Source organism: Nocardiopsis terrae, from assembly GCF_014651695.1.
GTDB classification, from domain to species: Bacteria; Actinomycetota; Actinomycetes; order Streptosporangiales; family Streptosporangiaceae; genus Nocardiopsis; species Nocardiopsis terrae.
In genome coordinates this window covers 401353-459023 of sequence record NZ_BMXJ01000001.1, presented here as the reverse complement: position 1 = coordinate 459023, position 57671 = coordinate 401353, and the positions used below count along the sequence as shown (strand labels likewise).

Sequence of the window (57671 nt, the reverse complement as noted above, 5' to 3'; positions counted from 1 at the left end):
CATACCGCTCACCGGGGCAGTGGTGGGCGCGGCGGTGTTCGGTGCGCGGTTGGCCCGGCACCGCCACCTTTCCCGCGATGCGCGGGTGGTGGAGATCCTGCCTCCGCCCGAGGCCAGTCTGGAGAACGCGCGCGCGTTCTGGCAGCACGTGATGGGGCTGCTGCGGCCGCGCTGGTCGCGGTGGCTGCTCCAACCCCACCTGGCTTTGGAGATCGTGGCCTCAGCGGACGGGGTGCGCTTCCAGGTGTGGGTGCCCGGCCCCGTCCCTCCGGGAACGGTGGAGCGGGCGGTCTGTGCGGCCTGGCCCGGGGCCACCACCTCCACCCGCCATGTGAAGGCGGAGGAGTCGCCGCTTCCGGAAGGTGAATACACCACCGGAGGACACCTCGGCTTGGGGCGCGAGGAGGTCTTTCCGCTGCGCACCAAGTTCGACGACGACCCCGCCCGGCCTCTGCTCGGGGCATTCGAGGACCTGGCCGAGGGCGAACACGCCCTGGTGCGGATCACCGCCCGACCAGTGACGGGATGGCGGGCCGCCAGGGCACGGCAGACGGCGGCCCGGCTGGCCGGGCACGCCGGGACGGCCTCGATGGTGGTCGAAACGCTGGCCCCTCCGGGAACCGGTGTCGGGGCGCGGCGTCCGCTGACACCTCCGGGGACCGGGGATGACATCCGCGCCATCCTGACCAAGGCGGGCAGCCCGAGGCTGGCCTGTTCGCTCTCCTAACGCTGGCCCCTCCGGGGACCGGTGCGGGCACGCGGCGTCCGCTGACACTTCCGGGGACCGGGGATGACATCCGCGCCATCCTGACCAAGGCGGGCAGCCCGAGGCTGGCCTGTTCGCTCTCCTACATCCTGACCACGACCCGCCCCGGGGACCGGGCCCGTGAGCGTTTGCGGGGCCGCGCTCACGGCGTCGCCTCGGCGTTCGCCGCGTTCACCTCGGGCACCAACCACCTGCACCGCCGCCACATGTTCACACCCGCCTGGTGGGCGGTGAACCGGTTCCTGGCCCGAGGTGCGCTGTTGTCCACCGCCGAGCTGGCCGGGATCGCGCACCTGCCCACCGACACCAGCGTGCCCGGTCTGGCCCGCGCCGGAGCGCGCCCGGCCGCACCCGCGCCGGCCGTTCCGCGCGGGGGTGAGAACACCCGGGTGGTCGGGGACTCCGACGCCCGATCCCACCGTCCTGTCGCGTTGGGGGTGGTGGAGGCCCGCCAGCACACCCACATCCTCGGCAAAACGGGGTCGGGCAAGTCCACGCTGCTGGCCAACCTGGTGCTCCAGGACGCCGAAGCGGTGCGGGCGGGGCTGGTGATCGACCCGCGCGGGGACCTGGTCACCGACATCCTGGCCCGCCTGCCCGAGCACGCGGTGGACAAGGTGGTGCTCTTCGACCCCGACGACAACGCCCTGCCGCCCCGGCTGAACCTGCTCCAGGGCGGTGATGCTGACTTCACCTCCGACACCGTGGTGGGCATCTTCCGCCGTATCTACGCCGAGTACTGGGGGCCCAGGACCGACGACATCCTGCGGGCCGCCACCTTGACCCTGACCCGGGCCAAGGACCCGTCCCTGACGTTGGGGGACGTGCCGCGTCTGCTCTCCGATGACGCTCTGCGCGCGGACACGATGGCCCAGGTCATCGCTCGCAGCGGCGACGACGCGGCCCTGTCCGACTTCTGGAGGTGGTACTCCGGGCTCACCGTCTCAGCTAGGTCGTCGGTGACCGGGCCAGTGCTGAACAAGCTCAGGACGGCGCTGCTGCGCACGTGGGTGCGCCAGGTGGTGGCCTCGGGGCCCTCCACCATCGACCTGCCGAAGCTGTTCGACACCGGGCACCTGGTGCTGCTGCGCCTGCCCAAGGGCCGCCTGGGAGAGGACACCAGCTCGCTGATCGGTTCGTTCGCGTTGGCTGCCACCTGGCAGGCGGTCACCGCCCGCATCCACACACCCGAACACCAGCGCAAGGACCTGTGCGCCTACATCGACGAGGCCCAGAACTTCCTCAACCTGCCCGGATCGTTGGAGGACATGCTCGCCGAAGCCCGCGGCTACCGTCTCGGGTTGACCCTGGCCCACCAGGAGCTCGGGCAGCTCCCGGGGGACCTGAGGAAGGCGGTCTCGGCCAACGCCCGCACCAAGGTGTACTTCAGTGCTTCGCCAGATGACGCCACGAGCCTGCAACAGCACACCCGGCCGGTGCTGGGCACCTACGACCTCACCCATCTGGGGGCCTTCCAGGCCGTGGTGCGCCCCTTGGTGGGTGCCAAGGAGTTCGGTGCGGTCACCGTGCGGACCCGCCCGCTCCCCGAAGGCCTCCCGGGGCGCGCCACCGAGGTACGCGAGGCCGCCAGGCGCTTCGGTGCCACAGAACCCGCCCAGCCCAGGAGCTCGACACCGTCCCCGTCCATGGGCGGCAGGAAGGGGAACGCGGGGTGAGCAAGCCGAACGGGACAGGCCGACAGGGCACGCGCTCGCTGCTGGAGTCCCTGGCGTCCCGGGTGACCTCCCGGGACCTGGAGATCCTGGCCGGGGTGTATGACCACAACGTGATGACCACCCTGCATCTACACCGGCTCTACTTCGCCCAGGCCCAGGACCGGCGGGCCCGCCGTCGCCTCCTGGCCCTGCTGAGGTACGGGCTGCTGCACCGGTTCCGCCCCTTCTCCGGGGCCTACGTCCCTGACCACTGGGTGCTCTCCCGGGCCGGGGCGGAGGTACTCGCCGCCCACCGGGACATCGGGGTGGCCGAGCTGGGGTTTCGCCAGGAGCAGGTGTACCGGTGGGCGTTCTCCGGCCGGTTGGGGCACATGCTCGGTCTGACCGAGTGCTTCACCCTGACCACCGAGGCCGCCCGCACCGTTGCCGACGCGGAGTTGGAGCGCTGGGACTCCGAACGGGAGTGCGCACGCCAGTGGGGGCAGTTCGTGCGCCCCGACGCCTTCATGCGCTGGGTCCAGGGCAGCTCCGCGCTCGAAGCGTTCTGGGAGTACGACACCGGCACCGAGCCGGTGACGAGGGTCGTGGGCAAGATGTCCAGCTACAAGCGGCTGGCCGTGGCCTCCGGACTGCCCTCGGTCGTGCTCGTGGCCGTGCACTCCGAACGCAGGCAGGCGAGCATCACCACCAGGATGGCCCGGTCCGTGTCCGGCCAGGTGGGAGCCTACGTGGCTACACACGGCGCGCTCGCGGCCTCGGGGCCCGCCGCCCGCATCTGGCGAACACCCCAGGGCAGCGATCCCCTGGACCTGGTGGATATCGCCCGACGGCACCTCAACCCGGGGTGAGGCGGCACCGGTAGCGGCGGGATCGGGGCCGCCGTGACCGGTAGGGCTGTGCGGACACCGCCGTCCGCACAGCCCCATTTCGCTGTTTGTGCTGGTCCATGACTTCTACGAAATGCGGGGTTGAAACTTCTCGCGAGTATAGGGAAACATCGCACCCGCACCGTTCAACCCGGGTGAACGGTGGCATTCCTATTTTTCCGTTGTGCTTCTTATGCCCGAAAAAAGGGGTTTATTCGTGATGCCTGAACTCGCTGCTCTCAACCAGCAGAACGAGCAGGTCCCAGGCGCGTTGAGGGACAGGTAGGAGCACCGGGCGCTGTATCGGGCGGAGTGAGGAAGCGCAGCCCGGCAGGGGCGTACGACCCGGCCGGGCCATTGACACCCGCCCCGCCCTCGAACAGCAAAACCGGTGGCTGCACAAGAGAAGAAAACAAGGCGCCTCGGGGGTGCGGTAACACCACCCGAGGCGTGATCCACCCACCTGCATACCCAGGAGGAAGATCATGGCCAATGGTACGGGCCGCCACCGAAGGCGTCGAAGCGGCTGGGCAAGCCGCCTTCGCTGGGCGGTGGGCGCAATGCTGTGCGCGATCGTCGGTGCGACGAGTGCTCCGCGCCGACCGCAACGCCAAGACGAGAAGAGGCCTAGGCCGGTGCCCCGAGTCGCACCTTCAGCCCCTGAGGCCGAGTATCGGGAACCGGCCTGGGTGCGACGCTATGACCAGGCGCGGCGGGAGCACGCTGACCGGGCCCGGGAGCTCTACACCGAACACGCGGCCGTAGCCACGGTGGAGCGGTTGCCGAAGACAGGCTGGTGTGAGGACGACACCGGTGGACGCGCGGTGCGCCCCTACCTGGTTGCACACGAACGCCGCCAACGAGCCTCGCGGGGTGACCTGCTGGCCCCGCCCACCTCCCGAGACGCCACCGCTCCCCGCATCCCCGTGGACGTGAAGAGGGCCGGGCAACCCGGAGAGTGGGACGAGCTGACCGTGCTGGTACGTCAGTGGCAAATGCTCCAGCAGCCTGTGGCCTGACCTCGGAGGTCCGTCAGCCGGGGCCGTCTCCAGCAAGGAGACGGCCCCGGCTAGCGCGCGGGTTCGGCTCCTTGTCGTCGAGCCCATCCACACCTCGCAATGTCCCGGTCCATCACGTGAAGCGAGCCATTCACGGCACCGGCAGTTCTTGCGCATACGAAATAATTCAGCCACCGCCGAAGTACCCCTGTGCTGCAAAAAGGGATGGCACTTTTCTGCCTGGAATCCGGCACTAGGACTCAGCCGGGCCACGCCGTGCAACCTCGCGCACTCGGAAGTGCGCGCTCCCGCTGCAGGCGCCGCCATCCAGCACTCGAGAGGTGTCTCACCTGCCCAGAGAGACAGGTGAACGCCCTCTGAACCCGGATTTTCGGGTGGGCCACTGCAAGGGCCTCCTGCTGGCCCACCCCGAACGCGCGTTCACACAGCTCAACCGGGGTCCACCTGGGCCTGTGGCGTCCAGACTTATACCAGTAGGTAGTCACCCTCACGTAGGGGCGGCGGCCCCAGCCCGGCGGGCGGTCGGCCTAACGGCCGACCGCCCGCTCTACCTGCTGCCGTCTCCGGCCACTCTCCCCACCCCGCCCCTCCCAACCCGTCTCCGGAGAACAAAAAGCTCTCCACTCGGTTGCATCAGCCCCTTTTCTGAATGTCCTGGTGATCGGCCGGAACCACACCAGACACAAGAAATTGATCGTCCACACCGTGGACCCCCATGCGATTGATTGCATCCGAGCAGAGATTCTCGGAGCTTCTCAAGGTCCGAGCCGACCGACCTGGCGCGGAGCCCGGCAGCGTCCGCGCGAGCAGCTCGGCCGTCGATCGAGATGCCTGGGCCGAGGCGGCGCTCGCCTGAACGGCTTGCCCTCGCACCCGGTTGAGACGAGGTCCCGCACCGTCGGCCTCCAGAAGCCTGCCGGTGAGGACCCACCGAGGCGCTGGCATGGGGTGTTTGTGCCTGGAGCCGCTGGATGAGGTTTGTAGGTCCGCTGTCGAATCCAGTGGGCAGGAGCGCGTTCTTCACAGGATGAGAGATCGAAGCGGAACGACCCACGGGTGCTTCGCCGCTTCAAAGCCACTGAGTCGAACAGCGCCATGGATGAGGAGAACGCTCTGGATGACACGCACCAACACCGACCTGTGGATCCGCGACGAGGAACCCTCCCAGGACAGCGGCCCCTGGGGATGGCACGCCCGGGGCGGAAACACCATCGTCGGCTGGCCGAACACGTGGACGACAACAGGGCCGGAACCAGGGCGGGACGGTTCGGGCGCGGTACGGGCCGTGTGGGGCATCGTGCGGCACTGAACAGGCCCCATGCGCCCATGGGGCCGCCCGGGGTGTTCGGGGCCTATGTGGGCCGCTGACGGCCACCGGCAACGATTCCGGCCTATTGGTCGATATCGGTCGGTGGTTGTCGGGGGAGGGTGAATCCACTGGGGGAATCGTCGAATCCGCTTGCAATGCTCGGTGAGGTCGAGCGTGGATGCGTGGTGCCCCGCAAAACGCGAGGCCGCGCACCGCATCCGTGCAGTTCACAGGTGGTGGAAAGGTGGGCAGGTGGCAGCGAGTAAGACGGTCACGATGGACGAGGTCGGCGCTTTGCCGGTCTGGGTGGACCCGGCCACGGCCGGAGACCTGCTCGGCATGAGCCGAACGTTCGTCTACACACTGCTCGACGCCGATGCCTTCCCCGCACCGGCCTACAAGGTGGGTCGCCAGTGGCGCATCCCCACCGCGGGGATACTCGCCCACCTGGGCCTGCAGCCTCTCACCTGGGTCTGCTGCGGATGCGGTGCGCGCCGTGACCAGCACCAGGAGGTCGATCTTGGCCGCACATGAAGGCTCCACGTTCAAACGCTGCGGATGCCGCGACGACAACGGAAAACTCCTCGGGGTGCGGTGCGTGATGCTGCGCCGCCGCAGCGGCACCTGGAGCTCCACCCACGGCCGCTGGGGCTACCAGGTCGAACTGCCCCGCACCGCCCAGGGCGGCAGGCGCCAGGCCCGCCAGATCGGCCTGGCCTCACAAGAAGCCGCGCTGGAAGCACTCCAGCGGGTACGGGCTCTGCTCGACCTCGCGGGCCAGGAACAGGACGACCTGATCCAGGTCGCTGATCTCATCCAAGCCGAGATCAGGGCCCGCCGGCCCCTACCGGAGACAGGCGAGGTCAAACGCCGCCTCCACCTGGGTGTGGACCTACGAGCCGAAGTGCCTACCGTCCAGGAGTGGTTGGCCGAGTGGTTGAAGGACAAACCCGACCTGACCCGCAACACCCGCCGCTCCTACAGCAGCCACATCACCAACCACCTCGTCCCGCACCTGGGCAGGATCCGTCTGGACAAACTCCAGGCTCGCCACGTGGAGGCGATGTTCACCGCGATTGAGGAGGTCAACGAACGCATCATCGAGTGCCGCGAGGCCGGGGACTCCCAGGCGTGGGCGAAGCTGGAGCGCCGACGGGTGGTCTCACTGGCCACCAAACACCGCGTCCGCGCCACACTCCGCAGCGCCCTGTCAGACGCGGTACGCCGCCCCGACCTGCCGGTAACCTTCAACGCCGCCTCCCACGCCCGCCTGCCATCCTGTCCCAGGAAGAAACCCCTGGTCTGGACAGCCGACCGCATCAAACAGTGGGAGAAGAACGGCACCATCCCGGGGGAGGTGATGATCTGGACACCCGACCAGACCATCCGCTTCCTGGACCACGCCCGCAAATACACCTGGCTCTTCCCGCTCTTCCACCTCATCGCGGTCAAGGGCCTGAGGCGTGGCGAAGCCGTAGGGTTGCCGTGGGCGAACACGCGGCTGGTGGACGGAGAGATCGACATCCACACCCAGGTCGTCCAACTCGGCTGGGAAACCCACACCTGCACACCCAAGAGCACCGCCGGGGAACGCACCATCACCCTGGACGCGACCACCGTCCGGGTGCTGCGGACCTGGAAGCGCCACCAGCTCGAAGCCAAGATGGCCCTCGGAACCGAGTGGCCAGAAACCGGGCTGGTATTCACCCGTGAAGACGGCCGGGGTTGGCACCCGGCCCAGGTCACCGACTGGTTCCACCGCATCACCCGAGCCGCCGGACTGCCGCCCATCGCCCTACACGGGCTACGCCACGGGGCGGCGTCGATGAGTCTGGCCGCCGGGGTGGACGTCAAGGTCGTCTCTGCTGAGCTCGGGCACGCCACGACCCACTTCACCCAGGACACCTACCAAACGGTGTTCCCCGACGTGGCCAAAGCAGCAGCTGAGGCTACGGCGGCGATGTTGAAGCCCGCAGCCCATCGCGCCTGACCGAGGGCCCGTCGAGCCCCGCTGGGAACAAGACTGTCTACGGTCCCCAGCGGGGCCGCTTCGTGGTCAGTGCCCAGGTCCGAGGACCGGTCGCGGTGCGGGTAGACACCAACGGCTCCTGCAACGTCGCGCATGAGCCGGGTGGGGTGTGCTCGGTGATGGCTCGGGTGTTCGTCAGGAGCGTGTGTGCCTCCTGCTCGCCCGTCACCGCGTCGAGGTGCGACCTTGGCAGTTGGCCATGACCGGACGCCCCAAGCGCCCACGGCTGCGGTAGAGTTGTCGCGGCGACGGCCAGGGGTCAGGCTCCAGGTCGCACGCGCGGGCCTCTAGCTCAATTGGCAGAGCAACGGACTTTTAATCCGTGGGTTCAGGGTTCGAGCCCCTGGGGGCCTACCGTTTTTGCTAGGCTATTGATCTTTGAGGTGGGTGTTGACGGACGGGGATTCCTGTCGTGTCATAAGATATGGAGGCCCCTCAGAAGCCTCAAATCCCTGAAGAACGCCACGACCGTCGGATGTTCGCTGCTGCCCTGTTCGAGGTCGGCAAGCACTCCCAAGCCGAGATCGCTCGCGTGCTTGGTGTCTCGTGGCAAGCCGTCCACCACTGGCACAGCGCCTGGCCCCAGGGCGGTGCCAACGCGCTGGCCCCGGGCCAGCAGGGAGCTGACGCCCTGCTGGACCCCGAGCAGGAACGTGAGCTGGTCAGCCTGCTCCTCCAAGGCCCGGGCGCCCATGGCTGGGAGGACTAGCAGTGGACCCTGGCCCGGATCAATCGCCTGACCAAGGAGCGGCTCGGGCGTTGTTACGCGGATCTTTCCGGGGTGTGGCGGATGATAGACCGGCTTGGTTTGTCCTGGCAGGCGCCTGCGGTGCGGGCCGCTGAGAGGGATGAGGAGGACATCGCGGCTTGGCGCACCCAGGTGTGGCCGCGGGTCAAAAGAGGAAGCGCTCCGATTCGGGGTGTGGATCGTTTTCGCTGATGGGACTGGTGCGAGCACCGATCCTCCGGTGCGTCGGACGTGGGGCAGGCGTGGGCAGACCCCGCTGATCGCTGTGTCGCGCAAGCGGCGCCAGCGGATGAATGCCAGCGGCTGGCTGTGTGTCAACCACGCCGATGGGCGGGTGCGGCTGGTGTACGGGGCCCAACGCGATTCCATTACCCAACACGACCTGTCCGATCTGATCTGCAGGCTCCACTCTCAACTCAGGGCTCCAGTGGTGCTGGTGCGGGACAACCACTCCTCGCCTACCGCCCGCTGGGTGAGTCGGGAGCTGGCCGAGCAGGCCTGGTTGAGCGTGGTGCACCTGCCCAAGTAGCGCCTGAGCTGAATCCGGTCGAGACGCTGTGGTCACACCTGAAGGACCATCTGGCGTACCGGGCGTTTCGGAGCTTGGAGGAGCTGGAGCGGGTGATGGGGACCCATCTTCGCTCGGCCCAGAGAGAACTCAGGATCCTGCACGGATTCATCCGATAAGTCGAGATTGGATCCCGCCTCTACTCCGTTAAGAGCTTGTTCAAGGTTCAGTAGCAGTCTCCGTTGTTTGTTGAAGTGCGATTCGATCTGATCACTTTTAATTTCTCGCGCTCCTAAGTTTGAAGCATCCCTGGCTCCCACCAGAAGCGCGCCGCGCGACGACTCCCCTTCCATCCCAATCTTGGTCAACATTTTCCCTGGTTCCCCCAATAAGATCGAGCAAAAAACATTTTACAAGATTATCTGTGATATGACATGTCAAGATGGCATGGGCTCCTGTGGGTTGACACTTGTGATAGCATAGTTTTTGCATTTTTGATAAAACCCCCGTAAATAAGGAAAAAATGATCCCCCAGAGACGAAAGTTTTTTGCTGCTTCACTTGCAGGAATCGGCCTCGCTGGTTTTATGCAAGCAAACGTCCAAGCTTCCGAACTTGAAGGAGATCCTCTTGAGAATCTCCAAGTAGCCAGTATTAGCATGGAAGAGATTCAGCAGAGCACCTCTTCTGGGGTGGCGAGTCTCAGAAGTCAAAGCACAGAAGACTCCCCCGTGAATCAGTATCTCGAGAGCCAGGCACGCTCAGGGAACCTTGTTGATATCGAACAGGTAAATTCTGCGAAACTGATGGATCCACTGGAATCAGGGTCTATTGATCTTGTTTGGGTCGATGGGCTTTCTCCAGCTGAAGTCAATAGATCAGAGATTTCTCTGGGGGAAGATCAGAGTCAGAGTGGTCTTGGTGTAGCAATGGCACAGGACCAGGACCAGGACCAGGGAAGGGATATTAACCCAGGAAGAACTGGCATGGGTTATGAATCTGCAACCTCCAATGGAATGCGTCTACATGCTGACGACTGTTGGGGCGGATATTTTAATTCTTACTATGCCAGTGTGGCAGACAATGACCACAACATGGTGAGCTGCTATGAAAAGTGGGCCGAAAGCGGAACCCGTCAATGGGCTTATAATCGGTGGGGTATTTGGTCAAAGGCTAGCCCCCTGCTCGGTTCGGCCGCAACGATCGATCTCACGCTGAGGAGTCGGCCTTGGGAGGGAATGGAATCCCGTATCAGCAAGCTTAACAAGTGGGTTCCTACTTCTCCTTCAAGTCAGTGCAACCCTGGCGGAAGTTTTGACCTCACTTATTATGGTGCTGGCCTTAATGTTGATATCGATAACTGCGAAGATATGTCTGTTTTGCCGGAGATCGGTGAAAAATCCATGGGTATCGACTGGGATGGATCTTCTACCAGACAGCAGATGGCTTTGGACTTTGCCATGCACATAACGGCAACGAACGACACCATCATCCCCATGTTTGCCGACTACATGTGGGCAGAGGTTCGAAACTGTGGCGTAATTCCGTGCAATCCTACACAGATTCCGACGTATAAATATGTCCACACCGATAGCGGATGGTAAATAAAGTTGCCACTCGGTAAAAATACAGGGGTGCCTCGCAAAAATGGGGGCACCCCGCCCATTTTTCTTCTTATTTCTTCAATTGTATCAATTATCCTTTTGGTTTCTGTAGTGGCGTACATAAATATGCCAGAAGAAATTGATGAAAGTTTTCAGGATTCTTCTCAAGAAGTATTGGATCCGTGTAAAGACCCAACCCCAAAAGAAGATTGCTCATTTGTATCTACTAGTATAGGAGAATTCAGATATAGAATAATCCGTGGAACAGGCGATGTGGCAGCCGTAGTCGATGTAGGTGGACCTGGGTCATCAATCCTTTCTGGAGATGTCAACTTGAATGATTTGACTTCTTCCTTGTCGCTTCCAGAGGATTATAGTGTCATCTTTATTGAAGAGCCTTGGGTTCGCAAACCAACTTCTGATGAATGCAAAAGTGGCCTGAGCAATTTTTACATGAATTCACGAGATCCAGGCGGTCCGAATAAAGAGGAAGCCGATAACCTCGTCGAAGCATGCGAAATTCGAGCAGGTGGAGGAAACTGGGGATTCTCTTCCAATACATATTCGGAAGTTGTCGCAGCGATTGAAGAGTCTGAGTCGGTAAGCGTAAATGGGTTTCTTGGTTACTCTTTCGGCTCGGCTCGGCTTTCATATCTCGAAAATTGGGAATTTGATTGGGTTTCTCTAATCAGGCCTTTTCCGGTAGGGGCGAGTGGAACGAAACTTATGGAAAGTCGATCGAATCAAGTCGGAAATATCTATGAAAAAATTAAACACAATTCAGAAGAGGAGATCATCTCGAAGGATGCTCCCAGCAGGTCAATCGAAGTGGATGAGTTTGACTATCTATCAGCCGAGATTGCCGTAGGTTATCTAGATTCTGAGGATATATCTTCCTACTCTGGTCAATTGAACTCAAGATCAAATGATTATTTGGCTGGTCAATTGTCAGACTCTTTTTGGATGCGATACGGAGAGATGTCTATATCCCCAGGGTATCTTGCGTACCTCTCTGAGGTCTGCGCTGTATCTGATGGCTGGGAGCCGACTTCATACTCTGAGCACAGTCATATGTCGATTCTGGAAGGGATGCATTTGCCATGTTCGTCCATTGATAGCGAAGAAGGCGGGAAAAGCATCCTATCAATCAGTGCAGAAAATTTTTGTATCGTTGTAGCCGATGCTGATCCGCTAACGGAGCCTTGGCTTGTAAGAGATAGCTTTGGTTCAATTGAAAATGGAACATGGATTAATTCAGAAGAAGTGTCACACAGTTCTTCAGATGGAACTACGGAATGCTTGGATGCAGTAGTATCATAAAGGTGGGATTACTCATGAAATTCGTCTCGGGTATTTTTTGGGCCCTCTCTTCAATTAGTTTGCTTCTGGCAACTGGATGTTCATTTTTCAATCAAGAAGATTACCAGAGTTCGAGTGTTTCGACGAGTACTCTGGGTCCGTTTCCTGGAGATCACCGAAGAGGGCATTCATTGGTTGCAAGTGAATCATCCGTAATTGTTTGGGGAGGAAATACTGGAAGTCAGGATAATGCACTAAATGATGGTTTTATGTATGATCTCCAGAAATCAGAGTGGAGTCAAATTCCTGAAAGCGACATCAGGCCTCGATCTGGACACGTTGCCGTTATTTCTGAAAAAGAAATGATTGTATGGGGAGGATTTCTTGATGGGTTCGATGATGTTACCGGCGACCGGCTAGCTAGAGATGGGCATGCTTTTAATATCGAGGATCAAAGATGGAGAAAAATAGCAGATGCCCCTGAAGGGCGTAGCAATTCTGTTGCTAGGTACTCTCAGGGAAAACTAGTAGTTGGGGGTGGTTCTGGTCCGAATGGAAAAAACAAGGATCTTCTTATTTATTCAATCCTTGACGACGCATGGCAGGCTGTCCCCGTTGATTTTTTTGTTTATGAGATGGAAGAACTTGCTTCGGGGGACTTTTACCTACTAGGAATGAGCGATCATGGTGAAATGAGAGGAGCAGTATTTTCTTTGGAGGACCTCTCTGTGCAGGGAATTGAATTTGTAGATGCGGAAGATCAAAAAGTGCGAGCCCTTGGGTCGACTGTATCAAGCGACGGAGATTTGCTAATAATTTCCCAAGATGGCCACAATAGCCTACTTACTTATAATGGTAATTTTTTGGAATATGAGGTGGAACGCTTTGGAGTAAGGAATATCTATGGTTTTGCTGAATATCGTCGGGCCCCACTTGATGTGGGTGGTCTTTATGAACTGGATCAAAACATTCTTATCTCTGCTTCAGGTGCAGGAGTTAGTGTCTTTGAGGTTCAGGAGAATGAGGTAAATCATTTTAACGTTTCTGTCGAAAAAGGAAATTGCGGAAACGGGGTTGAATTGGTGAAAACTGGCTTTGGAATTTTTGCCGTTGGGGGTCTGGGCTGTTCTGAGGATGAAGATTATGGTTTCTTGCTTGAGTCAGCTTGATAGGTGAAATTTTAGCTCCTCCTCTTGCTGTGGTTTGCGTTAGATTTATTAGGTTGGAGGATGGATCTCCAGCCTGGTGTGGGTTAGGAAGAAGCGTGAGAGTCGGTCGTTTTCGCAGGTGCGGTTGATACCTCGTTCTGCTGCTTCGGTGACGTTGGCCAGCTTCCGCGTCTTGATCGCTGACCACAGCATCTCCACAGGATTGAGTTCGGGGGCATAGGCGGGCAGCCGCTCCAGGGTGAGCCAGTCCTGGGCATCAGCCCAGGTGCGCATGGCCCGGCTCCTATGCGCGGAAAGCTCGTCCCGGACCAGCACCACTTGTTCACCCTCGTAGAAGGCCTTGAGCTGCTCCAGCGCCGCGATCAAATCGTCGGTGTTGTAACTGCCCGGGCGCAGGTCGAAGCACAACCGGGCACCGCGTTCGGCCTCGGTGGCGTGGTAGTCCAAGACGGCGGCCAGCGAAGCCCGCTTCCATTCCAACCGATACCGCAGGGTCGGGGCGCGGCCGCGAGGTGCGTAAGTTCGGCGCACCTGAGGTAGCAGAGATACGCCTGATTCGTAGCTACTCATGGGCCACCCACCGGGCGATCTCGGATTCACCGCGCTCCACCGCTTTGCGCTGGGTTCGTTGCAGGCTCCACCCCAACCGCCCGGTGAGCAGCCGCCATGCCGAGGCCTGTGACAGGCACACCCCCGTGTGCTGTTCGGCGACCCGGCCCACACGCTCCAGGGTCCATAGAACGGAGGCGCGCCCTTGGGTCAGGGCGCCCCCTCCAGAGCGACACGGATCTGTTCGACTTGCTCGTCGGTGAGTTTGCGGGGGCGGACGGTGGGCGGATGGTGGCGTAGCGCGGCCACACCGCCCTGCTCCATCTGCCGCTGCCATCGCCGCACGCTCTCGGATGTGACTCCGAGCATGCGCGCGACCTGGGCTTGGGGGCGGCCTTGGTCCAGGATTTCGACCGCGCGTATCCGTCGGGCTTCGGCCAGTTGCGGGCCAGTCCGCGGCGGAACAGCTTCGGGGGTATCGGGTGCAGCTCGGAGGGGCACGCCGCCATGCTCAAACGACCGAACGCTTCATGCCCACACAACTAACGAAGAACACAGTAGGTTCTCGTGGACCTCGAGACACGGGCGAGGCTGGCGAGCGCACATGGAGCGAAACCAAGGTGGAATGGGTGCCCGATTTGTGCAATGCACCTGCTCTGAACTGCGGGTTTGTAGCGACTAAGCGGTGTGATCACGCTTATTAAAAGTCCGCTGCTCTGCCAGTTGAGCTAAGGCCCCACGACGGCTCTGGGCTCGTCGCCGGGACAACTCTACCGCAGCCGTACGGGCTCTGGTCGGCTGGACGGGTCGGGAGGGGTCCACCGTTCGGTGGATGCCGGGATCGGCCGGATCCTTGGCGAATCGGGGCTGGACGGGCGATTCGCTCCACAGGGCGGACGACCAGGCTTGTGGGCATGGCGATCATCGAGGTGCACGAGCTCGGCAAGGGATACGACGGCCACACGGTCCTGGACCGGATCTCCTTCTCCGTGGCGGAGGGCGAGGTCTTCGGGATCCTCGGCCCCAACGGTGCGGGCAAGACCACCGCCGTCGAGTGCGTGGAGGGCCTGCGCCGGCCCGACTCGGGGACGGTCCGGGTGCTCGGGCTCGACCCGTTCCGACAGGGGCCGGAACTGCGCGAGCACATCGGCGTCCAGCTCCAGCACACCCAGCTCCCCGAGACCATCAAGGCCTGGGAGGCTCTCGACCTCTACGCCTCGTTCTACGACAGCCCCCGCGACTGGCGGGCGCTGCTGGAGCAGTGGGACCTCGCGGACAAGCGGAACACGCGGTTCGCGAAACTCTCCGGGGGGCAGAAACAGCGCCTGTTCATCGCGCTGGCCCTGGTCGGGAACCCGAAGGTCACGTTTCTCGACGAGCTCACCGCCGGGCTCGACCCCCAGGCCCGCCGTGCCACCTGGGAACTGGTCAAGCGGATCCGCGCCGAGGGTGTGACCGTGGTCCTGGTCAGCCACTTCATGGACGAGGCCGAGGAACTGTGCGACCGGGTCGCGGTCCTCGACCGGGGCCGCATCGTCGCCGTCGACAGTCCGGCCGGACTGATCGACGGTGTCGACACCGAGTACCGGATGACCTTCCGGCTCATGGACGCGAACGGACCCGATCCGGGCGACCTCCTGGGGAACCTCGACGAGGTGGCCTCGGTATCCCGCACCGGCGACCTGGTCGTCGTGTCCGGGCGGGGCGACTTCGCGACCGCCGTCACCGCCTGCCTGGCCCGCGAGCGTGTTCTCGTTTCCGATCTGCGCATCGACAAGCGCACCCTGGACGACGCCTTCATCGCCCTGACCGGACGCTCCCTCCAGGCCTGACCCCGCAACGGTCGCGACTGCCGCTCCGAGAATCATGAGGAACCGCCGTGAAGACGCTCACCAAACTCACCACCGTCGAGACCAAGCTGCTCGTCCGCGAACCCGGAGCCGTGTTCTCCCTGCTCATTCCCCTTTTCATCCTCGTCGTCTTCGGCGGTTCGATAACGGAGGGCGACACCGTCCTCCTACCGATCGCGGTGACGCTGGCGGTCGGTATGGTCGGCCTCTACCTACTCCCCACCACCCTGGCGACCTATCGGGAGCGGGGCATCCTGCGCAGGCTCTCGGTGACTCCGGTAAGCCCGGGCAACCTGCTCACCGTGCAGCTCCTGCTCCAACTGGTCCTCACCGTGGCCGCGGTCTCCGTGCTGCTCGCGGTCGGGGTCGGTTTCCTCGGCGCCCACACGCCCCGGGCCCCGCACTTCCTGATGACCTGTCTGTTCGGCACCGCCGCGATGTTCTCCGTCGGCCTTCTCATCGCGGCGCTCGCCCCCAACGGGCGGTCCGCCAACGGCTTCGGTGTGCTCCTCTTCTTCCCGTTGGCCTACCTGGGCGGACTCATGCAGCCCGTCGAGCACATGCCCGATATCCTTGCGCTCGCCGGTGGGTATACGCCGATGGGCGCCCTCCGGCAGAGCCTCCACAACGTCTGGAGCGGCGCGGGCCCCACACCGCTGTCCCTGCTCACCATGGCCGTGTACGCAGTGGTCATCAGCCTCGTCGCAGCCAGGTTCTTCCGCTGGGAGTGAGTATGGGGACGGTGCCGGAGCACGACCTGGGCCTGCGGGAGGAACGGCTGCGCCGTCTCACCGCCTCCGTTCCCTACGCCCTCCTGGCGGTCTCCACCGGTCTGACCCTGGCCACCCACGGCCCTCTCTGGCCGCGGCACGCGGAGACCCTCGGCCTCGCCGTCGTCGCGGCGGCCCTCATGTGGACGATGACCGGCCTGAAGCCGAGGTGGGCCTCCCGGCCGGGGCTGATGCCCGCCTTCGTGGCCGCCCTGGTGGTGATGATCGCCGTACTCAGTACCCGGAGCGTCTGGTTCGCGGGATTCTTCGGTTTCACCGGCTACATCTACTCCTGGCAGTTCCTCCGGGGCCCGTGGCGGCTCCTGGGGGTGGCCGCGACAGCTGCCGTCACCATCACCGCCTATATGGGTGGACCCCCCGACCCTACGCCCTCCTCGGTCCTCCTCCACCTGTTCTTCGCCGCCGCCGTGGTCGTCCTGGTCGTGGTTTTCAGCCAGCTCGGCGAGATCACCGAGGAGCGCAGTGACGAGCGCAGGCGGATGGTGGAGCGGCTGCGGGAGACCATTCGGGAGAACGAGGGCCTGCATGCCCAGCTGCTGGTCCAGGCCCGGGAGGCCGGGGTGCACGACGAGCGCGAGCGCTTGGCCCGGGAGATCCACGACACCCTGGCCCAGGGGTTCGTCGGCATCATCACCCAGCTCCAGGCGGCCCAGCGGGCTGAGGCCCGGCCCGGTGAGGAGAGCCGAGCCGGGGCCGCGGAAGCCGTCGACGGGGACCGTGCCGAGTGGCGGCTGAGGGTCGCCAACGCCACCCGCCTGGCCCGCGAGAACCTGGTCGAGGCGCGCAGGTCCGTGCACGCCCTGGGCCCGGCGCCCCTGGCGGCGGCTCCGCTGCCCGACGCCCTGGCCGACCTCACGGCCGAGTGGTCGCGGCTCCACGGGGTACGCGCCGAGTTCACCGCGACCGGTCCGGCCCGGCCCCTGCACGGCGAGGTCGAGGCGGCTCTGCTCCGGACCCTCCAGGAGTCCCTGACCAACGTGTCGAGACACGCCCGGGCCGACCGGGTGGGGGTGACGCTGTCCTACATGGAGGATCTGGTGGCCCTGGACGTGCGTGACGACGGCGCGGGGTTCGAGACGGGTCCTGGATGGGGGGCGTCGGTCTCCGAGCCGCCCGGCGAACCCGCCGGCGGACCCGAATCCACGGCCTCCGCCTGCGGCGACGGACCGAACGGCGGGTTCGGCCTGACGTCGATGCGGCAGCGTGTGACCCGCCTGGCGGGCACACTGGAGATCGAGTCCGAGCCCGGTGCCGGAACCGCGGTCTCCGTGACCGTCCCCGCCTTCCTGAAGGAGGACCCCGGTGAGCGAAGCCCCCGTCCGCGTCCTGGTCACCGATGACCACCCCGTGGTCCGTGACGGTATCCGCGGCATGCTCGAGGCGGAGCCGGGGCTCGAGGTGGTGGGGGAGGCCGCCGACGGCGCCCGTGCCGTGGAACTCGCGCGGGCCCTGGAGCCCGACGTGGTCCTCATGGACCTGCGTATGCCGGGGACGGGAGGGGTGGCGGCCATCCGGGAGCTCACGGGGTCGGGCCTCCCGCTTCGGGTCCTGGTACTGACCACCTACACCACCGACAGCGACGTCGGCCCGGCCATCGAGGCCGGTGCGACGGGGTACCTGCTCAAGGACGCGCACCCCGATGAGCTGGTCCGTGCCGTCCGCATGGCCGCGCGCGGCGAGACCGTGCTCTCCCCCGCGGTGGCGACCCGTCTGGTCGGCCGGGTCCGCGAGCCCGTAGCGGCCCTCAGCGAGCGTGAGTCGGAGATCCTCCGGCTCATCGCGGAAGGGTCCACCAACCGGGAGGCGGCGGCCCGCCTGTTCATCAGCGAGGCCACGGTCAAGACCCACGTCCTGCACATCTACGCCAAGCTGGACGTCAACGACCGGGCGGCCGCGGTCGCGGCGGGGTTCCGGCGGGGACTGCTGCGGTCGGGCGAGGAGTGACCCACGGGGCCCGGCCGCCGGGACCAACGGGGCGCCCTGCTGAGCCGGGTCATCTGTGTCCCGTTCTTCCTTTCCCCGATCACCCGCTCTCCATCTCCGGGAGGAGACCCGGTCGGAGGTCCCGGCCGGTTGGACGACACGCCCGGGATGACGGCCCGTCCCGGTGAAGCGGGGTCCTTCCGCTGCGCCATGAAAAAATACACGTTGAGAAACATTGCACGGCATGAAATTATTGATCGTGTAAGGGGAGGACCCATGGGGCTGAGGGAACGCAAGAAACTGGCCACCCGCCGCGCACTACAGGGCGCTGCGGTACGGCTCACGCTGGAGCACGGCCTGGAGAACGTGACGGTGGAGGCGATCTCGGCCGCCGCCGACGTCTCCGCCAGGACCTTCTTCAACTACTTCGCGACCAAGGAGGACGCGCTCCTCGGGGACGTCCCCGTCGCCCCGGACGAGGAGGCGCGCGGGGAGTTCGTGGCCGGCGGGCCCACCGGCGTGTTCGCGGAGGACCTCGTCGTCCTGCTGGTGGCCTCCCTGGTCACCTCCGGCGACCTCGCCACCCAGCGCGCCGACACCGCGCTGCGCAAACAGCTCATGGACCGCGAACCCCAGCTCCTGCCCGGGTTGCTCACCCGCTTCCACAACGTCGAACAGGGCCTGGCCGGGGCGATCGCCGAACGCTCGGACGCCCCCGCCGACGACGCGCGCTCCGAACTGGCTGCGGCGGCCGCGATGTCCGCCGTACGCCACGCCATAAAGCGAGTCCCCTACGGGAGCGGCGAGGGGATCGACGAGCTGCACGGTCGGCTCAGTGAGTCGCTGCGGATGCTGGGCGAGGTCTTCGCGCCCGAGACGGACGCCTGACCCCGACCCGTCACCCGCGGGAACGGTGGGGTGCCCGATCTCCCGAGCCGCACCCGCCACAAGGTGTGCCGTACGCCTCAGGAACGCCGTGGGCCCGTGAACCGTCAGACCCCCTACGGGGTTCCGCGACCCCGTGCCCGGCCTCCCCGGGGAGTCGGGGAAGGAAGTCAGGGGCCGCCCAGGGCTGTCCCCGATGGGAATCGTCGTCGGCTGCGGGCAAGGTGGAGGTATGAACGAGAAATTCGGAAGCAAGCGACTCCAGCGCAGTGAATCCGACCGCTTCCTGACCGGTGTCTGCGGGGGCATCGCCGCCTACACGGGTCTGGACTCCACCATCATCCGGATCGTCTTCGTCGTCCTGACCCTGCTGGGCTTCTCCGGGATTCCGATCTACATCCTGGCCTGGCTGCTGATGCCCGCCGAGAGCGAGCGGCGTTCGCTGCTGGAGCAGATCATCCGCAACTTCCAGGGAAAGGGGAGCGAGAACTGATGTGGAGCCTGCGAGCACACCCGGACTGGGAGCGGCGCGAGCTGCGCGCCCAGCGGGAGGAACGCGAGACCGAGGAGTCCCGCGAGCAGCACGTGGAACACGGCGTCGAGTGCTGACCGGACGGGACGTCCGGCAGGGCGCGACGGGCAGTGGCGGGGACCGGGCCCGGACGAGGGCTGGACGGGCCCGGCCCGCTGACGGCAGGATCGGCCCGATCGCCTAGGAGGCCGACTCCGACTCGGTCTCCTCCATGCGCGCGGAGACCTCCCCGGACATCCGGGACCACGGGACGGCGAGGGCGATCGCGGAGAGCAGGGCGAGCAGGCCCGCCCCGACGATGACCGTGCTCGTGTCAGTGATCTCCACGAAGTAGCTGGACAGCAGGATGCCGACGCCCTGCGCGGCCTGGAGCCCCGAGGCGACCAGGCCGAAGGCCAGACCGCGGCCCTCCTTGGGCACACACAGGACGAAGGCCGCGTTGGCCACGAACTGGTAGGAACCCGCGGCCCCGCACAGGGCCAGCGCAGTGATCATCATCCACAACGGCATCTGGAAGACCCAGAGCAGCAGTGGCACACAGGTCAGGACCGCGAGTGGGCCGAGCAGCCTGATCCTGGTCGGCGGCGGGACCAGCCGGGTCAGCGTCAGCCCGCCGACGAGTGCACCGATCGCCTGACCGGCCATGATGAACCCGGCCGCCGCGGGCCCGGCGCCCGCTTCGGCGGCCATGGGGTTGGCCAGCCCGTAGGGAACCGAGTACAGGCCCGCGAGCCAGGCGAGCAGGGCGAGGGTGCGCAGCCTGGGGTCACCGAAGACGAGTTTGGCGCCGCCGGTGGTCATCGCCACGAGCCCGGGCCGTTTCTCTCCGGTCTGCTCCCTGAGCGGGGTGGGCCGTGCCCTGACTCCGAACCGCAGGATCAGCGCGGACAGGACGAAGAGCATGCCCGTCGACATCAGGGTGGTGTGGGGGCCGACGAACGTGACGATCACGCCGCCCGCGATCAGCCCGAGGAGCATCCCGACCTGTGTGGTCAGGTGAAGGATCGCGGTGCTCGCCACGTAGCGCTCGCCCTGGACGATCTGGCTCAGCAGGGCCGCCCTGGCGGAGGCGAACGGGATCGACGGCAGGATCGACAGGAACAGCAGGATCCAGACCAGCCAGACCGGTATGCCGGGGATTCCCACGCTGGCGATGACGACCGCCCGGATCACGTCGCAGGCGACCATGACCCGGCGCCGGGGCAGGATGTCGGCGAGCCCCGAGAACAGGGGGCCGGCGAGGATCGGGGGCAGGAATGTCACGGCCAGCGTGATTCCCGCGGCGAAGGCCGAATCCGTCAGCTGGTAGACCAGGACACTCGCCGTGATGTTCAGCAGGTTGGTGCCGATCATCGACAGGGCGTGGGCCAGCCACATGGAGCGGAACTCACCGATCGCCATGACGTCGCGGTAACTACTGCGCCATTTGTTGTCCTGCGTCGCGGAGGATTCGTGGTCTCCGTTGTCAGGGGATTTGTCGAGGCTCGGATTGCCCACCCGGCACTCCCTTACTTTCACAGGGGGTGGAATCACGCTGTGTCGTGTTCCCATGACCAACGGTTCCGGAAGTGGGCTTCGATGACAAGTCGTTTGGACTAATTCGTGTCTGATTCGTTGCTCCCAGTAATGCTCTCCTCTGCGCTTCCTCGAGCCCTCGGGTTTGGGTATTCGGATTGTTTTCCCAGGTGGTTCCGGTCGGGAAGAAGAATTTTTCGGGCGCCTGGCGTGCCGGGTGGTCGAGATGCGTCGTTACACGCAGACACGGCGTCGCCAAAGCGGAACCCCGTCCCAAGGGGTCATTTTTATGGGATCAGCGGATGAATTCTGGCTGAATGTCGCCCTGGGTGAACGCGAAGGAGTCCACGGGCGCACCCGTACCGGTTCGGCAGCCGGGGTGCGGGGCGGGGGCCGTACGGGCCCCGGGGCCGGTGGTTCGGGGCCGCGCCGTCGGGTCAGCCCCAGCCGAGTTCGGTGAGCCGGGAGTCGTCGATCCCGAAGTGGTGGGCGATCTCGTGCACGACGGTGACGAGCACCTCGTCGACCACCTGCTCCGGGGACCGGCAGATCGCGCAGATGTTGCGCCGGTAGATGAAGATCTGGTCCGGCAGCACTCCGAAGTAGGAGTCGCCCCGCTCGGTCAGGGGGATCCCCTCGTACAGGCCGAGCAGGCCCTCCTGGGACTCGTCCTCGACCGTGATCACCACGTTGTCCATGAGCTGGGCCAGCTCCGGTGGGATCTGGTCCAGGGCGTCGGCCACCAGTTCCTCGAAGTCCCCGCGTGTCAGTTCAACCACACCTGCCATTGTGCTGCCTTCCCGGAGCGTCGAGGAAGAGACATAACACTCTGGATGGGAGGAAGCATTGGGAACAGCTCCAGTCAACGGCATGATGGGGGTTGTGTTGTCTTGGGGAGAGATCCGTGCCTACGACTACCGTGAAGCCTTCGGCCGGTTCCGGGGAGTCCTCCGCCGCTGGCGTGCCGGGCGTGTCTGGCGCTGGAGCTGCGTCCTCTTCGCGGGTCTGGTCGGGGGCTGGCTCGGACTGGCCCTCGGCGGCCAGGTGGTCACGCCGATCGGCCCCGCCGACGTCACCTTCGCCCTGAGCCCGCAGTGGCACGGTGAGACGGTCGTCAACGTCGCCCCGCTGGGACAGTTGGCCTTCGACACCCATGCGGCGCCGCTGAAACTCGAGGCGACCATCACCGACATCAGGCTGGCCGCGGCAGAGGAGATGTTCTCCGACCCCGACGCCATCAACCGGATGGCCGCGGGCATCGGCTCCGACCTCACCAGCGGAGTGACCGCGCTCCTGCTGCGCTCCCTGCTCGCGGCGGCCGTGGGCGCGATCGTGATGGGCCTCCTGCTGTTCCGCAGCGGTTGGCGCGCCCTGGCCAGCGGGGTCACCTCGTTGCTCGTCCTGGTGTCCTTCGGCGGGCTGGCCGGGCTCACCTTCAACCCGAGCGCGATCGCGGAGCCGCGCTACACCGGACTCATCGCGGGCGCCCCCCAGGTGGTGGGCAGCGCCGACGACGTGGTCAGCCGGTTCAGCGAGTACCAGGAGCAGCTCGCCGGCCTGGTCGGCAACGTGTCCATGATCTACGAGGCGACCTCGACGCTGCCGGTCTACGACGAGGACGAGTCGGTCATCCGCGTCCTGCACGTGTCCGACATCCAGCTCAACCCGGCCTCGTGGAGCATCATCAGCACCCTCCGGGAGCAGTACGGCGCGGACGTGGTCGTGGACTCCGGCGACCTGACCGACCGCGGCAGCGCGGCGGAGGACGTCTTCGCCGACGAGATCGGCAAGCTGGACGTGCCCTACGTGTGGGTGCGCGGCCAGCACGACTCCATGGGCACCCAACGCGCTGTGGAGTCCCAGCCCAACACCGTGGTCCTGGACGGGGACGTCGAGGAGGTCGGCGGGCTGACCTTCTACGGGGCCGGGGACCCCCGGTTCACCCCGGACGCGACCCGCCTCAACCCCGACGAGGCGGGGGTGGCCGCCCTGGGTGAGGAACAGGCGGCGTCCGTCGCGGGCGGCGACGCGGAGGTGGATGTCGCGGTCCTGCACACGCGCACCCAGGCGGAGCCGTTCGACGGTGTGGTTCCGCTGGTGCTGGCGGGGAACGAGCACCTGCGCTCCACGGAACTGACCGAGCTGGGCACCAGGTTCCTCGTTCAGGGGTCCACTGGCGGCGCCGGGTTGAGTGGGCTGGATCACGGCCCAGGTCGCCCCACCCCGTACCAGGCCTCGGTCCTGTACTTCGACGCCGAAACCGGCCGCCTCCAGGCGCGCGACGACATCGACCTCGGCGGTATCGGACTCACGTCCGCGCAGGTCGAGCGGCATATCGAGGAGGATCCGCAGCGTCCGGTCGGTGAAGCGGGCGAGGAGTCCGAGGAGTCGGGGGAACCGGAGGAGGAGGCCTCCGAGACGGAGGGCGAGCAGTAGCCCTCGCGTTCCCGCAGGTCGTGAAGGTTTCGCCCGACTCGGGCCATCACTTTGGCGTTGGTGGGAATCTCCCCTATGCTTGGGCTGTCTACACGGGCCCCCATCGTCTAGCGGCCCAGGACGCCGCCCTTTCAAGGCGGTAGCGCGGGTTCGAATCCCGTTGGGGGTACGAAGCGGTCAGAGCACTGTCGGACATCTGGCAGAATGAGAACCGCAGCAACACACCGGGCCGGTACAGCCGGGTGTGAAAACTGAACAAGGTCCTGTGGAGCAGTTAGGAGTGCTCGCCACCCTGTCAAGGTGGAGGCCGCGGGTTCAAATCCCGTCAGGACCGCAAGCGTCGTCGAGGAAATCGGCGCCGCGGCTAGGTAGCTCAGTTGGTACGAGCGTCCGCCTGAAAAGCGGAAGGTCGGCGGTTCGACCCCGCCCCTAGCCACAACACACAGACATGCAAAAAGGCCCCGCCACCTGCGAAAACAGATGGCGGGGCCTTTTCGTGCGCCGGTGCCCGGTGGCAGGTCCCGGTGGGTGCCTACGGCCAATACGCGTCCACGTGCGCCACCCGAAAGACTCTGCCGGAATGTTCCGCGCTGCTTTCCCGCCAACTCCGGGTCACGCCCGGCGGGCCGTGAGCGACGGTCCCGCGTGGCACCGGGACCCGGGAACCACCGTGTTGCATCATCGGCTCTGATCGATCGTGACTGGCAGGGGGCGCCGGTCACGGCCCGCAGAGCCGAACACGAACGGGGGAGCCGTGGCCACGTTGCTGACAAAAGGCACGGTGTGGGACGGGGTGGCGGACGCCCCACTGGGGGTCCGGGACGTCCTGGTCGAGGACGGCCGCATCACCCGGGTGGCGGAGAACATCCCTCCGCCCGACGGAGCCGAGGTGGTGGACCTGTCGGGCCGTACCGTGACACCCGGTTTCATGGACTGTCACACGCATGTCACCATCACCCCGGACCTGATGTCCTCGCTCCTGCTCTCCTCCGCCGCAGGTGCGCTGCGGGCCGTACCGGTCCTGCGGACGATGCTGCTGAACGGGTTCACCACCGTGCGCGACCTGATGAGCGCCGATCCCGGGTTCGGCGTGGTCGCCCTGCGCGACTCGGTCGCACAGGGGGTCATCGACGGTCCGCGGATGCTCGTCGCCCCGCACCTGCTCTCCGCCCGCGGCGGACACGGCGACTTCTCCGCGGCGGTCTCGCCCGACCTCCAGAGGTGGCCCTCCCCGCTGGAACTGGCCGCCGCGGACGGACCCGACGAGATCCGCACCGCTGTGCGCAGGGAGATCCGGGGCGGCGCCGACTGGATCAAGTTCGGTGCGACCGGCGGTTTCTCCAGCCCCTCCGACGACCCCGCGCACTGCACCTACACCCAGGAGGAGATGGAGGTCCTGGTCGCGACCGCGCGTGACCTCGGCCGCCCGGCGACACCGCACTGCTACGGGGACGAGGGTGTGCGGCGCGCGGTGCGGGCCGGAGTGCGCAGCATCGACCACGGCAACCTCGCCTCCGGTGACACGCTGCGGATGATGGCGGACGAGGGGGTCTTCCTGGTCCCCACCCAGTTCACGATCACCGATGACGCGCGCAGGGTGGACGACGACGCGTACTGGGCGGACAAACCCGCGGGTAAGCGCGACAAGTTCCGCAGGTACGGCAGGGCCCTGCTCGACTGCGCCGAGCACGTCGCGAACAGCGGGGTCGAGATCGCCTTCGGAACGGACGCGGGGATGTTCCCGCACGCGGAGAACTGGCGGGAGTTCCCGGCGATGGTCTCCAACGGGATCACGCCCGCACGGGCACTGCGGGCGGCTACCAGCGTGGCGGCCCGGATGCTCGGCCTCGACGACCTCGGGGTGATCGCGACCGGGAAGGTCGCCGACCTCATCGCGATGCCTGGCGACCCGTTCACCCGTATCGAGGTGACCGGCCAGGTGGACTTCGTGATGAAGGAGGGCCGCGTGTACAAGCGCCCCCAGCGGGAAGGGCAGCCGAACCCGTAACCTCTCGCGGTGGGGTCAGGCAGCGTGTCCGCTGGCCTTCGACGCGCGACGGAGCACGGTGGGAGACGTGGTGAAGAACCCGGTGGAACTGGTCGGTGCCCAGGTCACATGTACTTCCTTCGACTACCAGGTCCGGATCTCCTTCACCGGCCACAGTCCCGACGGCCGTGTCCGCATCGACGTCGAGCTCGTCATCGAAACCGCGTTGTCCGTGACGGACGCCGGTGGCAGCCGGGTCGTCCTGGAGCCGGGAACCGGTACCTCTCTGGCGCCGCTGCTCGGTCTGTTCGGCAGGACTGTCACCAGAACCGGGGTCGCCGACTGCGGTGCCCTGCGCCTGGAGTTCGACGACGGCACCGGGCTGGGTGTGGCCCCGGACCCGGACTGCGAATCGTGGAGCCTCACCGGTTTCGGGCCCGAGCCCGTCCTGGTGGGCCCTGGCGGGCAGGGGGAGACATGCGGGGAACCGGGGTGCCCGGTCGGTGCGCCTTCGTAGGACGCCGGTCCCGGACCCGCCGGGTGTGAACGGGCCCGCCCGCCGTCAGTACGTCTGGGACCAGCTGACGCCGTGCCAGCTCACGTGGCGGTCGGTGTGGTCGGAGTCCTTCGTGCACCAGTAGGTGGCTCCGTCGCGCAGGAGGAACCGGTCGCAGGCGATCCCGGCGGTGCGGTCCTCGGCGAGGACGCGCAGCAGGTGTTCGGAGTCCTCGGGGAGACGGTCCCCGGGCCCGCCGAAGCCCTCCATGCCGTACAGGAGGCGTTCCTGCCGGGTGCGGTGCCGTGTGCGCCTGTCCGGGACCAGCCCGATCACCAGGGCGGTGGCGTTGTCGGTGCTCTCCGCCTCGCGGGCGGCGTCCACCAGGACCCGGACGAGGACGTCGGGGTCGTGGGCGTGGTCGGTGACGAGTTCGGCCAGCAGCCGCTCGTCGACGTGGTCGTGGATGCCGTCGCAGGTGAACAGGACGAGGTCTGCGGCGGGCGCGGTGGCGGTCCCCACGCTTCCGGGGGCGGCGGTGGCCACGGAGGCGGTGACGGTGTGGTCGCAGCTCCGCGCCAGGTGGTCCGACACCCGTAGGTCGCGCATCTCCTGGCCGCGGGTGTGGTCGCGGGTGTGCTGGCGCAGCCCTTCGCCGGGGCTCCAGGTCCAGACCCGGCAGTCACCCACCCATGCGATGTCCACGGGCTCGTCGGGGGAGTCCTGGCGGGCGTGCGCCATCACACAGTCGGCCCCCGGGTGGGCCCGGGTGATCGCCCGGGCCGCGGCAAGAACGGCGTCCGCGGCCCCGCCCGGAGCCGCGGTGGCGGTGTCGGCGGCCAACTGCGCGGCCTCCCGGGTGCCGGGGTGGGCGCCGAACCCGTCCGCCACGGCGGCCCGCCATCCCCCGGTGGCGGGTTCGACCCGGTGCGAGCAGGCGTCCTGTTGGCTCGGCCTGGGGCCCTGGTCGGTGTCGGTGGCGATGACGGGGGAACTCATGCGCTCTCCTTCGGCCGGGTCGTGCGGGGCCGCACCCATAGACGTTGGGACCTGGGGAGATGCCCGGGACCGGGGGGTTGGTTCGCTCGGGCAGGTCACGAACGGGGCGCGGGTGGGCAGCCGCCGGTGCGCACCGTGAACCCCGGAGCCCGTCGGAGCGCATCGACGAGGCGCCCGGAGCACGGGACTGACACGGGGACGAACCAAAGCGCCACGGCCGGTATCTGTCCCTGTGTCCTCTCCCGACCATCGCAGGAGGTCGTTCCTTGTCGCGAAACAGTCATGACAGGCCCAGCGAGATCGAACTGCTTCGGCAGCGGTTGCTCCGACTCGAGGCCAGGGCGTACCGGCAGGAAGCGGACGCTCCCCGGGAACGCGCCCGGGCAGCGGCGTTCGCCGCCGGCGCGGTCGCCCTGTTCCTCTCGATGGCGCTGCCGTGGGTCCGTGACGGGGGAGGCCTCCGTTTCGTGGACGACGGCGTGGTCAGTTCGAGTTCGCTGAACGGTTACGCCACGGGCTGGGATCTGTTCGGGGCCGCAGCGCGGGAGGTCCACTGGCCGTTCGCACTCGCCTTCGTGGTGCTCCTGCTTCTGTTGCTTTTCTCGTTGGGTTGCTTCAAAGAGCCGTCCAAGGGCGTGCTGGTGACGACCGTTGTCCTGTGCGTCCTGACCCCGGCCCTGTGTCTTCTCGGCTGGTTCCCGTCGTTGGGCGCTGCGGAGGACTCCATGGGTTCCGGGGTGTTCGTCATGCTCATGGCGTGTGTGGTGATCGGGTCGTGCGCCCGCGGCATGATCACCGACGGCCGCTTCGACTCGTAGGTCTCCAGCCCTTCTGTCCGTGAGGATGCCTGGTTCGTCCGGTAGTGTCCGTTGGCGTGAACCACGCGACGGCTGCTGACGGAACCCGCCTCTGGTACGACGTCCACGGGGCCGGGGACCCGCTGCTGCTCATCCACGGCCAGTCCCTCGACCACGAGATGTGGGAGGGGGTGTACGAGGACCTCGCCGAACGCCACCGGGTGGTACGCGTGGACCTGCGCGGATCCGGCGGCAGCGACGCCCCCGTCGAACGGGCGTACAGCATGGAGCTGCTCGCCGGGGACGCCCTCGCGGTCCTGGACGACCTCGGTGTCGGGCGCGCGCACGTCTACGGCTTCTCGATGGGCGGCAAGGTCGCCCAGACCCTCGTCTCGATCGCTCCCGAACGGGTCGGCGCCCTGGTCCTGGGGTCCACCGCGCCCGGCGGGGACAACGAGGTCGAGCGCCCCCGGCACGCGTCCCTCGCCCTGCGCCGGGCCAGCAGTGCGCAGGGGCGCGAGCTGATCGCGCCCCTCTTCTACACGCCGGGGTGGGCGGCCGCGCACCCGGAGACGGTCACCCGGATCCTGCCCCGCAACCCGCTGCGTGCCCAGCGCCGGCACTACGAGGCCAGCCTCGGGTACGACGGCTGGGACCTGCTGCCCCGGCTCCGGGTGCCGACGCTGGTCGTGCACGGCGAGGACGACGAGCTCACCCCGGTGGGCAACGCCGGGCTGCTCGCTGAGCGGATCCCCGGCGCCGAGCTGCTGGTCCTGCCCGGCGTCCGCCACGGCTACCTGCACGAGGCGGCGCCCAAGGCGACCGAGGCGGCCCTGGCCTTTCTCGCCCGGAACCCGCTCAACGCGCCCTAGGGCCGCGCGTCCTTCGCCCCCGCGTCCACGGCCCGCCGGACGAGGCCGGCCGCGCGGGGGAGCAGGGAGAGTTCTCCCGCGCTGAGGTTGGGGTCGTCCCCGCGCAGGGCCACCGCCTCGTCGACCAGGCGGGCAGGGTCGCCCGTGACGTGTCCGACGTAGTGCGGCAGGCAGGCCCCGGCCAGTTCGGCCAGGGGCGTCAGGGCGCTCTCCGAGACCACGGCCAGCAGCAGCGCGGTCACCGCCAGGTCCAGGTCCGGGTCGCCGTCGCGGGCGTTGGTCCAGTCGATCACCACCGGGCCCTCCGGGGTGAGGACCACGTTGCCCGGGTGCAGGTCCATGTGCAGGAGGCGGCCTGCACCGGAGCGGGGCGGGAGCGCGTGGAGCCGTCCGTGCAGCTCCGCCAGAGTCCGGGCCGTCTCCTCGGGGCCCAGCTCGCCGTTCAGGCCCGCGTCGAGCGCCGTGGGCCCGTACAGCCGCTCCATCTCCAGTTCGGCCCCCTCCGCCCGGTACACGCCGGGCACGGGGAAGCCGTGCCCCGCCGCGTGCGCCATGGCCGCGGCCTCGGGCGCGGTGTCCTGGGGGCCCCGGTACCGGCGCAGCACCCGGTGTTCGTCGAGGGCGAACACGTCCGCGTCGCGCCCGGCGGCGAGGGGGGAGGTCACGGCGACTCCTGATCCTGTTGTTCGGGGGACCGCCAGGGTCTCAGATCGGGGGCGGGAAGTCCGTGCGGAGCCTGTCGAGCTGGCGGCGGTCCTTCTTTGTGGGCCGCCCCGCGCCGCGGTCCCGGCGGATCACCGGGGCGGCCTGCGGCGGCTGCGCCGGGGTGCGGTCGACGTAGCAGCGGGCCGCGACCGGCGCCCCGACCCTCTTGACGATGATGTGGCTCACGTCGACGATGCGGGTGGTGCCGTGCAGCCGGACCCTGACCTTGTCGCCGACCCTGACCGCCATGGCCGGTTTGGCCGGGCGGTCGTTGACGCGCACGTGCCCGCCGCGGCAGGCCTGGGCGGCGTCGGCGCGGGTCTTGGTGAGGCGTACCGCCCACAGCCAACGGTCGACCCGCGTGGAGTCCGGGCCGGAGGGAAGAGGGGCGGACGAGTCACTCACACCGGGGTCCTCTCGTGGTTTCGGGTGCGTTCTGAGCCACTCTAGGTCGGCCGCGGTACGAAGCGCTCCAAAGTCGCGCTAGAGTTGTACACGCAACGAGGTCCTGTGGAGCAGTTAGGAGTGCTCGCCACCCTGTCAAGGTGGAGGCCGCGGGTTCAAATCCCGTCAGGACCGCATCATCGAAGGCCCGGTGTCCCAGACACCGGGCCTTCGGCGTTGTCGGGGAGAACGAGGGGGACGGTTGTGAGCTACCGGTACGCCACCGAGCGTACGGACCACTCGGCACTGGCGAGCGGACAGGTGTTGCGGTCCGCGCCCGGATACCCGGGCTTCCCCGTGAGACTTGCGAGCGAACTCCTCCAGCGGGCGATGGTGCACGCCGAGGGGGAACGGGTGCGCCTGTGGGACCCCTGCTGCGGCAGCGGGTACCTGGTGACCGTCCTGGGACTGCTGCACCGCGACCGGCTGACGCACGTGCGCGCCACGGACGTGGACGAGGACGCGGTGGGCATCGCCGCGCGCAACCTGGAGCTGCTGACGGCGGAGGGGCTCGCCGAGCGGGAGCGGGAGCTGCGCCGTTCGGCCCGCGACTTCGGCCGGGTGGCGTTCGTGGAACGTGCCGGGTCCGCGCGCGACCTGGCCGCCGGACTGGCCGCGATGGGCGGGGACCTCCCGCATGACTCCGCTGTGGCCGACGTGTTCGGGTTGACCGATCCGGTCGACGCCGACCTGGTGGTCACCGACGTCCCTTACGGCGAGATGACCCACTGGGAGGGCGGGGTCCCGGAGGGGGGCCCGATCCGGGGGCTGCTCGCCTCGATGGGCCGTGTCCTGTCCCCGCACGCGGTGGTGGTGGTGACGGCGCGTACGCGCCGGGTGGCGCTGCCGGAGGGTATCCGCGCGCTGGAGCGGGTCAGGGTCGGCAACCGGTCGGCGGCCCTGGTCCGTGCCCGGGACCTCGCCTTCGCCCTGTGAACCGCCCCCGCCCCGGCGGGACCGCCCCGGCGGGACCGCTCTCAGCCCGCGTCGCGAAAGGCGCGTGAGGTGTACAGGGCCACAACCAGGGCGAGCACGGCCAGCAGGACGAAGCCCAGCGTGTAGGCGCCGGTGGCCTGGTAGACCACGCCCAGGAGCAGCGGCGGGAAGTAACCGCCGAGGCCGCCCGCGGCGCCGACCAGGCCGGTGACCGTACCCACCCGCGAGGGGTCCACGAGTTCGGCGACCAGGGTGAACACCGAGCCGGTCCCCAGACCCAGGGAGAGCGCGATCAGTACGAAGGCCAGCCCGGCGGGGAACTCCGCGGGCGGGTGCAGCGCCAGCACGACGGCGAAGGCGCAGGTGCCGAAGAACGAGATCAGGCAGACCCGCACCGGTCCGATCCGGTCCGACAGGACGCCGCCGACCGGGCGGGCCACGACCGCGGCCACGGCGAACCCGGCGGTGCGCAGGCCCGCGTCGGTCTGGGTGAACGCGTAGGCGGTGGTCAACAGGGTCGGCAGGTAGGTGGAGAAGGCCACGAAACCGCCGAAGACCAGTGCGTACAGCGCGGACGCCTGCCAGGTCGCCTTCAGCCCGAGCGCCTCGCGCATGCGCGGCAGGACGGGCTCGGTCCGGGGCCGCCACGCGGGCGAGTTCCGGGCGTGCAGCCACATCAGGGCGGCCATCGCGGCCAGCGCCGCGCACATCAGCAGGTGGGTGGTGAAGACGCCCAGGCCCTCGACCAGGCGCGGGGTCAGGAAGGCCGACAGCGCCGTACCGCCCATCCCCGCGCCGAACACGCCGGTGGCGAACCCGCGCCGTTCGGCCCGGTACCAGGCGTTGACGAACGGGACGCCGACCGCGAACGAGGTGCCCGCTATCCCGAGGAAGAAGCCCCAGAGCAGCAGCATCCCGTACGAGGAGGCGGAGACCCCCACCAGGAAGGTGGGGACGATGCTGAGGAGGCAGACGGCGGTGAACATCACCCGGCCGCCGTAGCGGTCGGTGAGCGCGCCCACCGGGATGCGTCCGAGGGAACCCACCAGCACCGGGAAGGCCACCAGGACCGACGTCTGGGTCGGTGTCAGATCCAGGTTGTCGCTGTAGGTCCGCGAAAGCGGGCCGATCAGGTTCCAGGCCCAGAAGGTCAGCGCGAACGCCGCCGTCGCGAGGGCGAGGTTGCCGCCCGCCGTTCCGGAACGGGCCGTCCGCTCCCCGGTTTCCGCACGCATGAGGGCTCCTTCGTCTCTCGGTTCACGGGGATTGTCACCCGAAGCGGTGTGGGAAACGTGACATCCGTGCCGGAGAAGGCATATTCATTAACGGAATGTGGTCGGGGCTGGATGTGATTTTCCTTGTTCCGGGCAACGGTCGGGCAAACGGGGTGTTTTCCTTATGGCGAAACAGGGCAAAGATGGGAGGGCGGGTGACAGCCTTCTTCGACTGGGGAGTTACCTGACCCGATCGGAGCCCCTGGACGGGAATCGTGCGCAGGTCAGGCATGGTGGTCGTGAGGGTGATGTGTTCTACCGGGACCGGTGGAGCCATGATCGCGTGGTCCGTTCGACCCACGGTGTGAACTGCACCGGTTCCTGTTCCTGGGATGTTTATGTAAAAGATGGAATCATCACCTGGGAAACTCAGGCCACTGATTATCCGTCGGTGGGCCCGGACCGTCCTGAGTACGAACCACGCGGTTGTCCGCGCGGCGCCGCCTTCTCCTGGTACACCTATTCTCCGACCCGGGTGCGCTACCCCTACGCGCGCGGTGTCCTCGTCCAGATGTACCGGGAGGCCCGCCAGCGGCTGGGAGATCCGGTGCTGGCCTGGGAGGAGATCACCACCGACCCCGAACGGCGCCGCCGCTACCAGCGTGCCCGGGGCAAGGGCGGGCTGGTCCGCACGACCTGGGCCGAGGCCCTGGAGATCGCGGCCGCCGCGCACGTGCTGACGATCAAGAGGTACGGCCCCGACCGGATCGCCGGGTTCTCGCCCATCCCGGCGATGTCGATGGTCTCCCACGGGGTGGGCGCCCGCTTCGTGAACCTGCTCGGCGGCTCCATGCTGTCCTTCTACGACTGGTACGCCGACCTGCCGGTGGCCTCGCCACAGGTGTTCGGCGACCAGACCGACGTTCCGGAGTCCGGTGACTGGTGGGACGCCGCCTACCTCGTGCTGTGGGGCTCCAACGTCCCGGTCACCCGCACCCCGGACGCGCACTGGATGGCCGAGGCCCGGTACCGGGGCCAGAAGGTCGTGGTGGTCGCCCCGGACTACAACGACGCCGCCAAGTTCGCCGACGAGTGGCTGGCCCCGCACCCCGGTACCGACGGGGCCCTGGCGATGGCCATGGGGCACGTGATCCTCAGGGAGCGCTTCGTCGACAGTCCCACCCCCCAGTTCACCGAGTACGTGCGCGCCTACACCGACCTCCCCTTCCTGGTGGCCCTGGACAGCCGCGACGGCCGGTTCGTGCCCGGTAAGTTCCTCACCGCCTCGGACCTGCCCGACAACGCCGACGAGGCCAATCCCGAATGGAAGCCCGTGTTCTGGCCCGAGGGGGAGGAGGCGCCGGTCGCCCCGAACGGCACGATCGGACACCGCTGGGGCGAGGACGGCAAGGGGAGGTGGAACCTCGACCTGGAGGGGCGCACGCCCGAACTGACCTTCTACGCCGAAGGCGCCGAGGCCGTGGAGGTGGCGCTGCCCCGCTTCGACACCCCGGGCGGCACGGCCGAGGTCGACACCCGGGGAGTCCCGGTCCGCAGGGTCGGGGGCCGCCTGGTCACCACCGTGTTCGACCTGGTCCTGGCCCAGTACGGGGTCTCCCGCCCCGGGCTCCCCGGCGTCTGGCCCGACGGGTACGACGACCCGAACGCCGCCTACACCCCCGCCTGGCAGGAGGCGCTGACCTCGGTCCCGGCCGAACGCGCGGTGCGGATCGCCCGGGAGTTCGCCGACACCGCCCGGGCCAGCGGCGGGCGGGCCATGATCGTCCTGGGCGCCGGAACCAACCAGTGGTTCCACGGTGAGAACGCCTACCGCTCCTTCCTCTCCCTGCTGCTGCTCACCGGCTGCCAGGGGGTCAACGGCGGCGGCTGGGCGCACTACGTGGGACAGGAGAAGTGCCGCACGGCCGCGGGCTGGGCCGCCTACGCCTCGGGCGCGGACTGGTCCCGGCCGCCGCGCTTCATGGCCGGGACCGCCTACTGGTACACCCACACCGACCAGTGGCGTTACGACTCCTACCGGGCCGACGCCCTCATGTCACCGCTCGGCCCGGGGCGGGTGCGGGGCCAGCACACCGCCGACCTCGTGGCGGCCTCGGCCCGCATGGGCTGGATGCCGTCCTTCCCCACCTTCAACCGCAACCCGGTCCAACTCGGCCGGGAGGCGGCCGAACGCGGCCAGGACCCCGCGGAGTACGTCGCCGACCAGCTCCACGCGGGCACCCTCCGTTTCGCGGCCGAGGACCCCGACGACCCGGCCAACTGGCCCCGGACGCTCACCCTGTGGCGGTCCAACCTGTTCGGCTCCTCCGCGAAGGGGAACGAGTACTTCCTGAAGCACCTCCTGGGCACCCACTCCAACCTCCGGTCGGAGCCGGCCGGGCCCGAGCACCGGCCCGGCGACGTGGCCTGGCGGGACGAGATCCCGGAGGGCAAGCTGGACCTGCTGCTCACCATGGACTTCCGGATGACCAGCTCCACGCTGCTGTCCGACATCGTGCTGCCCGCCGCCACCTGGTACGAGAAGCACGACCTGTCCACCACGGACATGCACCCCTTCGTGCACGCCTTCAACCCGGCGATCGACCCGCCCTGGGAGACCCGCACCGACTTCGACGCCTTCCACGCCCTGGCGCGGGTGTTCAGCGAGCTGGCCGCCGACCACCTCGGCGAGGTCACCGACCTGGTCGCGGTGCCCCACCAGCACGACACGGCCGGTGAACTCGCCCAGCCGCACGGGGTGCCGCCGGACTGGAAGGCGGCCGGGGAGCGCCCGGTCCCGGGACGCACCATGCCGGGCATCGTCCCGGTGCGCCGCAACTACTCGGCCGTCGCCCAGAAGCTGGCGGCGCTCGGCCCGCTGGCCGAGGACCGGGGGCTGCCGGTCAAGGGGGTGTCGTTCACCCCGGACCGGGAGATCGACTGGCTGCGCCGGCGCAACGGCGCCGTACGCGGCGGGGTCGCCGACGGCCGCCCGTCCCTGGACACCGACGTCAAGGCCTGCGAGATGATCCTCGCGCTGTCGGGCACCAGCAACGGACGCCTCGCCGCACAGGGCTTCGAACGCCTGGCGGAGCGCACCGGCACCGACATGGACGAGCTGATCCACCACTCGGCCGAACGCCGGGTGGTCTTCGACGACGCCAGGCGGGGGCCGACCCCGGTGGGCAGCAGCCCGGAGTGGTCCGGCAAGGAGTCCTCGGACCGCCGCTACTCGCCCTTCACCATCAACCTCGAACACGACAAGCCCTGGCACACGCTCACCGGCCGCCAGCACTTCTACGTCGACCACGACTGGATGCACGAGTTCGGCGAGGCCCTGCCGGTCTACCGGCCGCCGCTGGACGTCAGCCGCCTGTTCGGGGAACCGCAGATCGGCCCGACCGGGCAGCGCGAGGTGGTCGTGCGCTACCTGACCCCGCACTCCAAGTGGTCCATCCACTCCGAGTACCAGGACAACCTGCTCATGCAGACCCTCTCCCGGGGCGGCCCCACGATCTGGATGAGCGTGGCCGACGCCGAGGCCATCGGGGCCCGGGACAACGACTGGGTGGAGGCGGTCAACCGCAACGGCGTCGTCGCCGCGCGCCTGGTCGTCTCCCACCGGATGCCCACCGGGACGGTGTACATGCACCACGCCCAGGAACGCACCGTCGACGTGCCCAGGACGGAGACCACCGGCAGACGGGGCGGCATCCACAACTCGCTCACCCGGCTGCTGGTCAAGCCGACGCACCTCATCGGCGGGTACGCGCAGTTCACCTACGCCTTCAACTACCTCGGCCCGACCGGTAACCAGCGCGACGAGGTCACGGTCGTGCGCAAGCGGACGACGGAGGTGCGGTACTGATGGCTGAGCGGAGCCGGAACGGCGGGGAGGGCGCGGGCGCGCGGGAGCGCCCGATCGGCCGGGTCATGGCGCAGGTCGCCATGGTGATGAACCTCGACAAGTGCATCGGCTGCCACACCTGCTCGGTCACCTGCAAACAGGCGTGGACCAACCGCAGCGGCGTCGAGTACGCGTGGTTCAACAACGTCGAGACCAGGCCCGGCCAGGGGTATCCGCGCACCTACCAGGACCAGGAGCGGTGGCGGGGCGGCTGGGTCCGCAGGCCCGACGGCAGGCTGGTGCCCCGTGCGGGCGGCCGGATCAGGCGGCTCGCGACGATCTTCGCCAACCCGGTGATGCCCTCCATCCAGGACTACTACGAACCCTGGACCTACGACTACGACACCCTGACCAACGCCCCGCTAGGCGACGACTTCCCGGTGGCCAGCCCCCGTTCGGCGCTCACCGGCAAGCCGATGAAGGTGGAGTGGAGCGCGAACTGGGACGACGACCTGGGCGGCGGTCCCGAGCTCGCCGCGCAGGACCCGATCGTGCGCAGGCTCGGCGACCGGGTGAAGCTCTCCTTCGAGGAGACCTTCATGTTCTACCTGCCGCGCATCTGCGAGCACTGCCTCAACCCCACCTGTGTGGCCGCATGCCCGAGCGGGGCGCTCTACAAGCGGGTCGAGGACGGCATCGTGCTCGTGGACCAGGACCGCTGCCGGGGGTGGCGCATGTGCGTCACCGCCTGCCCGTACAAGAAGGTCTACTTCAACCACAAGACGGGCAAGGCCGAGAAGTGCACCTTCTGCTACCCGCGGGTGGAGGTGGGCATGCCCACCATCTGCTCCGAGACCTGTGTGGGTCGCCTGCGGTACCTGGGGGTCGTCCTCTACGACGCGGACCGGGTCGGGCAGGCCGCCTCGGTGGAGGACGAGAAGGATCTCTACGAGGCCCAGCTCGACGTCTTCCTCGACCCCTCGGACCCGGCCGTGCGGGCTGCGGCCCGCCGGGACGGCATCCCCGGCCGCTGGGTGGACTCGGCGGTCCGTTCGCCGGTGTACGCGCTGGCCAAACGCTTCCGGGTGGCCCTGCCGCTGCACCCGGAGTACCGCACGATGCCGATGGTCTGGTACGTCCCGCCGCTGTCACCGGTGGTGGACGCGCTGAGCGGGACCGGACACGACGGTGAGGAGGCGGACAACCTCTTCGGCGCCATCGACACCCTGCGTATCCCGGTGGAGTACCTGGCGGAGCTGTTCAGCGCCGGGGACCCCGCACCGGTGGACCTGGTGCTGCGGCGCCTGGCCGCCATGCGCTCCTACATGCGCCGGGTCAACCTCGGGCAGGAGCGCGACGAGTCCGTCGCCGCCGCCGTCGGGATGACCGGGAGCGAGGTCGAGGACATGTACCGGCTGCTGGCCCTGGCCAAGTACGACGACCGCTACGTCATCCCCACCGCCTTCGGTGTGGACGAGTCCGACCGCGGTGTCATCGATGAGGTCGGGTGCAGCCTCGACTTCGACGGCGGACCCGGTATGGGCGGTATGGGGGACGTCCCCTTCGGTGAGGCCTCCGGGCGCCCCGAGGCGGCGTCCGTGGAGACCTTCCACGCCCTGCGCGAGCGCCAGACCGGTGACGGCGCGGCGGGCGAGGGGGCGGGCGGCGACGGCCGGGACGCCACCGAGGGCCGCGTCAACCTTCTGAACTGGGACGGCAACGGGCGTCCCCGAGGACTCTTCCCGCCCCGCCGGGGCGGCGGTACCGACAACGGAGGAAAGCGGGGCCCAGGCCCCGAACCACGTGACGGGGGTCGAACATGAGCACCACCACCAACGGTACGGACGGCGAGGCGACCGGCGGCAGGACCGGCGGGGCGGGCTGGCTCGGCGCGGGCCGGGCGGCACGCAGGGCACACGCCAGGGCGGTGACCCACCAGGCGGCGTCGGTCCTGCTCGGCTACCCGGACGAGACCTTCTTCGAGCGGCTCCCGCTGGTCGCGCGCGCCGCCGCGGAACTGCCCAGGGGCCAGGCCCGCACCGACCTGCTGGAGTTCTGCGAACACGCCTCCACCACACCCGAGACGGAACTCGCCGAGCACTACGTGGACGTGTTCGACCTGCGTCGGCGCCGCGCCCTGCACATGACCTACTACACCGACGGCGACACCCGGCGCCGCGGCCATGCGCTGGCCGAGATCCAACGGGTCTACGCCGAGGCGGGGTGGCGGGTGTCCGCCCGGGAGCTGCCCGACCACCTGGCCGTCATGCTGGAGTTCGCCGCCCGGGGCGACGCCGAGGCCGGGTGGGGGCTCCTGGTGGACTTCAGGGCCGGGCTGGACCTGTTGTCCCGGTCCCTGGCCGAGTACGGGACGCCCTACGCGCGGGTGGTCGACGCGGTGCGGCACACCCTCCCGGCGCCCCGGAACGCCGACGAGGAGCGCGTGCGCCGCCTGGCGGCTCAGGGCCCGCCGGCGGAGGACGTGGGCACCGAGCCCTACGGGGCGCGGCCCAGGGTCCCGCTGCCGCGGACCGACACCGCCGGGGGGCAGGGTTGAGCCGGGGGACGGCGACGGGCGGTGAGACGGGGATGAGCGGGTTCGGTCCGGCGGACCTCCTGCTCTGGGGCGTGCTGCCCTACGTGGTACTGGTGCTCGTGGTGGGAGGGCTGGTGTGGCGCTACCGCTACGACCGGTTCGGCTGGACCACCCGTTCCTCGGAACTGTACGAGTCCCGGCTGCTGCGGATCGGCAGTCCGCTCTTCCACTTCGGCCTGTTGGTGGTGATCGCCGGCCACGTGGTGGGGCTGCTGGTGCCCGACACGTGGACGCGTGCGCTCGGGGTCCCGGACACGCTCTACCACGTGACGGCGCTCTCGCTCGGCCTGGTCGCCGGTTTCTGCACGCTCGCCGGGATCGCCCTGCTGATCTGGCGCAGGCGCACCACCGGGCCGGTGTTCAGCGCCACCACCCGCAACGACAAGCTCATGTACGCGGTCCTGGTCCTGGCGATCCTGACCGGTCTGGGGATGACCGTCTACTTCGCGGGTGTGGAGCTCGCGGGCGGGCACACCCAGGACTACCGGGAGACGGTCTCGCCGTGGTTCCGGTCCGTCTGGGTCCTCCAGCCCGACATCGCCGCCATGGCCGCGGCCGAAGCGCCCTACAAGCTGCACGCACTGATGGGCCTGGCCCTGTTCACGCTGCTGCCCTTCACCCGGCTGGTGCACGCCTTCAGCGCTCCGGTCGGCTACCTGTTCCGCCCCTACGTCCTCTACCGCTCCCGCGACCAGCACCCCGCGGGGGCCGGTCAGGCGGAGCGGGCCACCCGTCGGGGCTGGTGACCGGGCCGCGGTCCCGCACCGTCCCGGACCGGTCCCGTACCCGTCCCGTCCGAACCCAGAGCCGCCCCGACCCGTTCCGGAAGCACCGAGGAGAACCGTCGTCATGGAGCTGTTCCCGTCGTTCCCGCTCGACGAGTGGCACGAGACCAAGGAAACCATCCACCGCTTCGAACAGATCGTCGGCAAGGTCCGGCTGAGCCACAGCCCCCGCCGCAACCACTGGTGGCACGTGCCCTTCCACCTCACCGGAAGCGGGATCACCTCCCGGCCGATGGGGTTCGTCGACGGCAACCCGGTGTTCACGGTGGACTTCGACTTCGTCCGGCACCAGCTGGTCGCGTCGAACCTGGACGGGGACACGGCAGCCTTCCCCCTCCGGGGGCACAGCGTCTCCTCGTTCTACCTCCGGTTCCAGTCGGCCCTGGACAGCCTGGGGGTGGACGGCAGCATCCCGCTCGCGCGCCCCTTCGACCTCCCGGACGCCGAACGGCCCTTCGTGGACGACCACGAGCACGCCGTGTACGTGCCCGAGCACGCCACCAGGTACTGGCAGATCCTGAGCCAGGTGAACCTGGTGCTGGAGGAGTTCGCGTCCGGGTTCTCCGGCAAGACCAGCCCGGTGCACCACTTCTGGCACACGTTCGACATCGCGCTCACCCGCTTCTCGGAGCACCCGGTCAAACAGCCGGAGGAGGCGGGCGGCCTGGTGCGCGAGGCCTACTCGCGCGAGGTGGTCAGCTTCGGGTTCTGGTTCGGCGACGACAACGTCCCAGAACCCTGCTTCTACGCCTACGCGGCGCCCGAACCCGAGGGGCTGACCGAGGAACCGCTCAGCCCGGCCGCGGAGTGGGTGCCCAGCGGCAGCGGGCACCTGGCGCTGCTGCGGTACGCCGAGGCGCGCGAACAGCCGGATCCGCGCGCGGCGGTCCTGGAGTTCCTGGAGAGCGCCTACCGGGCCGGGGCGGGGCGGCTCGGCTGGGACGTCGACGCCCTCGCCTGCCCGGGCGGGGTCACCGACCCGTACCGGGCGGGCCACTGACCGGGGCCGGCGCAGGTACCCCGGGGTGTGCGAGGGGGGTCGATGTGGGAACGTGGCATCCTGTGGGGCCCACCAAGCGCACAACGCGTGTGCGGGACACACTCGAATCGGGGGTAGTGGCAATGGATCTGTCCGTCGTCGACGTTCCGGAACGGTCTCGGTACGAGGTGAGCGCGGACGGGAAGGTGGTCGGCTTCTCCGCCTACCACCTGATCGCCGAGGGGGTTCTGGCCCTCCCGCACGTGGAGGTGGAACCGGCGTTCGAGGGCAGGGGCGTGGCCAGCGCGCTCATGCGCGACTCCCTGGACCACATCCGGGGCCGGGGGTTGAAGATCGTGCCGATCTGCCCGTTCGCCCAGGCCTTCCTGGAACGGAACCCGGACTACGCGGACCTCGTCCACACGGGCTGACCAGGGGCCCGGGGGCTAACGGGAACATCACCATCCGGACACAGCGTGCGACAAATGGTGTCCCGTCCCACTATGTGGGCATGATCTGGCGGTTATTCGTCGGAGCAAAGGAGCCCCACTCCCGTGTTACTCGCTGCTGAGGCAACAACACTTGACGCCCGCCTCACCGAGGCGATCGCGTTCTTCAACAACGAGATCTTCTGGTCCTGGATCCTGATCCCGCTGCTGGTGGTGGTGAGCCTGTACTTCACCATCGGTTCCGGGCTCGTCCAGGTCCGCCTCCTCCCGGAGATGTTCCGGGTGCTGAAGAGCAAGCCGGAGATCGCGCCGGACGGCAGGAAGGCCGTCTCGTCGATCCAGGCGTTCATGATCTCGGCCGCGGCCCGCATCGGCACCGGGAACATCATCGGCGTCGCGGTGGCCATCTCGCTCGGCGGTCCGGGCGCGGTCTTCTGGATGTGGATGATGGCCCTGATCGTCGGAGCGGCCAGCTTCGTCGAGTCCACCCTGGCCCAGCTGTACAAGGTCCGTGACAGCAGCGGCTACCGGGGCGGCCCCTCGTACTACATGGAGCGCGGGCTCGGCGCGCGCTGGGCCGGCGTCCTGTTCTCGATCACGATCCTCGCGACCTTCGCGATGGTCTTCAACGCGGTGCAGAGCAACACCATCGTGGGCGCCGTCGGCAACTCCACCGCGAACGTGGTCAGCGGAGACGGCTGGCTGCTCCCGGTCGTCGTCGGCGCGGTCCTGGTGGGCGTCACCGCACTGGTGATCTTCGGCGGGGTGCGCCGCATCGCGCACACCGCCCAGGCGCTCATCCCCTCCTTCGCCCTGGCCTACCTCGTGCTCGGCCTGGTCATCATGGTGATGAACTACCAGCAGATCCCGGCCATGTTCGCGCTGATCGTCGAGCACGCCTTCGGTGTCCGCGAGTTCGCCGCCGCGGGTCTGGCGATGGTGATCATCCAGGGCGTGCGCCGGGGCATGTTCTCCAACGAGGCCGGCCTGGGCTCGGCCCCGGTCGCCGCCGCCAGCGCCTCGGTCTCCCACCCCGTCAAGCAGGGGCTGGTCCAGACCCTGGGCGTCTACTTCGACACGCTGGTGGTCTGCTCGATGACGGCGTTCATCATCCTGCTCGGTTACCAGGGCACGCTGGACGGGGCCCGTGAGCCGGACCTGACCCAGCACGCGGTCACGGCGATGCTCGGGCCGTGGTCGATGCACCTGATGACCCTGATCATCGTCCTGGTGGCGTTCACGTCGGTGCTGGGCAACTACTACTACGGCGAGTCCAACCTGGAGTACCTCACCAACAGCTCCAACGCCATGTTCGTCTACAAGGTGCTGTTCCTGACGGCGACCTTCCTCGGCGCGCTGGGATCGATCGACCTGGTCTGGACGCTGGCTGACACGACCATGGGTCTGATGGCGCTGGTCAACCTGGTGGCGATCACACCCCTGGCGGCGATCGCGTTCCGTCTGCTCAAGGACTACACCGAGCAGCGCAAGCAGGGGCTGGACCCGGTCTTCACCCGGGACCGGATGCCCGACCTGCGCGGGGTGGAGTGCTGGGACCCCGAGGGGAGGACCGCTTCGGCGGCGGGGGAGCAGACCTCCTCCTGATCCGGAAACGACGGGAGACGGGGCGCGTCCGGTTGGTCCGGGCGCGCCCCGCGCCGTCCGCGGGCGTGCCCGTTTCCACCGGAGAAGCGCACAAATCGCTAACAGTAGGAGCTTTCACGCATCTGTGTTCTTTCGGTCACAGCGGATCACCGCTAGTGTGCTGCATCACAGTTGTGGCGGTCAGAGTTGCGCCTCGCGAGGGAGTCCGATGTCCATCGTCTCAATCGAGCCCGCCACCGCCGAGCGGTGGGATGACCTGGAGAACCTGTTCGGACCGACCGGAGCGTACGGGCACTGCTGGTGCACGTTCTTCCGAAGACGCGCCAAGGACCACACGGCGAGCGTCTCGTGTGATCGTTCCACACGCGGTCTGGACAACAAGGACGAGTTGCGCCGACTCACCCTGGACGGGCGTGTCCCGGGGCTGCTCGCCTACGACGGGGACGGCCCGTGCGGCTGGGTCTCCGTGGCCCCGCGGGAGGACTTCATCCGGTTGTCCCGCTCCCGGACCCTGCGCCCGGCCGATCCCGGCGAACCCGGCGTGTGGTCCCTGGTGTGCTTCTGGCTGCCGCCGCGCAGACGCAGGCGCGGGCTGGGCAGTCGGCTGCTGGACGGGGCGATCGAGTACGCCCGTGCGGGTGGCGCGCGTGTCCTGGAGGCCTACCCGGTGGACACCGCGGGCGGCCGTGCCCCCAGTGCCGAGGTCTACACCGGCACGGTGGAGATGTTCCGCCGGGCCGGTTTCACCATCCAGGGCCACCACACGAGCGAGAGGGTGGTGGCCAGGCTCGCTCTCAAGGCGGAGTGACGCGCTCTTGGGAGCGTTCCCCATAAACGGGGGGAGGGTATACCTCCAAGCCTCCTTCCCCCTTCCGGGCGTGTCGTCGCCGCTGGTCCTGCCCTGATTCCCGATGATCCGTGGGTCCCCGTGTCCGTTGCGGGGGCCCGTTCTGCTGTGCGGGGCGGCGCCCGGGCGCGGGGCCGGAGCCCCGCTGTCCTGCTCTGGTGGGTGCTTTGCCCTTTTTTGGTACCCCCCTGGGGTAACGTGGCGAGCGCGTTCCGGTGGCAGGACGCCATGGGGGTTTGACAGAAATATACCCCTGGGGGGTATATTGGGCCCTGTTGGAACCGACCGCGCGAACCAGCGCGGCAGATCGCACCAGGAGGCAGGAATGGCCAGCACCGCCGTCTACACCGTCGAGGGCATGACCTGCGGGCACTGTGTCAACTCGGTCACCGAGGAGGTCGGCGGGGTCTCCGGCGTCACCGGCGTACAGGTCGACCTGGAGAGCAAGAAGGTGACCGTCACCGGCGAGGGGCAGATCGACGACTCCGCCGTGCGCGCCGCCATCGACGAGGCCGGTTACGAGGTGGCCGGCTGACATGGGTGTGGCCACGAAACTAGGGCTCTACGCCGTGGGTCTCGTGGTCGTGTTCGCCGCGGCGTTCGGGGCCGGCTCCCTGGCCGGCCCCGTCCTGCCGGAGTGGCCCGAGGGGCACTCGGAGGGCACGGAGCTCCCCGCGGAGGGCGAACAGGACCACGACGGCGGCGACAGTGCCGAACACTGACCAAGCCTGGAGCGGCATATGAGTAGCAGCAAGACGGCGTCCGCCGCAGTGGAGCCGGTGGAACTGGCCATCGGCGGGATGACCTGCGCGGCCTGTGCCAACCGGGTGGAGAAGCGCCTCAACAAGATGGAGGGCGTCAGCGCCACCGTCAACTTCGCCACGGAGAGGGCCAGGGTCTCCTTCGAGGGCCCGGCGATCCCGGTCGAGGACCTCCTCGCCCAGGTCGAGAAGGCGGGTTACACCGCCACGGTGCCCCGGTCCGAGTCCGAGCAGGGGCCGGAGGAGGCCGACCCGGCCGACCCCTCCCAGGCCCTGTGGAACCGGGCGATCATCTCGATCGTGCTGTCCGCCCCGGTCATCGCGATGGCGATGGTCCCGGCCCTGCAGTTCACCCACTGGCAGTGGGCCTCCCTGACCCTGGCAGCGCCGGTCGTGGTCTGGGGCGCTCTGCCCTTCCACACCGCGGCGTGGAAGAACCTCAGGCTCGGCACCGCGACCATGGACACCCTCGTCTCCCTGGGTGTCACCTCGGCGTTCCTCTGGTCCCTCTACGCCCTGTTCCTCGGCACCGCCGGGACACCGGGCATGACCCACCCCTTCGAGTTCACCATCGCCCGCACCGACGGCTCGGCCAACATCTACCTCGAGGTCGCGGCGGGCGTCACCTCCTTCATCCTCCTCGGCAAGTACTTCGAGGCGCGGTCCAAGCGCCGGGCGGGCGCCGCCCTGCGAGCCCTGCTCGAGATGGGCGCCAAGGAGGTCACCGTGCTGCGGGGCGAGGGCGCCGCGGCCCGCGAGGAACCGGTCCCCGTGGACCGGCTGGCGGTCGGCGACCGCTTCGTGGTCCGCCCCGGGGAGAAGATCGCCACCGACGGCACCGTCGAGTCGGGCACCTCCGCCGTCGACATGAGCATGCTCACCGGTGAGTCCGTGCCGGTCGAGGTCGCACCGGGATCCGCCGTGGTCGGGGCCACCGTCAACGCGGGCGGCCGCCTGGTCGTGCGGGCCTCCCGGGTCGGCTCCGACACCCAGCTCGCACAGATGGCGCGCCTGGTCGAGGACGCGCAGAACGGCAAGGCGGCCGTGCAGCGGCTCGCCGACCGGGTCGCCGGGGTGTTCGTCCCCGTCGCCATCATGATCGCGGTCGCAGCCCTGGGCTTCTGGCTCGGCACCGGCGACCCGGCGGGAGCGGCCTTCACCGCCGCCGTCGCCGTGCTGATCATCGCCTGCCCCTGCGCCCTCGGGCTGGCCACCCCGATGGCGCTGATGGTCGGCACCGGGCGCGGCGCCCAGCTGGGCATCCTGATCAAGGGCCCGGAGGTGCTGGAGAGCACCCGGCGGGTGGACACCGTCGTGCTGGACAAGACCGGCACCGTCACCACCGGCAAGATGGCCCTGGTCGGCGTCACCGAGGCCCGCGGCGAGGACGCGGACGAGGTCCTGAGGCTGGCCGGAGCCCTGGAGAACGCCTCCGAACACCCCATCGCCCGGGCGATCGCCACGGGGGCCGCGGCGCGGGTCGGCGACCTCCCCGACCCGGAGGACTTTGCCAACATCGAGGGACGGGGCGTCCAGGGCGTCGTGGACGGCCACGCCGTCCTGGTGGGCCGGGCCGCGCTCCTGGCGGAGTGGTCACAGGCACTGCCGGAGGAACTGGCCCGAGCGCTGGAGTCGGCCCAGGCCCAGGGCCGCACCGCCGTCGCGGTCGGCTGGGACGGCCGGGCCAGGGGCGTGCTGGAGGTGGCCGACACGGTCAAGCCGACCAGCGCCGAGGCGGTCCGCCAGTTCCGAGCTCTGGGGCTGACCCCGATCCTGCTGACCGGCGACCACCGGGCGGTGGCCCGCTCGGTCGCCGACACGGTGGGGATCGAGGAGGTCATCGCCGAGGTCCTGCCCAAGGAGAAGGTCGACGTGGTCACCCGGCTCCAGGCCGAAGGGCGCACGGTGGCGATGGTCGGCGACGGGGTCAACGACGCCGCCGCGCTCGCCCGGGCCGACCTGGGGCTGTCCATGGGCACCGGAACCGACGTGGCCATCGAGGCCAGCGACCTCACCCTGGTCCGGGGGGACCTGAGGGCGGCCGCCGACGCGGTCCGGCTGTCCCGGCGCACCCTCGGCACCATCAAGGGCAACCTGTTCTGGGCCTTCGCCTACAACACCGCTGCCCTGCCACTGGCCGCGATGGGGCTGCTCAACCCCATGCTCGCCGGCGCGGCGATGGCCCTGTCGAGCGTGTTCGTGGTGAGCAACAGCCAGCGCCTGCGCCGCTTCCGCCCGCTGAACGAAACGGTCCCCTCCGACGCCCCGCACGCGGACGGCGACACCCGGGTGGACGAGACCCGGGTGCGGGGGAGGCGGAGCTTCAGCGGGAAGGGAGCCTGAGCAGGGGGCCGGAACACGGGCGGGTCGCGGGGGCACCGGAGGGGCCGGGTGCGGTCCGGGCCGCCCGGGAGCGGGCGGAGCACCACCGGTGCCCGCCCGCTCTGGCCAGGTGTGGCCCAGGTCTCGCCCCGCGGACCCCCGGCCGCTAGGGTTTGCGCGGAGCTCCACCCCGTGGGGCTCCGCGTGATGCGCGCGGCCCGTCCGCGCCCGACCCGGACCGGCTGAACGCCGGTGGCCAACCGAAGGACGGTCAACCCGCACCTGTTATCCGCCCCCGCACGACAGAGGTCCCCGTGACATCCGGATGCCCCCGCGCCAAGCTGTACCGAGACGAACCGCACCCGGACCCCTACGCCGTGTACGCCGAGATGCGCGCCGCACACGGGCCGGTGGTCCCGGTCGAGTTGGAACCCGGCGTGCACGGGTGGTTGGTCACCGACTACACCACCCTGATCTCCTGGAGCCGGGACACCACCGCGTTCGGGCACGACGCCCGCCTGTGGAAGGACTTCCGCGAGGGCCGGATCGACGCGGACGCGTCCGTGCTGCCGATGATGGCCCCCCGCACGAACGCCCTCTTCACCGACGGCACCGAACACCAGCGCTACCGGAGGGCGATCACCGACAGCCTCGGAGCGGTCGGATCGGAGCGCCTGACCAAGGTGACCCAGTCGTACGCGAACGGTCTCATCGACGAGTTCTGTGAACGGGGCCGCGCCGACGTCCTCAACGAGTACGCCCGGATGCTGCCGCTCCTCGTCATCAACGAGCTGTTCGGCTTCGACCGGGACCAGAGCATGCGCTTCGCGGAGGCCATGCGCAACCTCTGGCTCGGTATCGACGCGGAGAAGTCGAACGCCGAGGCCGAACGCGCCCTGTCCGAGGTGGTCACCGCCAAGCACCGCGAACCCGGCGACGACGTCACCACCCGGCTGATCCAGCACCGGGCGGCGCTCAGCGACGAGGAGGTGATCATGCAGCTCCTCCTGCTGGTGGCCGCGGCCAACGAGCCCACCGCCAACCTCATCAGCGCCGGGGTACGGGCGGTCCTCGCCGACCCCAACACCGCGGGCGGCGGTGCGCCCTCCCCGACCGTCCTCGCCGACACCGTCGACCGCGTCCTGTGGCAGGACCCGCCGATCACCAACTATCCCGTCATCTACCCGAGGACGGACGTGCCGATCGGCGGCGGCCGCACCATCCAGGCGGGTTCGCCGATCCTGTTGGGCTTCGCCGCCGCCAACCGCTTCTTCCTGGAGGAGAACGCGGAGCAGATGGCGGAGTCGAGCAACCGGGCCCACGTGGCCTGGGGCGCCGGGGCCCACCGCTGCCCGGCGCGGGAGGAGGCCACCACGATCACCATCATCGCGCTGCGCACCCTCCTGGACCGGCTGCCGGGACTGCACCTGGCGGTACCTCCCCAGGACCTGCGCTGGCACCTGTCGGCCCTGTCCTGGATCCCGGTCGAGCTCCCGGTCGGGTTCCCCCCGCAGCCTCCCGCCGCACCCCGCCCCCCAGTGGAAGGAACACCTTGGACCGCATCCGACTCGCCCCCGGAAACATCAGCGCGCAGGCAGACCACCTCAGGGACATCGCCCCTGTCGTCCCTGTCGAACTTCCTGGTCAGGTTGATGCGTGGGTCGTGACCTCCCACCAGGCGGTCAGCGACGCGCTGGCCGATCCGCGCATCCAGAAGAACAAGCGGCACTGGAGGGCGTTCAACGAGGGCGAGGTCCCGCCGGACTGGCCGCTGATCTCCTGGATCATCAACGAGAACATGCTGTCCAAGGACGGGGAGGACCACACCCGGCTGCGCAGGCTGGTGTCCAAGGCGTTCACCCCGCGCCGCGTCGAGCAGCTCCGCCCGGCCGTCACGGGCATCGTCGAAGCGCTCCTCGACGACCTGGAGCGGGCGGCCGGGCAGAGCGGGGACGGCGTCGTCGACCTCCGGTCCCTGGTCGCGCAGCCGCTCCCGCTCACGGTGATCAGTGACCTGTTCGGGCTGGACGAGGAGACCCGGCCCAAGCTGCACCGGCTCGTCGGCGTCTTCTTCGACCAGAGCGTCACACCCGACGAGGCCATGTCGACCTTCTTCGAGATGTGGGCGGTCCTGACCGGGCTGGTGGCGGCCAAACGCGCCGAGCCCGGAGACGACCTGACCACCGCCCTCATCGCCGCCCGCGACGAGGAGGACAAGCTCACCGAGGACGAGCTCATCTGGAACCTGGTGCTGTTCATCAGCGCCGGCTACGAGACCACGATGAACCTCATCGGTAACGCGGTGCGGCTGCTCACCGGCCACCGCGACCAGCTCGACATGATCGTCGCGGGCAAGGCGGAGTGGTCCGAGGCGATCGAGGAGGTGCTGCGCCTCAACCCGCCCGGCGAGTACGTGCCGATGCGCTACACCACCGAGGACATGGAGCTCGCCGGGGTGAGCCTGCCCAAGGGCGAGGCGCTGATGCTCGGTTACGCCTCCGCCGGCCGGGACCCCGAACGCCACGGCTCCACGGCGGGCGAGTTCGACATCACCCGCGAGGACACCTCGCACCTGGCCTTCTCCCACGGGCGGCACTACTGCCTGGGGGCGAACCTGGCCCGGATGGAGGTCAACGAGCTCCTGCCGCGCCTGTTCGAACGCTTCCCCGGGCTCGACGTGGCGGTGGACGAGGCCGATCTGGCCGAGTCGCCGTCCATCATCTCCGCGGGGGTGGAGGCCCTCCCGGTCCGGTTGCGCTGACCCCGATCCGGCCGCGCTCACCGGAGTCCTGCGGGACACGCCCGGTTTTCCCGGTCCCGTCGTGGGATGCTTCGGCGTCCCCCGGCGGGATCTTCGCATTTCAGGGGCGTTTCGGGTGGGTCTGTCCGGTCATGGGGACACTGTCGGCACCTTCGGGGGAGCACCAAGGGGCGGGTTCGGGCTCCTAGACTCGGGAGGGTCCCCCACGACCCCCTGCCCTGTCCCAACCCCGGTTCAGCCCTCCTCCCCCGGAAGGCCCCTCCCCCGAAGAGGATTGCGCGCACACATGAACAGTTCGGAAGCCGAGCCCGGTCGTGTCCTGGCCAACCGGTACCGCCTGGACGAGATCATCGGCGCGGGCGGTATGGGCCGGGTCTGGCGCGGGACGGACACCCTGCTGGACCGGACGGTCGCGGTCAAGGAACTGACGACACCGCCGAACCTCCCCTCGCACGAGGTCGACGTCCTGCGCACCCGCATGCTCCGCGAGGCCCGCAGCGCCGCCCAGCTCAGCCACCCGGCCATCATCACGGTGTTCGACGTGGCGGAGGAGGACGGGCGCCCGTGGATCGTGATGGAGCTCGTACGCGGGCCCTCCCTCGGCGACATCATCCGCGAGGAGGGGACGCTCCCGGTCCGCCGCGCCGCCGACATCGGCGAGCAGATGGCCGCCGGGCTCGCCGAAGCGCACAACCGGGGCATCGTGCACCGCGACATCAAACCGGGCAACGTGCTGATCGCCGGAAACGACCGGGCCGTCCTCACCGACTTCGGTATCGCCCACCTGGACGGTTCCACCCACCTGACCAGCACCGGGCTGCTGATCGGTTCGCCGAGCTACCTCGCGCCGGAGATCGCGCACGGCCGCTCGGCCACACCCGCCTCCGACATGTGGGCGCTGGGCATCACCCTCTACCAGGCGGTGGAGGGCGGGCTGCCCTTCGACCGGCCCACCCCGATGGCCACCCTGACCGCCATCGTCACCCAGGACCTGCCGGAGACGCCCAACGCGGGTGCGCTCCGCCCCGTCCTCGAAGCGCTGTGCGAGAAGGACCCCGAGGACCGCCCCTCGGTCTCCGAGGTCCGCGCACTCCTGCGCGAGGTCCGCAGCGCCGGAGGGGCGAGCACCACCACGGTGGCCCCCGCCCCCGACACGGCCGACTCCTCACCGGAGGCCTCCGACCCCGGTGCCGGACCGGAGTGGAACCGGGTCACCGGCCAGGGCACGGTGGACCGGGCGGTCAGCGCCGCCGGGTCCGCACCGAGCCCCTCGCCGCCCGCCGACGCCCCCCAGCGCACTCGCGAGAGGCCGGCCGGTTCCCGGACACGGGCGTTCATGGTCGTCGCGGCCGTCCTGGTCCTGCTGGTCGGAGCAGCCGCGACCACGCTGTTCGTCAGCATGAACCGTCCGGGGGGCCCGGACGCGGGGCTGGCCGGTTCCAGCGAGGAGCAGACCGCGGCCGACCCCACCGGTGACCCCGAGGCCGAGGCCGGGGCCGGGGCCGGGGCCGACGGTGACCAGGAGGGCGCCGAGCAGGAGGACGCAGGGACCGAGGAGGAAGAGCCGGACGAGGAGGACCCGGAGGAGGAAGAGGACGGGGAGTGGGACTTCCTCGTCCGACACGAGGACCCCAGCGGCTTCTCCGTCGACGTCCCCGAGGACTGGGAGCTCGAGCACCGGGACCACATGGTCTACTTCCACAACCCCGACGGCGGCTACCTCCTGGTCGACCAGACCTCCGACCCCAACCCGGACGCCGGGGACGACTGGCGCGACTTCGAGCCGGCCGGCAGCCAGAACTTCGGCGGCTACTCCCTCATCGGGATCGAGGACGTGGACGCAGACTGGGCCGACGACTACGTCAGCGCCGCCGACTGGGAGTTCACCTACTCCGGGGACGGCGGGCAGATGCACGCGATCAACCGCGGCTTCCACACCGAGGACACCGGGTACGCGCTGTTCCTGACGAGCGGTGAGCCCCAGGACTACAACCACGACCTCCTGGACCGGATCTCGGAATCCTTCGAGCCTGCAGACTGACGGCACGGCCGACCGGAGCCCCCCGGGACAGAGCCCGTCCCGGGGGTGCCCCCGGGGTGTCAGCCCTGGTCCTCGCCGAGCAGGTTCGCGTCGTGCACCAGCAGGGCGATCTGCACCCGGTTGTTCAGGTCCAGCTTGGTGAGGATGCTGGACACGTGCGTCTTCACGGTCGGCACGCTCAGGAACAGCCGCGCCGCGATGTCCGCGTTCGACCGGCCCTCACCGACCGCCACCGCCACCTCGGTCTCCCGGGCGTTCAACACGGCCAGGCGGTCGCGGGCCCGGTCGGCGCGCTCGCTGTGGTCGGCGTGGGCCACCCGGTCCATCAGCCGCCGCGTCACGTTCGGCGACAGCACGGGGAACCCCCGCGCCACCCTCCGGACCGACTCCACGATCTCCTCGGGCGGGGTGTCCTTGAGCAGGAACCCGGCGGCCCCCGCGCGCAGGGCGCGCAGTACGTGCTCGTCCGCGTCGAAGGTGGTGAGCACCAGCACCTCCGGCGGTCGGGGCAGCGCCCGCAGCCGTTCGGTGGCGGTCAGCCCGTCCACGGTGGGCATCCGGATGTCCATCAGGACCACGTCGGGCGAGTGCCGCGCGACCAGGTCCAGGACCTCGCCGCCGTCCTCGGCCTCGGCCAGCACGCTCACGTCCGGAGCGCCGCCCATCATCATCACCAGACCGACCCGCACCAGTGCGTCGTCGTCGACGATCAGCACACCGATCCGCCGGTCCCCGTCCCGCGCCGCTTCGCTCATGACGGCCACGGTAGCCATGCGGACAGGCTCCAGCCACCATCGCCGGTCGGCCCGTACTCCAGCCGGCCCGAGGCGAGGGACACCCGTTCACTCAGCCCCACGAGGCCCCGGCCGTTCCCCGGCCCCTCGGAGGCGGTCGCCGCGGGCCGCCCCTCCGGCCCATTGCGGACCTCCACGCTCAGGCCCCGGCCCGGCCCCCCGGAGACCCGCACGGACGTGCGGGCACCGGGCGCGTGCTTGCGGGCGTTGGTCAGCGCCTCCTGGACGATCCGGTAGGCCGTGCGCCCGGTCCGTTCGGGGACGGTCCCGGAGTACTCCTCGACGAACTCCACGCCCGCCCCGGCCACACCCGCCTCCGCGACCAGCTGGGCCAGGTCCGCCATGGTCGGCTGCGGCAGCTCGCCCACGGGGGCGCGCAGCACCCCGATCACCTCGCGCAGGTCCTGGAGGGCCTGGTGCGCGCTCTCCCGGATCACCTTCGCGGACCGGCCCACCTCCTCCGGTGAGGCGTCCGGACGGTACTCCAGGGCGCCCGCGTGCACGCTGAGCAGCGACAGGCGGTGCCCGAGGACGTCGTGGATCTCCCGGGCGATCGACTCGCGCACCTGGTGCTGCGCGTGTTCGGCGCGCAGCCGGGCCTCCGTCTCGGCGTGGACCGCCCGCTCACGCAACGAGTCGAACAGCTGGCGGCGGTGCTGGACCGAGAGCCCCCAGCCGGCGACGGCCCCCTGGAAGACCGCCGCGAGCAGGAACATCACCAGGAAGGGAGCTCCGCCTTCCGGGTGGATGGTGACGTTGACGAGGGAGGCCAGGAAGCTCAGCGCCAGCACCGACAGCCCCACCCTGGGCGGACGGTGCACGCACAGCGAGAACAGGGCGGCGAGCATCGCACCGCCGACCAGCGGGAAGACCGCGGAGAGCAGCACCAGGGCCACAGCGATCCGCACCGGCCACCGGCGCCGCCACCACAGGGCCGTGCAACCGCCCAGGGCGACCAGCTGGTCGGCCACGGTGAACAGTTCGGGCCGGGGCGGGGGAGGCGGGTCCCCGGGGAACGTCACCGAGCCGAGCAGCCCGAACCCCAGGGCGATCAGGAACATCAGCGCGTCCACGATCCAGTCGCGTACGCTGCGCCGGTGTCGCTCCGGGGGAGTGGCCGTGTCGTTCATCGCTCGGAGTCTACGAGCGGCGGGCACCCGACAGGGCCTCCCCGAGCCGACGCGGTACCAAGGACGGGCGGTCCCCTACTTTGGTCGAACACCGCAGGTGACAGCGGTAGACCTGGGTTCGGTCGGGGCGGGCCTTCGACCGATGCGGTGAGAGGGCTCCGCCTCCTAGGTTCGGCGTATGCGCAAGTTCCTCCAGGGCCTGGGAGCCCTCATCACCCTCATGGGGGTCAGCGGGGCCGTCGACCACCTCTGGACCCAGCCGATCCTCGGCGTCGTGCTCAACGCCTTCAACCGCCTCGTCGTCCGCAACGTCGCCGTGCTCCAGGAGAACGCCCTGCTGGCCAACCTGGGCCTGGCGGTCTGCGGGGTCGTGCTCGTGGTGGCCGCGGAGGCGTCGCCGTCCGCCCGGCGCCGGGCCTGAGCCCCCTCGCCCGGGGGCGGGACGGTGCGGCGCGCTGTGCCGATGCGCCGTTGCGCGCCTGTTTCGCTCGCGGGAGTGGGTACCGTCAGCAGGCGGAGCACTCGCGCGTGAACCTGGGGGATCACCCGAATGAGCACACTGGTCACCGGCGCCACCGGACAGGTGGGCCGACGTGTCCTGACCGAACTGCGCAGGCGCGGCCTGTCGGCCGCCGGTGCCTCCAGGGACGGCGAGGTGCGGCTGGACTGGACCGACACCACCAGTTGGGAACCGGCGGTGGAGGGTGTGGAGCGTCTGTTCGTGACGGTCCCCATGGCCAGCGGGCTCACCGACCGGGTCGGGGCCTTCCTGGAGAGGGCGGTCGCGGCGGGGGTCCGGACAGCCGTGCTGACCACCGCGATGGGCACCGAGAACGGGCCGCCCGACTCCGAACAGCGCGTGCTGGAGCGCCGGGTCCGGGAACTGTTCGACCACTGGACCGTGGTCCGCCCCAACTGGCTGGACCAGGACTTCACCGAAGGGGTCTTCGCCCGCCTGGCCCGTTCCCGCAAGGGGCGCCTGGAGCTGCCGCTGGCCAAGGACGCGGCGGCCAGTTTCGTGGACGCCCGGGACGTCACCCACACCGTCGTCGCCGCGCTCACCGAGGAGGGGCACCACGGCCGCGAGTACACGCTCACCGGCCCCGCCGCCGTCACCTTCCGCGAGGTCGTCAGGATGACCAAGGGCACGGAGAGCCCGGTGTGGCGGTACAAGAAGGTGGACGAGGCCGGGTTCTACTTCCGCGCCACCGACATCGGTTGGTCGGACCGGTACGTGGACACCCTCAACGAGCGGTTCCGTGCGATCGCCAACGGCCGGGCCGCCGTGGTCACCGACGACGTCCGCCGTGCTCTGGGACGGGACCCCGCCCCGATGGCCAAGTTCGCCCGGGAGTCCCTGCACTGACCCGGAACGGCGAACGCCCGCCCCCGGAGGGGAGGGCGGGCGTTCGGGACCCCGGGCCCGCGGAGCCGGGCCCGGGGGGTCTGCGGCCTACTTGAGGAGCTGGCGGGCCATCACCATGCGCTGGATCTGGTTGGTGCCCTCGTAGATCTGGGTGATCTTGGCATCGCGCATCATGCGCTCCAGCGGGAAGTCCTTGACGTAGCCCGCACCACCCAGCAGCTGGACGGCGTCGGTGGTGATCTCCATGGCGGCGTCGGAGGCGTAGCACTTGGCCGCGGCGCCGTAGAAGGGCAGGTCCTCGTCGCCGCGCTCGGACTTGGCGGCGGCCACGTAGACCATCTGGCGGGCGGTCTCCAGCTTCATGGCCATGTCGGCGAGCATGAACTGGATGCCCTGGAAGTCGGCGACGGCCTTGCCGAACTGCTTGCGCTCCTTGACGTAGGCCACGGCGTGGTCCAGGGCGCCCTGGGCGATGCCGACGGCCTGCGCGCCGATGGTGACGCGGGTGTGGTCCAGGGTGCGCAGCGCGATCTTCAGGCCCTCGCCCGGGGCTCCGACGATGCGGTCGCCGGGGATGCGGACGTCGTCGAAGAACAGTTCCCGGGTGGGGGAGCCCTTGATGCCGAGCTTGCGCTCGGGCTCGCCCAGGGTGAAGCCGGGGTCGTCGGCGTGCACGACGAACGCGGAGATGTTGCGGCCGCGCCTGCCCTCGGGGTCGGTCACGGCCAGGACGGTGTAGTAGTCGCTGACACCGGCGTTGGTGATCCAGGACTTCTGGCCGTTGAGGATCCAGTCGTCGCCCTTGGGGGCGGCCTGGGTGCGCATGGCGGCGGTGTCGGAACCGGCCTCGCGCTCGGACAGGCCGTAGGAGAACATTGCCTCGCCGCGCGCCACGGGGGTCAGGTAGCGCTGCTTGACCTCCTCGGAGGCGCCCAGGATCAGCGGCATGGTGCCGAGCTTGTTCACCGCGGGGATGAGCGAGGAGGAGGCGCACACCCGGGCGACCTCCTCGATGATGATGCAGGTCGCGAGCGCGTCGGCGCCCACGCCCTCGTAGTCCTCGGCGATGTGCGCGGCGTGGAAGTCGGTGGCGACCAGGGCGTCGAGGGCGTCCTGAGGGAAGGCCGATTTCTCGTCCACCTCGGCGGCGTGCGGGGCGATCTTGTCCTCGGCCACCGAGCGCACGGCCTCGCGCAGCTCCTCGTGCTCCTCGTTGGTCTTGAACAGGTCGAAGTCGCTCATGTTCTTCCCTCCCCGAGGAAGTGCACGATCCCCGGTAGTTGGCACTAGGTGCCGATGTCTGGCATTCAGTGCCAGAGTAGGGGGTGAAAGGGGCGAAGTACACCGACGGGTTCGGCTACCTTCGCCAGAGGTCGGGTCACCCGGCGGGAGGAGGAAGCCATGGGCGCGACAGGTGGGCGCGCGGTGCGGGGAGCACCGCCGCGGGAGACCCGGGAGGTGGTGCTGGCGGCGGTGGGACTGTTCACCGAAGCGGGGTTCGAGGCCACCACGATGGAGGGCGTCGCGGAGGCCACCGGGGTGAGCCGCAGGAGCCTCTTCCGCAGGTTCGGCTCCAAGGAGGACATCCTCTTCGCCGAGCACGACGAGCTCTTCGAGACGGTCGTGCGGTACATGGAGGCTTCCCCGGACGGCCCGCTGCCCACGGTGGTCGCCGCCGCGCGACTGGTCTTCCAGGGGTACGTCCGCGACCCCGAGATCACCGTGCCGCGGTACCGGCTGGTGCGCGCGCACCCGCGGCTGCGGGACCGGGAGGTGGCGATGACCGCCCGGTACCAGGCGGCGTTCAGCCACTACCTTGCCCAGTGCGCGGGCGGGGACCGCTCGTCCCTGGAGGTCGAGGTGGTCTCGGCGGCGCTCATCGCCGCGCACAACCACGTGCTGCGCGGGTGGCTGCGGGACCCGGAGGACGACCGGGTGTGGGAGCGGTTCGACGAGGCGATGGACAGGGTCGGCGACCTGGCGGCGCCCATGCTCGGCGGGCACGGGCCCGGGCCCGGGTCCGGTGGCTGGGGCGGCCGGGAGCGGGTCCTGGTGGCGGTCTACCCGCACGGGGTGGAGCGCGCGGAACTGCTGCGGTGCGTCGTCGAGGCGGTGGACCGGGACCGGTAGGGGGCCCCTCCGGGCGCGTCCCGCGCACACCCCGGCGCGCGTAGGCTGGACGGGGCCGAAAACAGGGCAGCACACGAGGCGGGGCGGACAGCGGAGATGAGCGCGGACACGGCGGGTGCGACCAAGCAGGAGTCAGAGGTCGTTCACGAGGCGGAGCGGAGGCGGACCTTCGCGGTCATCTCCCACCCGGACGCCGGTAAGTCGACGCTGACCGAGGCCCTGGCGCTGCACGCGGCGGCGATCTCCTCGGCCGGGGCGGTGCACGGCAAGGGCGACCGTCGGGGGGTGACCTCGGACTGGATGGAGATGGAGCAGGACCGGGGGATCTCGATCACCTCGGCCGCGTTGCGCATCGACTATGAGGACCGGGTGCTGAACCTGGTGGACACCCCCGGTCACGCGGACTTCTCCGAGGACACCTACCGGGTGCTCTCGGCGGTGGACTGCGCGATCATGCTGCTGGACTCGGCCAAGGGCCTGGAGCCGCAGACGCTGAAGCTCTTCGACGTGTGCCGGGCGCGCAGGATGCCGGTGATCACCTTCGTCAACAAGTGGGACCGGCCCGGGCGTGAGCCGTTGGAGCTGTTGGACGAGATCGAGCAGCGTATCGGCCTGCGTCCGACCCCGTTGAACTGGCCGGTGGGTATCGCGGGCGACTTCCGCGGACTCATCGATCGCACGAGCGGGACCTACACCAAGATGACCCGCACCCCGGGCGGCGCCAGCAAGGCCATCGAGGAGGTCCTGGACGCGGACAAGGCCGCCGAGGTCGAGCTGGAGGCCTGGGAGCAGGCCACCGAGGAGATCGAGCTGTTGGAGGCGCTGGGCGCCGACTTCGACTACGACTCCTTCATGGCGGGTGAGTCCTCTCCGGTGCTGTTCGGCGCGGCCCTGTCCAACTTCGGGGTGGGCCAGCTGCTGGACACGGTGGTGGGCCGGGCGCCGGCGCCCTCGGCCAAGGCCGATGAGGAGGGGCGGCCCCGTGCGGTGGGTCGGCCTTTCTCCGGGCAGGTGTTCAAGATGCAGGCCAACATGGACCGTAACCACCGGGACCGGATGGCGTTCGTGCGGGTCAGCTCGGGGCGGTTCGACCGGGGGATGGTGCTCACCCACGCCTCGACGGGGCGGCCGTTCGCGACCAAGTACACCCAGGCGGTGTTCGGTTCGGACCGCTCCACGATCGACACCGCCTATCCGGGGGATGTGATCGCGCTGGTCAACGCGCATGCTCTGTCGGTGGGTGACACTCTCTACGACGGTCCCAAGGTGGTCTTCCCGCCGATTCCCAGCTTCGCTCCGGAGCACTTCGTGGTGGCGCGTGCGGTGGATGCGGGC

The 57671-nt window shown here is 68.7% G+C and carries 55 protein-coding genes and 5 tRNA genes (1 of these 60 running past the window's edge); 48 read left to right on the top strand and 12 right to left on the bottom strand.

The window, feature by feature from the left end; genetic code table 11:
* The 14 genes from IE195_RS02190 to IE195_RS02125 all read left to right on the top strand — a co-directional run.
* On the top strand, positions 1-727 hold the 3' portion of the coding sequence (locus tag IE195_RS02190) for a DUF8128 domain-containing protein (protein WP_191267517.1). The gene continues 47 nt to the left of window position 1, outside the view; 727 of the gene's 774 nt are visible here — the last part of the coding sequence; its start codon lies off the left edge, out of view; it ends in the stop codon at positions 725-727.
* A 167-nt stretch (positions 728-894) separates the two neighbouring features.
* A complete protein-coding gene (locus IE195_RS02185; protein ID WP_225942565.1) occupies positions 895-2442 on the top strand; it encodes a type IV secretory system conjugative DNA transfer family protein in 1548 nt (515 codons plus the stop codon).
* Positions 2439-3290, top strand: coding sequence for a replication-relaxation family protein (locus IE195_RS02180; protein WP_191267515.1), 852 nt, complete (start codon positions 2439-2441; stop codon positions 3288-3290). The genes IE195_RS02185 and IE195_RS02180 overlap by 4 nt, the downstream gene beginning before the upstream one ends.
* A 707-nt stretch (positions 3291-3997) precedes the next feature.
* Positions 3998-4327, top strand: coding sequence for a hypothetical protein (locus IE195_RS02175; RefSeq protein ID WP_191267513.1), 330 nt, complete (start codon positions 3998-4000; stop codon positions 4325-4327).
* A 1117-nt stretch (positions 4328-5444) separates the two neighbouring features.
* Entirely contained in the window at positions 5445-5636 is a 192-nt protein-coding gene (locus IE195_RS02170) for a hypothetical protein (RefSeq protein WP_191267511.1), read from the top strand.
* Positions 5637-5888: 252 nt separating this feature from the next.
* Positions 5889-6170 carry a helix-turn-helix domain-containing protein gene (locus IE195_RS02165; protein WP_229826049.1) on the top strand — a complete coding sequence of 94 codons (282 nt, stop codon included), beginning with the start codon at positions 5889-5891 and terminating at the stop codon, positions 6168-6170.
* A complete protein-coding gene (locus IE195_RS02160) occupies positions 6157-7626 on the top strand; it encodes a tyrosine-type recombinase/integrase (RefSeq protein ID WP_191267507.1) in 1470 nt (489 codons plus the stop codon). The genes IE195_RS02165 and IE195_RS02160 overlap by 14 nt, the downstream gene beginning before the upstream one ends.
* Positions 7627-7946: 320 nt before the next feature.
* Positions 7947-8019 (top strand) — tRNA-Lys (locus IE195_RS02155).
* A 121-nt stretch (positions 8020-8140) separates the two neighbouring features.
* Entirely contained in the window at positions 8141-8374 is a 234-nt protein-coding gene (locus IE195_RS02150; protein ID WP_191267506.1) for a helix-turn-helix domain-containing protein, read from the top strand.
* Positions 8375-8383: 9 nt separating this feature from the next.
* Positions 8384-8605, top strand: a complete 222-nt coding sequence (locus tag IE195_RS26650; protein WP_191268045.1) for a helix-turn-helix domain-containing protein — start codon at positions 8384-8386, stop codon at positions 8603-8605.
* Positions 8514-8942 carry a transposase gene (locus IE195_RS02140; RefSeq protein WP_225942563.1) on the top strand — a complete coding sequence of 143 codons (429 nt, stop codon included), beginning with the start codon at positions 8514-8516 and terminating at the stop codon, positions 8940-8942. Before IE195_RS26650 ends, IE195_RS02140 begins: the two co-directional genes overlap by 92 nt.
* Before the next feature lie 502 nt (positions 8943-9444).
* On the top strand, positions 9445-10524 hold the full coding sequence (locus tag IE195_RS02135) for a hypothetical protein (protein WP_191267505.1): 1080 nt from the start codon (positions 9445-9447) through the stop codon (positions 10522-10524).
* 30 nt (positions 10525-10554) lie between these two features.
* Positions 10555-11844 (top strand): hypothetical protein, encoded by a 1290-nt coding sequence (locus tag IE195_RS02130; protein ID WP_191267504.1) that lies wholly within the window; start codon positions 10555-10557, stop codon positions 11842-11844.
* 14 nt (positions 11845-11858) lie between these two features.
* Positions 11859-12992, top strand: a complete 1134-nt coding sequence (locus tag IE195_RS02125) for a Kelch repeat-containing protein (RefSeq protein WP_191267503.1) — start codon at positions 11859-11861, stop codon at positions 12990-12992.
* 48 nt (positions 12993-13040) lie between these two features.
* On the opposite strand, the gene IE195_RS02120 is transcribed toward IE195_RS02125, so the two are convergent.
* Genes IE195_RS02120 through IE195_RS02110 form a run of 3 tightly spaced genes read right to left on the bottom strand, consistent with a single transcriptional unit; the run spans position 13041 to position 14042 of the window.
* Positions 13041-13562, bottom strand: coding sequence for a transposase (locus tag IE195_RS02120; RefSeq protein WP_191267502.1), 522 nt, complete (start codon positions 13560-13562; stop codon positions 13041-13043).
* Positions 13555-13722 (bottom strand): winged helix-turn-helix domain-containing protein, encoded by a 168-nt coding sequence (locus IE195_RS02115; RefSeq protein ID WP_225943654.1) that lies wholly within the window; start codon positions 13720-13722, stop codon positions 13555-13557. Before IE195_RS02115 ends, IE195_RS02120 begins: the two co-directional genes overlap by 8 nt.
* Before the next feature lie 29 nt (positions 13723-13751).
* Positions 13752-14042, bottom strand: coding sequence for a helix-turn-helix domain-containing protein (locus IE195_RS02110; protein WP_191267497.1), 291 nt, complete (start codon positions 14040-14042; stop codon positions 13752-13754).
* 413 nt (positions 14043-14455) lie between these two features.
* Here IE195_RS02110 and IE195_RS02105 point away from each other — a divergent pair, with 413 nt between their 5' ends.
* The 6 genes from IE195_RS02105 to IE195_RS02080 all read left to right on the top strand — a co-directional run bounded on the left by IE195_RS02105 (position 14456) and on the right by IE195_RS02080 (position 19483).
* Entirely contained in the window at positions 14456-15373 is a 918-nt protein-coding gene (locus IE195_RS02105) for an ABC transporter ATP-binding protein (RefSeq protein ID WP_191267495.1), read from the top strand.
* A 47-nt stretch (positions 15374-15420) separates the two neighbouring features.
* Positions 15421-16122, top strand: coding sequence for an ABC transporter permease (locus IE195_RS02100; protein WP_191267494.1), 702 nt, complete (start codon positions 15421-15423; stop codon positions 16120-16122).
* Positions 16123-16124: 2 nt separating this feature from the next.
* Positions 16125-17522 carry a sensor histidine kinase gene (locus IE195_RS02095; RefSeq protein ID WP_191267493.1) on the top strand — a complete coding sequence of 466 codons (1398 nt, stop codon included), beginning with the start codon at positions 16125-16127 and terminating at the stop codon, positions 17520-17522.
* Positions 17485-18126, top strand: a complete 642-nt coding sequence (locus tag IE195_RS02090; RefSeq protein ID WP_191267492.1) for a response regulator — start codon at positions 17485-17487, stop codon at positions 18124-18126. Before IE195_RS02095 ends, IE195_RS02090 begins: the two co-directional genes overlap by 38 nt.
* A gap of 255 nt (positions 18127-18381) precedes the next feature.
* Positions 18382-18993: a TetR/AcrR family transcriptional regulator gene (locus IE195_RS02085; RefSeq protein ID WP_191267491.1), complete on the top strand. Its 612-nt coding sequence runs from the start codon at positions 18382-18384 to the stop codon at positions 18991-18993.
* Between the two features lie 229 nt (positions 18994-19222).
* On the top strand, positions 19223-19483 hold the full coding sequence (locus IE195_RS02080; RefSeq protein ID WP_191267488.1) for a PspC domain-containing protein: 261 nt from the start codon (positions 19223-19225) through the stop codon (positions 19481-19483).
* A 219-nt stretch (positions 19484-19702) separates the two neighbouring features.
* Here IE195_RS02080 and IE195_RS02075 read toward each other — a convergent pair whose 3' ends face one another.
* Complete coding sequence (locus IE195_RS02075) at positions 19703-21019, bottom strand: MFS transporter (RefSeq protein WP_191267486.1); 1317 nt, start codon at positions 21017-21019, stop codon at positions 19703-19705.
* A 455-nt stretch (positions 21020-21474) separates the two neighbouring features.
* Positions 21475-21825, bottom strand: coding sequence for a metallopeptidase family protein (locus tag IE195_RS02070; RefSeq protein ID WP_191267484.1), 351 nt, complete (start codon positions 21823-21825; stop codon positions 21475-21477).
* Between the two features lie 85 nt (positions 21826-21910).
* On the opposite strand from IE195_RS02070, the gene IE195_RS02065 reads away from it, so the two are divergent.
* The 6 genes from IE195_RS02065 (at position 21911) to IE195_RS02040 (ending at position 25977) form a co-directional block, all read left to right on the top strand.
* Positions 21911-23473, top strand: coding sequence for a metallophosphoesterase family protein (locus IE195_RS02065; RefSeq protein WP_373295629.1), 1563 nt, complete (start codon positions 21911-21913; stop codon positions 23471-23473).
* A 96-nt stretch (positions 23474-23569) separates the two neighbouring features.
* Positions 23570-23642 (top strand) — tRNA-Glu (locus IE195_RS02060).
* 90 nt (positions 23643-23732) lie between these two features.
* Positions 23733-23807 (top strand) — tRNA-Asp (locus IE195_RS02055).
* 28 nt (positions 23808-23835) lie between these two features.
* A tRNA-Phe gene (locus IE195_RS02050) sits at positions 23836-23909 on the top strand.
* Positions 23910-24227: 318 nt separating this feature from the next.
* Complete coding sequence (locus IE195_RS02045; protein WP_191267482.1) at positions 24228-25481, top strand: amidohydrolase family protein; 1254 nt, start codon at positions 24228-24230, stop codon at positions 25479-25481.
* Between the two features lie 67 nt (positions 25482-25548).
* Positions 25549-25977 carry a DUF6188 family protein gene (locus tag IE195_RS02040; protein ID WP_229826048.1) on the top strand — a complete coding sequence of 143 codons (429 nt, stop codon included), beginning with the start codon at positions 25549-25551 and terminating at the stop codon, positions 25975-25977.
* Positions 25978-26022: 45 nt separating this feature from the next.
* Here IE195_RS02040 and IE195_RS02035 read toward each other — a convergent pair whose 3' ends face one another.
* Positions 26023-26955, bottom strand: a complete 933-nt coding sequence (locus tag IE195_RS02035; RefSeq protein WP_191267478.1) for a PP2C family protein-serine/threonine phosphatase — start codon at positions 26953-26955, stop codon at positions 26023-26025.
* 266 nt (positions 26956-27221) lie between these two features.
* On the opposite strand from IE195_RS02035, the gene IE195_RS02030 reads away from it, so the two are divergent.
* Both IE195_RS02030 and IE195_RS02025 read left to right on the top strand, forming a co-directional pair.
* Positions 27222-27773 carry a hypothetical protein gene (locus IE195_RS02030; protein WP_191267473.1) on the top strand — a complete coding sequence of 184 codons (552 nt, stop codon included), beginning with the start codon at positions 27222-27224 and terminating at the stop codon, positions 27771-27773.
* Positions 27774-27829: 56 nt separating this feature from the next.
* Positions 27830-28624, top strand: a complete 795-nt coding sequence (locus IE195_RS02025) for an alpha/beta fold hydrolase (RefSeq protein ID WP_191267469.1) — start codon at positions 27830-27832, stop codon at positions 28622-28624.
* Here IE195_RS02025 and IE195_RS02020 read toward each other — a convergent pair.
* Positions 28621-29289: a phosphotransferase gene (locus tag IE195_RS02020; RefSeq protein WP_191267467.1), complete on the bottom strand. Its 669-nt coding sequence runs from the start codon at positions 29287-29289 to the stop codon at positions 28621-28623. The two genes, IE195_RS02025 and IE195_RS02020, sit on opposite strands and share 4 nt — an antisense overlap.
* Positions 29290-29329: 40 nt before the next feature.
* Entirely contained in the window at positions 29330-29734 is a 405-nt protein-coding gene (locus tag IE195_RS02015) for an RNA-binding S4 domain-containing protein (protein ID WP_191267464.1), read from the bottom strand.
* Between the two features lie 99 nt (positions 29735-29833).
* Between IE195_RS02015 and IE195_RS02010 the strand changes: the two genes are divergently transcribed.
* Both IE195_RS02010 and IE195_RS02005 read left to right on the top strand, forming a co-directional pair.
* Positions 29834-29908, top strand: a tRNA-Asp gene (locus IE195_RS02010).
* A gap of 69 nt (positions 29909-29977) precedes the next feature.
* Complete coding sequence (locus IE195_RS02005) at positions 29978-30709, top strand: rRNA methyltransferase (RefSeq protein ID WP_191267460.1); 732 nt, start codon at positions 29978-29980, stop codon at positions 30707-30709.
* 41 nt (positions 30710-30750) lie between these two features.
* Here IE195_RS02005 and IE195_RS02000 read toward each other — a convergent pair whose 3' ends face one another.
* Positions 30751-31944, bottom strand: coding sequence for an MFS transporter (locus tag IE195_RS02000; protein WP_191267455.1), 1194 nt, complete (start codon positions 31942-31944; stop codon positions 30751-30753).
* 163 nt (positions 31945-32107) lie between these two features.
* Between IE195_RS02000 and IE195_RS01995 the strand changes: the two genes are divergently transcribed.
* The 14 genes from IE195_RS01995 (at position 32108) to IE195_RS01930 (ending at position 50916) form a co-directional block, all read left to right on the top strand.
* Complete coding sequence (locus IE195_RS01995; RefSeq protein ID WP_191267450.1) at positions 32108-35791, top strand: nitrate reductase subunit alpha; 3684 nt, start codon at positions 32108-32110, stop codon at positions 35789-35791.
* Positions 35791-37593 carry a nitrate reductase subunit beta gene (gene narH / locus IE195_RS01990; RefSeq protein ID WP_191267437.1) on the top strand — a complete coding sequence of 601 codons (1803 nt, stop codon included), beginning with the start codon at positions 35791-35793 and terminating at the stop codon, positions 37591-37593. Before IE195_RS01995 ends, narH begins: the two co-directional genes overlap by 1 nt.
* Positions 37590-38327, top strand: coding sequence for a nitrate reductase molybdenum cofactor assembly chaperone (narJ, locus tag IE195_RS01985; RefSeq protein ID WP_191267427.1), 738 nt, complete (start codon positions 37590-37592; stop codon positions 38325-38327). Before narH ends, narJ begins: the two co-directional genes overlap by 4 nt.
* A 32-nt stretch (positions 38328-38359) precedes the next feature.
* Positions 38360-39112 (top strand): respiratory nitrate reductase subunit gamma, encoded by a 753-nt coding sequence (gene narI / locus IE195_RS01980; RefSeq protein ID WP_191267416.1) that lies wholly within the window; start codon positions 38360-38362, stop codon positions 39110-39112.
* Between the two features lie 103 nt (positions 39113-39215).
* Positions 39216-40151, top strand: a complete 936-nt coding sequence (locus IE195_RS01975; protein WP_191267414.1) for a DUF5996 family protein — start codon at positions 39216-39218, stop codon at positions 40149-40151.
* Between the two features lie 122 nt (positions 40152-40273).
* On the top strand, positions 40274-40561 hold the full coding sequence (locus IE195_RS01970; protein WP_191267412.1) for a GNAT family N-acetyltransferase: 288 nt from the start codon (positions 40274-40276) through the stop codon (positions 40559-40561).
* A 123-nt stretch (positions 40562-40684) separates the two neighbouring features.
* Positions 40685-42184 (top strand): alanine/glycine:cation symporter family protein, encoded by a 1500-nt coding sequence (locus tag IE195_RS01965; protein ID WP_191267410.1) that lies wholly within the window; start codon positions 40685-40687, stop codon positions 42182-42184.
* A 208-nt stretch (positions 42185-42392) separates the two neighbouring features.
* A complete protein-coding gene (locus IE195_RS01960) occupies positions 42393-42992 on the top strand; it encodes a GNAT family N-acetyltransferase (RefSeq protein WP_191267408.1) in 600 nt (199 codons plus the stop codon).
* Between the two features lie 364 nt (positions 42993-43356).
* A complete protein-coding gene (locus tag IE195_RS01955) occupies positions 43357-43566 on the top strand; it encodes a heavy-metal-associated domain-containing protein (protein WP_191267406.1) in 210 nt (69 codons plus the stop codon).
* 1 nt (position 43567) lies between these two features.
* On the top strand, positions 43568-43753 hold the full coding sequence (locus IE195_RS01950; protein ID WP_191267404.1) for a hypothetical protein: 186 nt from the start codon (positions 43568-43570) through the stop codon (positions 43751-43753).
* 18 nt (positions 43754-43771) lie between these two features.
* Positions 43772-46135 carry a heavy metal translocating P-type ATPase gene (locus tag IE195_RS01945; RefSeq protein WP_225942562.1) on the top strand — a complete coding sequence of 788 codons (2364 nt, stop codon included), beginning with the start codon at positions 43772-43774 and terminating at the stop codon, positions 46133-46135.
* 356 nt (positions 46136-46491) lie between these two features.
* The gene (locus IE195_RS01940; RefSeq protein WP_191268042.1) at positions 46492-47781 is read left to right on the top strand and encodes a cytochrome P450 family protein; all 1290 of its coding nucleotides are present in this window, start codon (positions 46492-46494) and stop codon (positions 47779-47781) included.
* Positions 47778-48875, top strand: a complete 1098-nt coding sequence (locus IE195_RS01935) for a cytochrome P450 family protein (RefSeq protein ID WP_191267402.1) — start codon at positions 47778-47780, stop codon at positions 48873-48875. The genes IE195_RS01940 and IE195_RS01935 overlap by 4 nt, the downstream gene beginning before the upstream one ends.
* Positions 48876-49161: 286 nt before the next feature.
* A complete protein-coding gene (locus IE195_RS01930) occupies positions 49162-50916 on the top strand; it encodes a serine/threonine-protein kinase (RefSeq protein ID WP_191267401.1) in 1755 nt (584 codons plus the stop codon).
* A gap of 59 nt (positions 50917-50975) precedes the next feature.
* Here IE195_RS01930 and IE195_RS01925 read toward each other — a convergent pair whose 3' ends face one another.
* Both IE195_RS01925 and IE195_RS01920 read right to left on the bottom strand, forming a co-directional pair.
* On the bottom strand, positions 50976-51689 hold the full coding sequence (locus tag IE195_RS01925) for a response regulator transcription factor (protein WP_191267399.1): 714 nt from the start codon (positions 51687-51689) through the stop codon (positions 50976-50978).
* A complete protein-coding gene (locus tag IE195_RS01920) occupies positions 51668-52840 on the bottom strand; it encodes a sensor histidine kinase (RefSeq protein WP_191267397.1) in 1173 nt (390 codons plus the stop codon). Before IE195_RS01920 ends, IE195_RS01925 begins: the two co-directional genes overlap by 22 nt.
* A gap of 178 nt (positions 52841-53018) precedes the next feature.
* Here IE195_RS01920 and IE195_RS01915 point away from each other — a divergent pair, with 178 nt between their 5' ends.
* Positions 53019-53261: a hypothetical protein gene (locus IE195_RS01915; protein WP_191267395.1), complete on the top strand. Its 243-nt coding sequence runs from the start codon at positions 53019-53021 to the stop codon at positions 53259-53261.
* 129 nt (positions 53262-53390) lie between these two features.
* The gene (locus IE195_RS01910; protein ID WP_191267392.1) at positions 53391-54206 is read left to right on the top strand and encodes a Rossmann-fold NAD(P)-binding domain-containing protein; all 816 of its coding nucleotides are present in this window, start codon (positions 53391-53393) and stop codon (positions 54204-54206) included.
* 87 nt (positions 54207-54293) lie between these two features.
* On the opposite strand, the gene IE195_RS01905 is transcribed toward IE195_RS01910, so the two are convergent.
* Positions 54294-55448 (bottom strand): acyl-CoA dehydrogenase family protein, encoded by a 1155-nt coding sequence (locus IE195_RS01905; RefSeq protein ID WP_191267387.1) that lies wholly within the window; start codon positions 55446-55448, stop codon positions 54294-54296.
* Between the two features lie 159 nt (positions 55449-55607).
* Here IE195_RS01905 and IE195_RS01900 point away from each other — a divergent pair, with 159 nt between their 5' ends.
* Together IE195_RS01900 and IE195_RS01895 are read left to right on the top strand one after the other, a co-directional pair.
* Positions 55608-56336, top strand: coding sequence for a TetR/AcrR family transcriptional regulator (locus IE195_RS01900; RefSeq protein ID WP_191267375.1), 729 nt, complete (start codon positions 55608-55610; stop codon positions 56334-56336).
* Between the two features lie 96 nt (positions 56337-56432).
* The coding region (locus IE195_RS01895) for a peptide chain release factor 3 (protein WP_191267370.1) at positions 56433-57671 on the top strand (1239 nt) is incomplete at its 3' end.

Excerpts from the sequence above, each read along its gene's own strand:
- IE195_RS02070 (WP_191267484.1), bottom strand. The coding sequence starts at position 21,825 with ATGGCAGGTGTGGTTGAACTGACACGCGGGGACTTCGAGGAACTGGTG.
- IE195_RS01975 (WP_191267414.1), top strand. The coding sequence starts at position 39,216 with ATGGAGCTGTTCCCGTCGTTCCCGCTCGACGAGTGGCACGAGACCAAG.
- IE195_RS01905 (WP_191267387.1), bottom strand. The coding sequence starts at position 55,448 with ATGAGCGACTTCGACCTGTTCAAGACCAACGAGGAGCACGAGGAGCTG.
- IE195_RS02085 (WP_191267491.1), top strand. The coding sequence starts at position 18,382 with ATGGGGCTGAGGGAACGCAAGAAACTGGCCACCCGCCGCGCACTACAG.
- IE195_RS02080 (WP_191267488.1), top strand. The coding sequence starts at position 19,223 with ATGAACGAGAAATTCGGAAGCAAGCGACTCCAGCGCAGTGAATCCGAC.
- IE195_RS01960 (WP_191267408.1), top strand. The coding sequence starts at position 42,393 with ATGTCCATCGTCTCAATCGAGCCCGCCACCGCCGAGCGGTGGGATGAC.
- IE195_RS02150 (WP_191267506.1), top strand. The coding sequence starts at position 8,141 with ATGTTCGCTGCTGCCCTGTTCGAGGTCGGCAAGCACTCCCAAGCCGAG.
- IE195_RS02065 (WP_373295629.1), top strand. The coding sequence starts at position 21,911 with ATGGGGGTTGTGTTGTCTTGGGGAGAGATCCGTGCCTACGACTACCGT.
- IE195_RS02135 (WP_191267505.1), top strand. The coding sequence starts at position 9,445 with ATGATCCCCCAGAGACGAAAGTTTTTTGCTGCTTCACTTGCAGGAATC.
- IE195_RS02170 (WP_191267511.1), top strand. The coding sequence starts at position 5,445 with ATGACACGCACCAACACCGACCTGTGGATCCGCGACGAGGAACCCTCC.
- IE195_RS02105 (WP_191267495.1), top strand. The coding sequence starts at position 14,456 with ATGGCGATCATCGAGGTGCACGAGCTCGGCAAGGGATACGACGGCCAC.
- IE195_RS01970 (WP_191267412.1), top strand. The coding sequence starts at position 40,274 with ATGGATCTGTCCGTCGTCGACGTTCCGGAACGGTCTCGGTACGAGGTG.
- IE195_RS01925 (WP_191267399.1), bottom strand. The coding sequence starts at position 51,689 with ATGGCTACCGTGGCCGTCATGAGCGAAGCGGCGCGGGACGGGGACCGG.
- IE195_RS01995 (WP_191267450.1), top strand. The coding sequence starts at position 32,108 with ATGGCGAAACAGGGCAAAGATGGGAGGGCGGGTGACAGCCTTCTTCGA.
- IE195_RS01955 (WP_191267406.1), top strand. The coding sequence starts at position 43,357 with ATGGCCAGCACCGCCGTCTACACCGTCGAGGGCATGACCTGCGGGCAC.
- IE195_RS02125 (WP_191267503.1), top strand. The coding sequence starts at position 11,859 with ATGAAATTCGTCTCGGGTATTTTTTGGGCCCTCTCTTCAATTAGTTTG.
- IE195_RS02000 (WP_191267455.1), bottom strand. The coding sequence starts at position 31,944 with ATGCGTGCGGAAACCGGGGAGCGGACGGCCCGTTCCGGAACGGCGGGC.
- narI (WP_191267416.1), top strand. The coding sequence starts at position 38,360 with ATGAGCGGGTTCGGTCCGGCGGACCTCCTGCTCTGGGGCGTGCTGCCC.
- IE195_RS01920 (WP_191267397.1), bottom strand. The coding sequence starts at position 52,840 with ATGAACGACACGGCCACTCCCCCGGAGCGACACCGGCGCAGCGTACGC.
- IE195_RS01945 (WP_225942562.1), top strand. The coding sequence starts at position 43,772 with ATGAGTAGCAGCAAGACGGCGTCCGCCGCAGTGGAGCCGGTGGAACTG.
- IE195_RS01900 (WP_191267375.1), top strand. The coding sequence starts at position 55,608 with ATGGGCGCGACAGGTGGGCGCGCGGTGCGGGGAGCACCGCCGCGGGAG.
- narH (WP_191267437.1), top strand. The coding sequence starts at position 35,791 with ATGGCTGAGCGGAGCCGGAACGGCGGGGAGGGCGCGGGCGCGCGGGAG.
- IE195_RS01915 (WP_191267395.1), top strand. The coding sequence starts at position 53,019 with ATGCGCAAGTTCCTCCAGGGCCTGGGAGCCCTCATCACCCTCATGGGG.
- IE195_RS02035 (WP_191267478.1), bottom strand. The coding sequence starts at position 26,955 with ATGAGTTCCCCCGTCATCGCCACCGACACCGACCAGGGCCCCAGGCCG.
- IE195_RS02120 (WP_191267502.1), bottom strand. The coding sequence starts at position 13,562 with ATGAGTAGCTACGAATCAGGCGTATCTCTGCTACCTCAGGTGCGCCGA.
- narJ (WP_191267427.1), top strand. The coding sequence starts at position 37,590 with ATGAGCACCACCACCAACGGTACGGACGGCGAGGCGACCGGCGGCAGG.
- IE195_RS02140 (WP_225942563.1), top strand. The coding sequence starts at position 8,514 with ATGAGGAGGACATCGCGGCTTGGCGCACCCAGGTGTGGCCGCGGGTCA.
- IE195_RS01930 (WP_191267401.1), top strand. The coding sequence starts at position 49,162 with ATGAACAGTTCGGAAGCCGAGCCCGGTCGTGTCCTGGCCAACCGGTAC.
- IE195_RS01910 (WP_191267392.1), top strand. The coding sequence starts at position 53,391 with ATGAGCACACTGGTCACCGGCGCCACCGGACAGGTGGGCCGACGTGTC.
- IE195_RS02095 (WP_191267493.1), top strand. The coding sequence starts at position 16,125 with ATGGGGACGGTGCCGGAGCACGACCTGGGCCTGCGGGAGGAACGGCTG.
- IE195_RS01950 (WP_191267404.1), top strand. The coding sequence starts at position 43,568 with ATGGGTGTGGCCACGAAACTAGGGCTCTACGCCGTGGGTCTCGTGGTC.